50 protein-coding genes, 1 CRISPR repeat array and 1 riboswitch (1 of these 52 running past the window's edge) are annotated in these 57,671 nt (G+C 40.4%); of the genes, 46 read left to right on the forward strand and 4 right to left on the reverse strand.

Features of this window, described 5'->3' with window-relative positions; genetic code table 11:
- The first annotated feature begins 218 nt into the window (after positions 1–218).
- From O3617_RS03430 to O3617_RS03575, 30 genes are all read left to right on the forward strand, one after another.
- On the forward strand, positions 219–617 hold the full coding sequence (locus O3617_RS03430) for a DUF805 domain-containing protein (RefSeq protein ID WP_371448681.1): 399 nt from the start codon (positions 219–221) through the stop codon (positions 615–617).
- Between the two features lie 160 nt (positions 618–777).
- Positions 778–1,053, forward strand: coding sequence for a CRISPR-associated endonuclease Cas2 (gene cas2, locus O3617_RS03435; RefSeq protein ID WP_371448683.1), 276 nt, complete (start codon positions 778–780; stop codon positions 1,051–1,053).
- Between the two features lie 22 nt (positions 1,054–1,075).
- Positions 1,076–2,050, forward strand: a complete 975-nt coding sequence (gene cas1, locus O3617_RS03440; protein ID WP_371448685.1) for a CRISPR-associated endonuclease Cas1 — start codon at positions 1,076–1,078, stop codon at positions 2,048–2,050.
- A gap of 205 nt (positions 2,051–2,255) precedes the next feature.
- Positions 2,256–2,618 carry a CRISPR-associated protein gene (locus O3617_RS03445; RefSeq protein ID WP_371448687.1) on the forward strand — a complete coding sequence of 121 codons (363 nt, stop codon included), beginning with the start codon at positions 2,256–2,258 and terminating at the stop codon, positions 2,616–2,618.
- A gap of 31 nt (positions 2,619–2,649) precedes the next feature.
- The gene (locus tag O3617_RS03450; protein WP_371448689.1) at positions 2,650–4,233 is read left to right on the forward strand and encodes a hypothetical protein; all 1,584 of its coding nucleotides are present in this window, start codon (positions 2,650–2,652) and stop codon (positions 4,231–4,233) included.
- A 2-nt stretch (positions 4,234–4,235) separates the two neighbouring features.
- Entirely contained in the window at positions 4,236–4,883 is a 648-nt protein-coding gene (locus O3617_RS03455) for an RAMP superfamily CRISPR-associated protein (RefSeq protein ID WP_371448691.1), read from the forward strand.
- Positions 4,871–6,430, forward strand: a complete 1,560-nt coding sequence (locus O3617_RS03460; protein ID WP_371448692.1) for a hypothetical protein — start codon at positions 4,871–4,873, stop codon at positions 6,428–6,430. The genes O3617_RS03455 and O3617_RS03460 overlap by 13 nt, the downstream gene beginning before the upstream one ends.
- 13 nt (positions 6,431–6,443) lie before the next feature.
- Positions 6,444–7,778, forward strand: a complete 1,335-nt coding sequence (locus O3617_RS03465; protein WP_371448694.1) for an RAMP superfamily CRISPR-associated protein — start codon at positions 6,444–6,446, stop codon at positions 7,776–7,778.
- Positions 7,771–8,334, forward strand: coding sequence for a CRISPR-associated protein Csx19 (gene csx19 / locus O3617_RS03470; protein WP_371448695.1), 564 nt, complete (start codon positions 7,771–7,773; stop codon positions 8,332–8,334). Before O3617_RS03465 ends, csx19 begins: the two co-directional genes overlap by 8 nt.
- Before the next feature lies 1 nt (position 8,335).
- Positions 8,336–10,342, forward strand: a complete 2,007-nt coding sequence (locus O3617_RS03475) for a TIGR03986 family CRISPR-associated RAMP protein (protein WP_371448697.1) — start codon at positions 8,336–8,338, stop codon at positions 10,340–10,342.
- Positions 10,342–11,145, forward strand: coding sequence for a CRISPR system precrRNA processing endoribonuclease RAMP protein Cas6 (gene cas6 / locus O3617_RS03480; RefSeq protein ID WP_371448699.1), 804 nt, complete (start codon positions 10,342–10,344; stop codon positions 11,143–11,145). Before O3617_RS03475 ends, cas6 begins: the two co-directional genes overlap by 1 nt.
- Before the next feature lie 677 nt (positions 11,146–11,822).
- A CRISPR array of direct repeats spans positions 11,823–13,247; the repeat unit is 23 nt; unit sequence CTTACCGCTTGCGGTATTGAAAC.
- Positions 13,248–14,099: 852 nt separating this feature from the next.
- The gene (locus tag O3617_RS03485; RefSeq protein WP_371448700.1) at positions 14,100–16,520 is read left to right on the forward strand and encodes a hypothetical protein; all 2,421 of its coding nucleotides are present in this window, start codon (positions 14,100–14,102) and stop codon (positions 16,518–16,520) included.
- A gap of 104 nt (positions 16,521–16,624) precedes the next feature.
- The gene (locus O3617_RS03490; RefSeq protein ID WP_371448701.1) at positions 16,625–17,860 is read left to right on the forward strand and encodes a hypothetical protein; all 1,236 of its coding nucleotides are present in this window, start codon (positions 16,625–16,627) and stop codon (positions 17,858–17,860) included.
- A 48-nt stretch (positions 17,861–17,908) separates the two neighbouring features.
- Entirely contained in the window at positions 17,909–18,523 is a 615-nt protein-coding gene (locus tag O3617_RS03495) for a hypothetical protein (RefSeq protein WP_371448702.1), read from the forward strand.
- A gap of 24 nt (positions 18,524–18,547) precedes the next feature.
- Positions 18,548–19,114 carry a hypothetical protein gene (locus O3617_RS03500; RefSeq protein ID WP_371448703.1) on the forward strand — a complete coding sequence of 189 codons (567 nt, stop codon included), beginning with the start codon at positions 18,548–18,550 and terminating at the stop codon, positions 19,112–19,114.
- Positions 19,115–19,119: 5 nt separating this feature from the next.
- The gene (locus tag O3617_RS03505) at positions 19,120–19,677 is read left to right on the forward strand and encodes a hypothetical protein (RefSeq protein ID WP_371448704.1); all 558 of its coding nucleotides are present in this window, start codon (positions 19,120–19,122) and stop codon (positions 19,675–19,677) included.
- A gap of 453 nt (positions 19,678–20,130) precedes the next feature.
- Positions 20,131–21,051, forward strand: a complete 921-nt coding sequence (locus O3617_RS03510) for a YadA-like family protein (RefSeq protein ID WP_371448705.1) — start codon at positions 20,131–20,133, stop codon at positions 21,049–21,051.
- A gap of 340 nt (positions 21,052–21,391) precedes the next feature.
- Entirely contained in the window at positions 21,392–22,516 is a 1,125-nt protein-coding gene (locus O3617_RS03515) for a hypothetical protein (protein ID WP_371448707.1), read from the forward strand.
- Between the two features lie 123 nt (positions 22,517–22,639).
- Positions 22,640–23,893, forward strand: coding sequence for a hypothetical protein (locus O3617_RS03520; protein WP_371448708.1), 1,254 nt, complete (start codon positions 22,640–22,642; stop codon positions 23,891–23,893).
- Between the two features lie 283 nt (positions 23,894–24,176).
- Complete coding sequence (locus tag O3617_RS03525; RefSeq protein ID WP_005380753.1) at positions 24,177–24,530, forward strand: Spx/MgsR family RNA polymerase-binding regulatory protein; 354 nt, start codon at positions 24,177–24,179, stop codon at positions 24,528–24,530.
- A 9-nt stretch (positions 24,531–24,539) separates the two neighbouring features.
- Positions 24,540–24,863: a hypothetical protein gene (locus O3617_RS03530; protein ID WP_371448710.1), complete on the forward strand. Its 324-nt coding sequence runs from the start codon at positions 24,540–24,542 to the stop codon at positions 24,861–24,863.
- A 20-nt stretch (positions 24,864–24,883) separates the two neighbouring features.
- Complete coding sequence (locus O3617_RS03535; protein WP_371448712.1) at positions 24,884–25,051, forward strand: hypothetical protein; 168 nt, start codon at positions 24,884–24,886, stop codon at positions 25,049–25,051.
- A gap of 37 nt (positions 25,052–25,088) precedes the next feature.
- Positions 25,089–25,514 (forward strand): hypothetical protein, encoded by a 426-nt coding sequence (locus O3617_RS03540; RefSeq protein ID WP_301835040.1) that lies wholly within the window; start codon positions 25,089–25,091, stop codon positions 25,512–25,514.
- A gap of 490 nt (positions 25,515–26,004) precedes the next feature.
- Positions 26,005–27,711, forward strand: coding sequence for a heavy metal translocating P-type ATPase (locus tag O3617_RS03545; RefSeq protein WP_371448714.1), 1,707 nt, complete (start codon positions 26,005–26,007; stop codon positions 27,709–27,711).
- A 126-nt stretch (positions 27,712–27,837) separates the two neighbouring features.
- A complete protein-coding gene (locus O3617_RS03550; protein ID WP_371448716.1) occupies positions 27,838–28,428 on the forward strand; it encodes a nitroreductase in 591 nt (196 codons plus the stop codon).
- Positions 28,429–28,645: 217 nt separating this feature from the next.
- On the forward strand, positions 28,646–28,861 hold the full coding sequence (locus O3617_RS03555; protein WP_371448717.1) for a hypothetical protein: 216 nt from the start codon (positions 28,646–28,648) through the stop codon (positions 28,859–28,861).
- A 414-nt stretch (positions 28,862–29,275) separates the two neighbouring features.
- Positions 29,276–29,797: a MarR family winged helix-turn-helix transcriptional regulator gene (locus O3617_RS03560; RefSeq protein WP_371448718.1), complete on the forward strand. Its 522-nt coding sequence runs from the start codon at positions 29,276–29,278 to the stop codon at positions 29,795–29,797.
- An 89-nt stretch (positions 29,798–29,886) separates the two neighbouring features.
- Complete coding sequence (locus O3617_RS03565) at positions 29,887–30,318, forward strand: hypothetical protein (protein WP_275249458.1); 432 nt, start codon at positions 29,887–29,889, stop codon at positions 30,316–30,318.
- Between the two features lie 183 nt (positions 30,319–30,501).
- Positions 30,502–31,272 (forward strand): carboxymuconolactone decarboxylase family protein, encoded by a 771-nt coding sequence (locus O3617_RS03570; RefSeq protein WP_371448719.1) that lies wholly within the window; start codon positions 30,502–30,504, stop codon positions 31,270–31,272.
- Positions 31,273–31,332: 60 nt separating this feature from the next.
- The gene (locus O3617_RS03575) at positions 31,333–31,965 is read left to right on the forward strand and encodes a site-2 protease family protein (protein ID WP_371448721.1); all 633 of its coding nucleotides are present in this window, start codon (positions 31,333–31,335) and stop codon (positions 31,963–31,965) included.
- Positions 31,966–32,190: 225 nt separating this feature from the next.
- Here O3617_RS03575 and O3617_RS03580 read toward each other — a convergent pair whose 3' ends face one another.
- Entirely contained in the window at positions 32,191–32,424 is a 234-nt protein-coding gene (locus O3617_RS03580) for a (2Fe-2S)-binding protein (RefSeq protein ID WP_371448723.1), read from the reverse strand.
- 161 nt (positions 32,425–32,585) lie between these two features.
- On the opposite strand from O3617_RS03580, the gene O3617_RS03585 reads away from it, so the two are divergent.
- The 8 genes from O3617_RS03585 to O3617_RS03620 all read left to right on the forward strand — a co-directional run bounded on the left by O3617_RS03585 (position 32,586) and on the right by O3617_RS03620 (position 45,460).
- Positions 32,586–33,734, forward strand: coding sequence for a glycoside hydrolase family 3 N-terminal domain-containing protein (locus tag O3617_RS03585; protein WP_371448724.1), 1,149 nt, complete (start codon positions 32,586–32,588; stop codon positions 33,732–33,734).
- 141 nt (positions 33,735–33,875) lie between these two features.
- The gene (gene fucO, locus O3617_RS03590; protein WP_371448725.1) at positions 33,876–35,027 is read left to right on the forward strand and encodes a lactaldehyde reductase; all 1,152 of its coding nucleotides are present in this window, start codon (positions 33,876–33,878) and stop codon (positions 35,025–35,027) included.
- Between the two features lie 156 nt (positions 35,028–35,183).
- The gene (locus tag O3617_RS03595; RefSeq protein WP_371448726.1) at positions 35,184–36,926 is read left to right on the forward strand and encodes an RNA-binding domain-containing protein; all 1,743 of its coding nucleotides are present in this window, start codon (positions 35,184–35,186) and stop codon (positions 36,924–36,926) included.
- 76 nt (positions 36,927–37,002) lie between these two features.
- Positions 37,003–38,547, forward strand: coding sequence for a ClC family H(+)/Cl(-) exchange transporter (locus O3617_RS03600; RefSeq protein WP_371448727.1), 1,545 nt, complete (start codon positions 37,003–37,005; stop codon positions 38,545–38,547).
- A 600-nt stretch (positions 38,548–39,147) separates the two neighbouring features.
- Positions 39,148–40,422: a nickel-dependent lactate racemase gene (gene larA, locus O3617_RS03605; protein ID WP_371448728.1), complete on the forward strand. Its 1,275-nt coding sequence runs from the start codon at positions 39,148–39,150 to the stop codon at positions 40,420–40,422.
- Between the two features lie 10 nt (positions 40,423–40,432).
- A complete protein-coding gene (locus O3617_RS03610) occupies positions 40,433–41,230 on the forward strand; it encodes a sulfite exporter TauE/SafE family protein (RefSeq protein ID WP_371448729.1) in 798 nt (265 codons plus the stop codon).
- 616 nt (positions 41,231–41,846) lie between these two features.
- A complete protein-coding gene (locus O3617_RS03615; protein ID WP_371448731.1) occupies positions 41,847–44,669 on the forward strand; it encodes an FAD-binding and (Fe-S)-binding domain-containing protein in 2,823 nt (940 codons plus the stop codon).
- Positions 44,670–44,851: 182 nt separating this feature from the next.
- Positions 44,852–45,460 (forward strand): tetratricopeptide repeat protein, encoded by a 609-nt coding sequence (locus O3617_RS03620; protein WP_371448733.1) that lies wholly within the window; start codon positions 44,852–44,854, stop codon positions 45,458–45,460.
- On the opposite strand, the gene O3617_RS03625 is transcribed toward O3617_RS03620, so the two are convergent.
- Entirely contained in the window at positions 45,455–45,832 is a 378-nt protein-coding gene (locus O3617_RS03625; protein ID WP_371448734.1) for a type II toxin-antitoxin system HicB family antitoxin, read from the reverse strand. The genes O3617_RS03620 and O3617_RS03625 overlap by 6 nt on opposite strands.
- A gap of 436 nt (positions 45,833–46,268) precedes the next feature.
- Between O3617_RS03625 and O3617_RS03630 the strand changes: the two genes are divergently transcribed.
- Positions 46,269–47,168, forward strand: coding sequence for a DUF3829 domain-containing protein (locus O3617_RS03630; protein ID WP_371448736.1), 900 nt, complete (start codon positions 46,269–46,271; stop codon positions 47,166–47,168).
- Positions 47,169–47,247: 79 nt separating this feature from the next.
- On the opposite strand, the gene rarD is transcribed toward O3617_RS03630, so the two are convergent.
- Positions 47,248–48,141: an EamA family transporter RarD gene (gene rarD, locus O3617_RS03635; RefSeq protein ID WP_371448738.1), complete on the reverse strand. Its 894-nt coding sequence runs from the start codon at positions 48,139–48,141 to the stop codon at positions 47,248–47,250.
- A gap of 201 nt (positions 48,142–48,342) precedes the next feature.
- A riboswitch (cobalamin riboswitch) is annotated at positions 48,343–48,519 on the forward strand.
- Between the two features lie 294 nt (positions 48,520–48,813).
- On the opposite strand from rarD, the gene O3617_RS03640 reads away from it, so the two are divergent.
- The 7 genes from O3617_RS03640 to O3617_RS03670 all read left to right on the forward strand — a co-directional run bounded on the left by O3617_RS03640 (position 48,814) and on the right by O3617_RS03670 (position 57,358).
- Entirely contained in the window at positions 48,814–50,976 is a 2,163-nt protein-coding gene (locus O3617_RS03640; RefSeq protein WP_371448740.1) for a methylmalonyl-CoA mutase family protein, read from the forward strand.
- A 4-nt stretch (positions 50,977–50,980) separates the two neighbouring features.
- Complete coding sequence (scpA, locus tag O3617_RS03645) at positions 50,981–53,173, forward strand: methylmalonyl-CoA mutase (protein WP_371448741.1); 2,193 nt, start codon at positions 50,981–50,983, stop codon at positions 53,171–53,173.
- The gene (gene meaB / locus O3617_RS03650) at positions 53,166–54,308 is read left to right on the forward strand and encodes a methylmalonyl Co-A mutase-associated GTPase MeaB (RefSeq protein ID WP_316055801.1); all 1,143 of its coding nucleotides are present in this window, start codon (positions 53,166–53,168) and stop codon (positions 54,306–54,308) included. Before scpA ends, meaB begins: the two co-directional genes overlap by 8 nt.
- A 184-nt stretch (positions 54,309–54,492) precedes the next feature.
- Complete coding sequence (locus O3617_RS03655; protein WP_316055802.1) at positions 54,493–55,383, forward strand: DUF3829 domain-containing protein; 891 nt, start codon at positions 54,493–54,495, stop codon at positions 55,381–55,383.
- 151 nt (positions 55,384–55,534) lie between these two features.
- Positions 55,535–56,140: a MotA/TolQ/ExbB proton channel family protein gene (locus tag O3617_RS03660; RefSeq protein ID WP_371448743.1), complete on the forward strand. Its 606-nt coding sequence runs from the start codon at positions 55,535–55,537 to the stop codon at positions 56,138–56,140.
- Entirely contained in the window at positions 56,137–56,541 is a 405-nt protein-coding gene (locus O3617_RS03665) for a biopolymer transporter ExbD (RefSeq protein ID WP_005378118.1), read from the forward strand. The genes O3617_RS03660 and O3617_RS03665 overlap by 4 nt, the downstream gene beginning before the upstream one ends.
- Positions 56,542–56,602: 61 nt before the next feature.
- Positions 56,603–57,358 (forward strand): hypothetical protein, encoded by a 756-nt coding sequence (locus tag O3617_RS03670; protein WP_371448745.1) that lies wholly within the window; start codon positions 56,603–56,605, stop codon positions 57,356–57,358.
- Between the two features lie 150 nt (positions 57,359–57,508).
- On the opposite strand, the gene O3617_RS03675 is transcribed toward O3617_RS03670, so the two are convergent.
- Positions 57,509–57,671: the 3' end of a CAAX protease gene (locus O3617_RS03675; RefSeq protein WP_371448746.1), read on the reverse strand. Its footprint extends 245 nt past the window's final position; the window shows 163 of its 408 coding nt (coding positions 246–408); the start codon falls outside the window, past its right edge; it ends in the stop codon at positions 57,509–57,511.

Consider the following 57,671-nt stretch of genomic DNA (forward strand, 5'->3'; position numbering starts at 1 on the left):
TGTCGAGCTAGACGGATAGGTCTTTTTCTACATAAATCTGAGCAAAAAAGGTTTTTTGTTCCTAGTTTTCCTGATTATCTTATTTTTCCTAGACCCTCTATAATGAACTTAATCAAATGTGTTGTGTTAATTGGAGGTGTGGTATGAGTGTTTTTATGTTATTGTTGATACTCGCGTTACTTGTTGATTTTTCAGAATCAAATCGATAGGAGGGTACTATGGAAAATTTTCGTGAAGAACTAAAAGCAATGTTGTATTTGTCAGGTCGTATGAATCGTCGTTCTTATGTAATGAATCTACTCATGATATTTGGCATAGGGTATCTTGGGGGCTTATCGATTTCTTTGGAGCGCGTATCCGAATTTTTCTGGGTACTTGGGTGGCTTATCATCGCCTATTCTGTAGTTCGAGAGCTGGCAATCGCATCCCGTCGTATCCATGATTTGAATGGCCCAACGTATCTAGCCTATATCTATATTGCAGCTGCTATAGTAGCCATCTTTGTACCAACCTTGGCTAAGATTATGGTTTTGGTGAAAGTTGGTTTAGCATTAATGCCTGGTGATAGAGAGGCCAATGAGTATGGTGAAAGACCAGAATCTATGATTGTTGTGTAATAAGGGGGATAGTGTAATGACTAGTATATTAGCAATATTTTTTGGAGGCTTAGTTTTGTACATGATTATTGACACCCTTATAAATGGTAAGTAAAGGATACGAACAAGAGGTGTAAAAGGTAGATATAAGAATGATAAAAGATAATGAAAGGAGGATTCTATGCAGTATCTTATTTCCTATGATCTTTCAAATACAAAAATTAGAAATAAGGTGGTTAAGTATCTAGAATCCTTTTGTTATCGAGTGCAGTATAGTGTGTTCTTATGTGTTCATGCTCGTATTCGCATAGAAACGATTATAAAGCAGCTTGAAATGCTTACAAGAAATGATGAAACAAAGCGGCTGCTTATCGTTTCTATTTCGGATACGACTAAAACACCTATTTGGTGCAATGAATCTTTGCCGCTACAAGAGGAGCAGATATTAATAATTTAATTGAAAATAGGAGGGTTAGATTGTGGTAGAAACAATATATGTTACGACGCCGGGGGTATCCATCCATCAAGATGGCGGACTATTAGTGTTAGAACAGGATCATCAAGTGTTAAAAGAATTGCCTATGGCAACAGTGGGTAATCTTGTATTGGGGAGAACAGTACAAATCTCTACACAAGTTATTTTCTCCTTAGTAAAGCAAGGTTCGTTGATTCAATTTGTAGATTATAAATACAATGTGGTGGGTACCTTAGGGGATGAACATACAACCTTATCCAAACTATTGTGGCAGGCAGAGAACTTTCAAGATGAAACCTTTGCATTGCGAGGTGCTAAATATATCGTGCAACGAAAGGTAGCAGCGCAACTATCCCTATTGAATCGATATAATAAAACTAAAAATATACCAAAGTATGAATTTGTACGTAGTACATTGGAAAGATTGTTGAATCGCATTAAGCGTACGAGAACGATTGACGGGCTTCGAGGCATTGAAGGTCTCGCATCTAAAACATGTTTTTCCGTGTGGGGCGCAATATTGTCTAATCCTTGGGAGTTTTCTGGTCGGAAACGTCATCCTAGTCCAGATCCAGTGAACGCTATTCTTAGTTATGGGTATTCATTTCTTGAACGTGAGGTCAGGGCTTGTCTAGTCACAGCTGGACTTGATGTGCGTATCGGAGTGCTTCATAGTACAAACAATCGCAAGGATAGTTTTGTTTACGATGTAATGGACTTATTGCGACAAGAGGTTATTGATCGTTTTATTTTGAAAGTCTTAAATACGCATAGGTTTAATGTTTCGGATTTCGATATATCTGAGCGAGGTTGCTATATGGCAAAGGAATCGAATAAAAAATGGATTCAACTATATGAAGAATATATGACCACGCCTGTTACACGGTTTGGTGATATAACACCTCGGCAGTGGATTCAAAGAGAAGTAAACTCATTTATGGTATATTTACAATCTACAGAAAATGATCGCGTTGCATAATGTATGAATATATATTTGATACTTAAGGGGGCTAAGTATATCTAACATATTCGTGAAAAGTATAAATTTAAATGGAATATAACCGATTAGAAAATATATATAAATTGTATTTTTATAAGTGATTTTTTTCTCATAATTTGATATGATTAAAACATGAATAAAGAATGAATTTGCATCGAAAAATTTCATAAAGAGAGGGGCGGTTATGTTTATTAATCATACAAACCATTTGTCGCAATATTGGTCGCAGGAACAACTTGCTGCAGCGCATCAATATGGGGAGGTTATAGATTTACCATTTCCTAGTATTGATCCACAGGCATCATCTGATGAGGTGATGGACCTCGCTCAAGAATATGCGGGTCGCATCATTGCCTTGCATCCGTCTGCTGTATTGTGCCAAGGGGAATTTGTCTATTGTCATGCGCTAGTTGAAAGACTACTGGCTGTAGGGATTACTGTATTAGCTGCCACTAGCGAGCGTGTTGTAGAGGAGTTTTCACATAATGGTATAAACGAAAAAAGGATTAACTTTCAGTTCGTCCAATTTCGGGAATATATTCGTTAATCGTAGTTGTTTGTAGTTAAGGAGTGAGCCTATGCAAGTTAATGCTATTTTGTTTGATGTACAGTCCATACAAAAATACATCTTTGCAAACAATAAACTAAAAGCCAATGTTGGGGCTTCGTATATTGTGGATAGATTGTTTGAGGATGTACTATGTGCAGACATCATTGAAAAACTTGGTGTAGAGGTTGATACTACATCGTGGTTGACACGTAGTGATAGTATTACATCTCTATCTAAACCTGTCTATGTTGCCTATATTGGTGGTGGTAATGCTCTTGTTTTAATAGATAATGAGCATAAAGAACTTACTGAGGAAATCGTAAAGAAATTTACCTCTAAAGTATTAGTTCAATATCCTGGATTAAAGGTCGGTGCCACAAGCGGTACTATCTCTCTTGAGGGGACAGCATTTTCTACTGATCTAGGTAAACTATATAAACAATTAAAAGAAAATCAATTTACTTTACATCCTATCGTTCGCCTTGCTAATACAGGATTGACCAGTATTTGTGATTTTAGTGGCGATGTAGCTGATACAGTTCAAAGTTTTGGTAATGACAAACGCTTAGTAGCGACATCTTTTACATCTAAATTTGAAGCTTTTGAGGCTGCAAATACACGACTCAAAAAAGATTTATTTAATACTGAAGCTATTGATTGGGTATTCCCATCTGAACTTGAAGACTTAGGTCAAAATAAATCTACTGAAAAGAGTAAAACTGGCATCAATGATATTGCCATTGTTCATATTGATGGGAATAATATGGGGGCACATTTTAGAGAATGTAAGACCTTAGAAGAAAGAAGTGCTCTATCTAAACGTGTAGCAACTAAGACATTGGAAAGCTTTAAGGCCTTAGTAGAATGGATTATTGCTAAATACGATATTCTTGATGAACATCTAGAGTTAGCTGAAAATATGTTGCCAATTCGTCCAATCATCGTTGGTGGTGATGATATTACTTTTATTTGTAATGCGCGGATTGCGGTACAAGCTTCACATTATTTGATGCAACAATTATTGAGTGATGCGAATGGCATGTCTATTTCTTCTTGTGCAGGTATCGCCGTAATTCCAACATCATATCCTTTCTTTAGAGGTTATGAAATGGCGGAACAATTGTGTGATAGCGCAAAGTCCAAGATGCGTGCATACAATGAAAAAAATAAGGTAAATGAATCTTGTTGGATGGATTTTGCATTCCTTCATGGTGAAACTGCACCTACATTAGAGCAGTTCTTTGCTAATGAATACAGTAGTCTAACAGGTAATATGCATTATGGACCTTATCGTGTATATGGTGCAACAGATAAAAATGCAACTAATGATATGGAAGCATTAGTTCAATTATTAGATTGTACAACCCAATTTAATGAGGGGACTGTGATGGCTAAAAATAAAGTGAAAGAGCTACGTTCTGTATTACAAGATAATGAACATATGTGGACTGTATTCCTTGAACAATTACGAAATACAGGTAAATCAATGCCGAAAGTAGCTAGTTGGAACGCTTTCAGCGAAAAACTATGGGCCAAGGTTGATAATAAAATGCGTACGCCCTATGTAGATGCAATTGAATTAATGGATTATATTTTGCCTGGATTGGAGTAAGTATGTACACATTAACTATTAAATTATTGTCGCCAACGATGCTTATGTCTGGTCAAGGCGACGTCAACACGGATAGCACCATCGTCCATGATCGTTACGGAATCCCATTTATTTCTGCTAAACGTGTACGTGGTGTTTTATATGAAAGCGCACTTGAAGTAGCAGAAATGATGGATGCTGCAGGAATGGGGGCTTTCACCATTGATGATGTAAAGGGATTATTTAATCGACTTGAAAGTGCAGAGGATAATCCTAGATTGTCTATTTCTAATCTGAATATTGAAGATTATGATGTTGTGGCTAGTGAATTAGCAATCCTAGAGGAACAACATCCAACGGTATTTACAAAGGAACGTGTTTTAGAAGAGTATACATCGATGCGTTACTACACATCTATCGATAAAGAAACCGGTTCTACTGTTGAAGGTACATTACATAATTCACGAGTTCTTAATCGTGGCCTTACGTTCACAGGGAAAATCGATGTAATGGATATGACTGATACAGAAGGGTTCATTTTGAGTTGTGCTGTACGCAATTTGACCGGTATCGGTGGAAAACGGAATCGCGGTTTTGGTCAAGTTGAGTGTACAATTGATGATAAAGCTTTTGATTTAGAAACTTTAGGGGGTAAGCTATGGAACAAGTAAAGATTACGATTACTGTTAAATCCCCAACGCTGATTGCGAATTCCTCTACGGCTGGCGTATTGACATCTACACGTGGTTCTATTGACGGTCGAGTTTTGCGCGGCATTTTTGCTTCTCAGTTTATTAGTTCTCATAAACTTGGTAAAGAAGCACATAAGAACCAAGAGTTTATGGATCTATTCTATGGTGATTTACGATTTGTTTCGGCCTATAAAGATACTGTAAAAGGTACATCTTTTCCTGCACCACTGAGCCTACAAAAGTGCAAAAATGCAGAAGGTTATAAGAGTGATGATGTAGTCGATTTTTATACAGGTAAAAATTTGCTTGGATTTAAAGGTGTTAAAGGTTTTATCGTCCAAGATGGTAAGGAATGTAGCCAAGTACAAATTGAAACGGCAATCAAACTACATATGTCTCGCTCTTTAGAGCAAGAACGTGTACAAGGGCGTAGTAAAGAGGGAAATATATTTAATTATGAATATTTAGAACCAAATCAAGTGTTTGTAGGGGCTGTTATTGGTCCTAAAGCGTCTTTAGATGCTTTTGTTCGTCAATTTCCTACGAAGTTAGATTGCTATATTGGTCGTTCCCGTCGCACCGAATATGGCCATTGTGTAGTAGAAATTGGTGATGTTGAATCTGTGCCATCATCTGTATGTAATGGTAATTCTGTCTATGTACGACTTCATACACCATTATTATTAGGTAATGAATCTATTGCCACTGTTGTAAATCGTTCTGTAGAAACAATTGGATCTGACATTTCTTTGGGGGCTATATTTGCATCCTATCAAGAGGAACAAAACTTTAATAGTATTTGGGGTGTTCGCAGCGCTAGTGAGTCTGCTGCATCTGCAGGTAGCACTATCGAACTAGTAAAACCATCTGGTTGGTCTCAAGACGATTTAGCTAAATTACAAGACCTCTTATATAACGGCATAGGAACACGTTTACAAGAAGGTTATGGACAAGGGCGCTTATGGATGCCTGGTGAATTTAAGATGGTGAAATTAGGCAAGGTAACTCCGGCTAAAATTACATCTTTACATACATCAACACAAGGCATAGCTAAAAAAGTACTAGAAAAACAAGTCATTTTAAATGCTCGTTTACGTGCTGCACATGATGTAAATACGTATATTAAACGTACTATGCAAACCAAGTCTATCTCTAGACATTTTGCATCTGTACTATTAGCTGAACTGGGTACTGATCACAATTGTGGCCATGAGCAACTACAAGCATTTGTAGCTAAAACAAAAGAGGATAAAAAGGTTCTAGAAAAAAATCTGAGAGAGTTTCATTTAGAACATGCGTATACAACCAGCGAAACTAAGCGTGTTAATTTGATGGATTATATCATTGATTTTGATGCTAATACATTAGTGGCAGCTTGTTTGGCTAAATCTGGTGAAAGTGGTACATATTACGAGATTCCTGCTGAATTAGTCGATATGGTAGGTATTAATAAACATAAACTTTCAAATATTGTAGCCTACGAATATTGGACATATTTCTTTAGACATATTAGAAAGATTAAGTAAGGAGGACCGTCATATGTTAAACTCTGCAAGTGTAATGGGGCGGTACACTCTAACTGGTACTGTCAAGCTCACAAGTCCACTTATTATTCGGGCTGGTGTAAGTAATGATATTTTAAATGATACGGTAGATGATATTGTGGTAACCTATCATGATGGTCAACCATTTATTCCAGGTACATCTTTAGCCGGTGTATTGCGTCAAGCTATTCAAGATCTTGAGCCAGCATCGGAATTCGCATTATTTGGTTCCATTGATGATAAAGGAACACAAAGTGCATTACAAATTAATGATATTCCGTTAGATAATACGAATATTGTTGTACGTGATGGCATTCGCATTGATGAGGTACGAGGTGTTACCGAAGATGGTGCTAAATATGATTTTGAAGTAATCGAGTCTGGTGCAACAGGTCAACTACGTATTGACTGTATTATTCGACAATGTCATCAAGGTAAAGAGGATAAGATTAAGCAAGCTCTCGTAGCATTAGCTAATTTGCTTAAAAATGGAGTAGCTATCGGTGCTCGTACGGTTAATGGCCTTGGCCGTGTAGCTTGTAAGGATATTTCTTTAGAACACTATGATTTTACTAAGGCTGAGCATGTAAAGGCATGGTTATTACGCAAGTCTGGATCTTCTATTGCCATTCCTAAGCATCGTATGGTCGCTGATAATGATCTTGTGATTGATATGGAATGCTATTTGGAAGATACAGTTCTTATTAAATCTATCTTTGAAGAAGCGTGGGAAGACAGATCTGTATCGCTCTTTATTCCAGGTACGTCCATAAAAGGTGTGTTGCGTCATCATTGTGGTCGTATATTAGATGTATTAGGTATTGATAAGACGATGATAGATAATCTTTTTGGTTATAGTAAAGATAAGACCAAAGAAAGCCGTAAAGGTCGTGTTATGGTTGATGAAGTGTACTTCGATAAATCCTTCACACAAGAGGAACAGCCACGTATTCGTGTGGATCGCTTTACTGGTGGTGCTATGAATGGGGCCTTGTTCCAAGATTATCCTGTACGTAATACAAAAGGAAATAAATTGATATTCCCACTACGTATGACTGTTAAAAATTGTAAAGATAGTGATGCGGGTCTTGTAATGCTTTTAGTTAAAGATTTAATGACTGGGCAAATTACATTAGGTGCCAATCGTACAATCGGATATGGCCGTATTAAAGGTAATTTGGTTACTGTTCAATATCAAGGTGAAAGCTATGTTATCGATGGTGCTGGTAAGGTTACTGAAGGACAAGCAACTAAATTAGAATCATTAGTAACAGCGTTGCATCACTCTACAAAAGGTGCAATGCAAGCTAAGGAGGGCGCTCATGAGTAAACAATTACATAGCCATGAAGGTGTATATACACGAACTAGCGGCATATGTGGCTCTATAGTTGATGTAAATATTCAATCTGTGGTACAAGAGCATATGTCTCATGACGGTCTCGTGATTACTTGGTCTGTACATGAAGTAAAATGGGGTTACTATAAACAAGGTGGATTCCAGTTTTCTGATGGTACAACAGATGTTGATGTTACATATCTACAAGAAATGCGTATCTTTAATGAGGTTGAAGAGTTACGTGTCACAGTACAACAGGGGAATGTAGAATATCGATATATTAATGATGAGTCCGGTAAATCTGTATCTTATGTAGATTCATCATCTCGCCTTATCGGTGAAAATGATGCGGGTTATGCACAGTTTAATCCGGTAGAGGGATTTACTAGTTTAGTAGATACAGGTCGTAAACTGTTACAAGTTATTCCTGTATTAACAACTAAACCATATTGCTATTTGACGACACGTAATTATATTGGCTATTTAGATAATCATCAAGCGAGCTATACGGATTATCGATATGTCAAAATTGTAGATAAGGAGGTCTAGTATGGCAAAAACAATGGCTGATAGAATGAAAGCCAGTCGTGCTCGAATGGAAAAAGTTAATGGTCAAGATTTTGTAAATCAACAGACTAAAAATAATGGCCGTCAACAAGGGTATCCACGCAATTATAATAACCAAAATAACCGTCGAGATAATTCCTATGTCAATAATAGGGGCAATCGTGGTGGGAATAATAAGTACCCTGATAAACCAGCGAGTGCAGCATATAACTTTATACGCCTACCTAATACAGTAATTCCTGCCGAATTTTATAATGGTAATTTAGAAGGGGTTACAAGTGATGTATTAAATGCATACTGTAAACATGTGAAACAAGAAGGTAGTCACACTGGTTATATTGATCTTACCCTTACTACTGAAACCCCTCTATTTATTGGCGGTCCGTCTAAACAAGATGAGACAACACCACTTGAGTTTTATGGTGGGCCAAATAATCCGACAATTCCTGGTGCTAGTCTTAAAGGGATGGTTAAACAGATATTCAAGATTGTTACTGCTAGTAGTTTTAGACCGTATCAACGTGGCTCGGGCCTAGGTGATTTTGAAGATAGACATCTATATTTCCGTGATTTTGCAAGCTCTATAAATTCTCTTAAAGATTACTATGCCATTCGCATGGTAGGATCAGAAAAAAATGGTAGAGGCGAAGAAAAGGCTGCAACAAAAGCAACACCGGGATTTATTATTCAAACTGTGAATAATAATTACTTTGCTGTTCCTAGTGTATCTAAAAAGATGTCTTATACTGATGATTATGAAATGCAGAAAAAGAAGGATAGACCATCTATTGATTGGACTGATAAGTATGTAAATATTCATACTGGTAAAATGAATTCCAAGATGTCTTATATGCGTATTACACGTCCAGGCAATTTTGAGGGTCAACGAATCCCAATTTTACAGGATTGTCTTGATAGCTATGCTGATGATAAAAATCGTGGCACATTGAATCTGTTGGATAAAAAAGTAGGTAAAACTGGGGAAGCAGCAAAAAGTTATACACGGTGCAATGATGTTAAATTTGTAGTATCTTGCTTCTTTACTGAGAAAGATGGTGTCGTCGTGCACTTTGGTCATGGTCGTTTCTATCGTATTGCTTATGATTTAACGATTAGTGATCATTTACCAAGTACATTAAAACAACATAACAATGGTGTTGATCTATGTGATAGTGTCTTTGGTTATGGTGATAATTGGGCAGGTCGTTTATGCTTCTCTGACGGACACGTAGTTGGTCCTGTTAGAATGTGTCAATCCGAATATCCACATCCATTGATGGGACCTAACCCAACATCTTTTCAACTATATTTGGAACAAGATGTAGATGATCATGTTAGATATAATCACTGGGGGCATGAAGATACTTCTTTACGCGGATACAAAATGTATTGGCATCAACCTCTTGCAAAGGCAAAAGCTTGGACTCGTACACAGGAGGAGAAGGCCATCAAGGGTACACGTAAGATTCGACCAGTAGATATTGGTGTTACTTTTACAAGCCGTATTCATTTTAACTGTCTTAGTGATGTTGAGTTAGGTGCACTATTAATGACGTTGAATCTTGATTCTTACTCTGGGGATAATCGCCGCACTTACTACAAGATTGGTATGGGGAAATCCATTGGTTTTGGCAGCATTAAATTAGAATCTAAAGTAACATTGCTTGATGGACAAGAGCGTTATGCTAATCTATTTGCTGGTGATACGTGGAATACTGGTAGTAGCAATCCTATCAATAGTGAGTTTATTCAAGCCTTCACTCAATATCGAGATAATGCGTTGGGGTCTCACTTGTCCTCTTATAAGGAAATGTTAAATGATTTACATAGGATGATGGATTGGAACATTGCTAATGGTCCAAATGCGGCTAAAAATTGGACTGAAGGTATATCTATGATGACCATTAAGAACAATAAAATGGATGATCGCATTAAATACCGTAGTAAACTCGATATGCCAAAATTCTTTATCGAAAAATGGTCTAAATAATGTTAGGTACTATTATTTTTACACTACGGACTCAAAACTCAGGTGCTCTACCTGAACTTCCTGGCCGTTTCCTTCATGCTGCCGTCTTTTCTCTTATCAGTTCCATTGATGAAGAGGCAGGCGTCTATTGGCATGATATGTCTGGCATAAAGCCTTTCACAGTGGGGCTAGATTATCAGCATCGCCGTCGTGATTATGTGATTCAAAAAGGAGATATTCTTTATCTAAGAATTAATGTGTGGCATCGTGATTTGTGGTATGTCTTAGAAGAAGTTTTAGAATCTATGCGTGTACAAATCGGTCCTTTACAAACAACGATTGTCGATGTTCACTATGAAGCACCTTTTGACTTGCCACTATATGAAGAAAATACTCTCGATTTGGTTCAATGGCGATTAGAATCTAAACCAGCACGCAAAATTGAGTTTGAATTCTTAATGCCTACCATGTTTAATGGTACGCATGGTGATATTACATTTCCCACAGCAGAGCTTATCTTTGCCTCCATTGTCGATAAATGGAATGCTGGTGATGTAGAGGATGTATTGGATAAACCACGTATCAAAGAACTGTGTGAACGCGTTATATTGTCAGATTGGGAAGGTCAGACAAAACGGATTTACTTTGGTCGTGATCGAGGGTACACCGGATTTGTTGGTGGCTTTACCTTTAATCTAGCTAAGTTAAGTACAGAGGAGAACCAACTCATCACTATTTTGGCACTCTTTGGTCAACATTGTGGTGTCGGTAGATTGTCTAGCCAAGGGCTTGGGCAAGTACGTGTACTATTAAAGAATAAATAGTATATATAGATATATTAGAACTGTAAAATGTTCATGATATATACCTCCGAATGAAAGAAGTCTTAGATGCATCTCATACAGATGTTTTTAAGGCTTCTTTTCTTCCTAGTTTTATTGATTACAACAATCTCTCTTTTGTGGATATAATGAGTCTACAAGTTAAGCCTGAAGGGTAGGAACAAAGAGTAGTCATGATTTTTCTCCTTTCAAATATAAATAGATTTTCCTTTCGGAATGAATAATAAAATTTTACCTCCTTTAAAGCCCCGCTGAGGCGGGCAATATAAATTCTTGTTCATCCCGCAGGCTTAACGATTATTAATTTATTTATATGTTGTTATATATGGTCTTTATTGCGATTTTGATAGCCATCATTATAGCTATCATCAATAGTTTGAGGTTTTCTAGCCTCTAAAAATGCTGAAAATAGTGATAAATCCAGTAAATACCTATATTTTATAAAAAATAACCCTTTTGGAAAACCTCCCTCCATATTGACGTAATTTCAGAAAAACCTTATAATTACAGTATCCTTAGAAAAAAGGTTTTCCACCAGTATTTACCTAGGTTTCTAGACACTTTAGGACCTAATGCGGAGAAAATTTACCGTTTATGGTTTGAGGTTTTCCAAAACTAGCTTTTGGAACCGCATAAATACTGGCTTTCCAGACCCTGCTGTTGCAACAGCGCTTACCGCTTGCGGTATTGAAACTGCGTCTGATTGAAATCTTGGATCAGCGTCTTCATCATCGTTGCAACAGCGCTTACCGCTTGCGGTATTGAAACTGCCTCTCTGATTAAGACACCGTTAGGTACGTGTCCAGTTGCAACAGCGCTTACCGCTTGCGGTATTGAAACGCATTTGCATAAAGAAGATCTTCCAGAGATAATTTTCGTTGCAACAGCGCTTACCGCTTGCGGTATTGAAACAAAAATATGCTGGGCCATCATAGTCCCAGTATTCTTCATCAAGTTGCAACAGCGCTTACCGCTTGCGGTATTGAAACACCTTGACCTACGTAGCTTTGACCTGCTACTGTTACGGTTGCAACAGCGCTTACCGCTTGCGGTATTGAAACCGAGAAAATTCAGGTCGAATATAATGGCACTGTCGAAGAGTTGCAACAGCGCTTACCGCTTGCGGTATTGAAACGAGTCTGATAAAGGTTTACGTAAATATTTAATTGATAGTGGGGTTGCAACAGCGCTTACCGCTTGCGGTATTGAAACGGCTGCCATAGCGTCCATTTCTTTCTCCCACACTAGTTGCAACAGCGCTTACCGCTTGCGGTATTGAAACGACACTGGCTTTTTATGTCTAAAAATAGCCGCATCTTTATAGTTGCAACAGCGCTTACCGCTTGCGGTATTGAAACTTTCAAAAAAGTTTTTCAGAAAGGCTTCTACAAGACGTTGCAACAGCGCTTACCGCTTGCGGTATTGAAACAGCAATAAAGTTCCTAAAGGCACACCAATGCAAGTGTGCAGTTGCAACAGCGCTTACCGCTTGCGGTATTGAAACAACCCTCTGCATTTACATCACAGACTTCAAGAATAGTAGTTGCAACAGCGCTTACCGCTTGCGGTATTGAAACTGAAATAATGTTCACTAATAGTACCGAATACGATTACAGTTGCAACAGCGCTTACCGCTTGCGGTATTGAAACGTCTAGAAGCAAATTGAATCATTTGGTCTAAGTATACAGGTTGCAACAGCGCTTACCGCTTGCGGTATTGAAACTTTTGCAATACTGTAGAAGCGCAACTGTTATATACACAGTTGCAATAGTACTTACCGCTTGCGGTATTGAAACGCTACTTCGTATGCATAGGAGCTTTGCACTCCGTATGCCAGTTGCAACAGTACTTACCGTTTACGGTATTGAAACCGTTTTGTGATAAATCATCAATTGGAATTGTTATGTTGCAACAGTACTTACCGCTTGCGGTATTGAAACAATAGACCTTGTCTGCCACCAAATGACGTAGAACTCGTTGCAACAGTACTTACCGTTTACGGTATTGAAACTCTAAATCTTGAACATATTTACTAGGGTCTTTATGTCGTTGCAACAGTACTTACCGTTTACGGTGTATGACGAAAAATTCAATAATCAGATGGGGATATCCCCACAAACACAAAAAACTCTACCCTAGATTTCCTAAGGTAGAGTTTTCATCTATAAATCTCTATAATACGATGCTTATTGTATCGTATATTTGTTTGGTATATAATTAACATAAGATAGTTAGGCGAGGTTGGGCCTCTCTTCGTTGTTGAAGGGAGGGGTAAGCCTATGAGTGATTATGAAATCATTATGCTCCTATTACAGGTGATGACCGTGGTTATCGCTTTTGGGGCGTTAATAGCGCTTATTTGTCTAGGAAAAGACAAATAGCCCTTCATTTCCACTAACCCGGAGATTAGTAAAAACGAAAAGGCCATTTCTCAAAATTTCATGTTTTCCGAGATGAGCCTGACGCATCTACTCGTCTGACTATCTTCTTATATTATAACGACGGTTTAGTTCATCGTCAAACACAGATGAATAAACACGTTTCGTTTAATGAGTATGTCCCGCCATTAATCATGCAGGATATGAATTTTGAGCTGTTTTAAACAGCTCTTTTTTTGTTCCTAGTTTTTTTGATTATTTCCACATAGAGAATCTCCGTATAATAAACTCACAAGTTAGGTCCCTTGGTTTTTATATACGGAGGTTCTTTATGGAACGATTTACTATTTAGAGAAATGATTTTTTATCCCATGATTGTATCGGGTACTTTCACTTATATTATGTAGGGTACGGGTGACCAGGCAATCTGGATTATTTTAATAGCTGATATATATATAAAAACATTACCATCTTGCTATCACAGACTAACCGGCACAAATAGATTACAATAATAAGTTAATAGAGTTTTGTTATATAGTTTGTTTATAGGAGGTATTATGCGTCACATTACGATTAGCACAACGGGCATATTTAATGCTATCCGGCCGTCCTTGTTCCCGCCGATAGAGGGCAAGGAAACGACGACGTTTTTGCTCGGATTAGATTTTCATGCGGGCGAGATCAGTCCATTTTATGATGAGGAGCAAGACGATGTAGTTGCCAATGGTCCTTATATTGAGCTAGAGCGGCAGCGGGTTCGCGCATTCGTTAAGGCCGTATGTGAGGAGATGGGCAAGACCTTTGAGGAGTGTCGCAGTGCGTTTTTGTTTTCCTTGCCAGAATTTATCCGCTATGGTACGTATAACGGGCAACCTCTATTAGAAAAGCCTCGTACAGGTGAGTATGAGGTGTATGTATTGTATAAAAGCCATAGAGGTCGCAAGTTATTATTTCAAAAGGGCCGTCCACCTAAGGATGAAGTGCAATATGTATTCGACAATATGCTACGTCATTTCGTAACGACCTTGTTTTCCGATGAGGGTACGTATGGTTATTTAGCAGACGTTGTGTATATAGAAACGCCTATATCCCTTGGCGTGTTGCAACAGTCCTTAGAGGGCATAAAGGCTGCGGACGAGGATATATTCAGTGAAGGTGTTGATGCCTTTTCGGTTCCGAATCACTACGTAATGACCGAGCCCACACAGGTCCATTCTGAATTTTTACTCCTTGCCGATGCGCTTGGTGCCTATATGGTGCAAGCTATGGACGGAGAAACAGAATCGGACGCGCTCAAGACCTTGTCGAGGGATAGATTGTTACAAAATATTTGTGAGTCCATGTATAAAATGTACATGGGGCCTTCTGAAGAGGCAGCTATTGGCGTCTATGATGAGTGTGAACGCTGGCTGAATCCATTGATTCGGCAATGTTGGAATATCCAATATACGATGGTTCGTCGTACCTTAAATCAGGTGCCTACTTATGATGATGGCGTGCTCGGTTTTGTGAAAGAACAGCAGGTATTTCCTCTTGTGGCACACATAATTCGGGAACTTTCAACAGAGAATCTAGGCGTCGAATTGCATCCGAAGGTGCATCAGTATAAGCAGTATTTAGATGTTCTCGTTCCCTATGTAGACCGCGTGGAGGAATTGTATCGCAAGCGGTATGTCGGGGTGGGTGACGAGCTCTTGTCTGTAATGGATGACTCGAATCCGTTCAATATGAATCGTCCGTTTGGCAGGGATACTTCATTTGACCTAGAAGGTTTTATTGATACGGAAGATTCCTTTAGTTTTGATGACCCCTTTGGCATGAATAAAGCGGATGATATGCCGCTGGTGGATGTGGAATTATGTTGCCACGTGTATTGTGCGCTGGATGCGTGTCAGCGTGCCATTCGAGGCGAGCGCATGTACCATAATGTGATTCCTATCGTGAATTTCCTTGACGATTTGGTCGCTCATGCGGACATTCCTTCGCCGGATTCGTGGCAGTACGAGTATATGTTGAAAGTAGGGCGTCTATCCAAGTGGTATCGGGCGCTTGCCTATGCTTTCACAGGCCGTAGTGAGGCTGAAAGTCTATTCAAAGAGTTGATTCAGGCTCAGGAAAAAGATCCGTTAGAGTATGAACGTTGTTCGGATGCATTTATTTATAACTTGGCAAATCCATCGAGTGCCTTTGATCTTAAGTATTTACAGCTAGCGTTGTTGCATTTTTATGTAGAAACGGACAATCGCATAGGCTATGAGCACTATATTGAAACCGTGTATCCACCGCTTTTCTCCATGCGTTTTGACTGGGTTAGCCAGATGCATGTGCTCTTAAATGAGAATGGACATGAGGCGGAAGACGAGTATACACAGGGCAATCACTATTGGAACTATACGAATGCAGTATTCCTATTGTGGGTTAAGGCCGTATGGCACTTTCACCTAGATCATATGGACCAAGCCTGTTGGGACGAGCTTGGCGCCTTGTGGGACGCAACCTATGACAATCCAAACTATGCACGCCATACGCAGGATCATTACGCGTACCTTGAATGCGTCAAATACATGGTGAAATTGGCTGTCCATTTTGGCGATACCCGTCGGGCCGAGATGTACAAGCGCAATCTACAAATCCTTATCGATGAGGAGTATAAATTTGGCTGGGCCGGTACTGCATTAGGATATCCATGGAATGCATCGGATTATAGTATTATGGCTCAGATTAATGAAAGCCTAGGCAAACTAGACCTTGCGAAGGAACAATACGATAAGGCCTATGCCTTGGTGAGCTTTGCCCAAGATAAATGGCGCTACTTTGAAGGCAAACATGGTAACATCTGGGATTTACCAATCGCCGTTGACCCAGAGGCAGCGCAACCTACACTAACCGAATGGTTAACAAACTATACACCGAAATTCTCTACCATTGAAGAATATAAGAAGGCATTGGTGTCTTGGATGAGTTATGTGTTCCATTAGCATCGTTACATTGACATATAGAATATAAAATAGGCACGTTCTCGTGGATATAGTATACTTATACCAATAAGAGAACGTGTCTATTGTTGTTTGAGAGGTGTTGTATGAAACCAAAAACGATGTTGCTAGGTGTATCTATGGCGTTAGCTTTTACCATGCCTATTAATGCGGCGCAATATACGGTGCTCGAGGGGCAACTGCCTGTGCCAGGTGCAGATGCAAGTATTCCAGAGAATGCATATCAGAATTATCGGTATGGTGATACTAGTAAAGTACCTGACTTTGAGATTAAGGAATCTCTAAAACTCAGCTTTAAAGAGATAGACGAGATTGCTCGTGAGCCTGAAATGAGCCAAGTCAACACCAATGCATTGAAAGAAGCCAATATTAGATATATGGACTTGCTTTCCCATGACTCAACGGTCATTTTATTACATGAAAAGGGATATAATGCTAAACTGACAGCTCCGATTAGGACTGTGGAGGGGATAGTGACTCCTTTAAAAAGTGAGGGTATTACGTCATTTGCCATAGATCGTTATGCAATGGCTTCGCTTTCTGGTACTACGGAAACGCCGGAACAAGCTTTTAATGAAAGTAGCGCTGGACGTAAAGGCGCTTTCACATATCCTGGTATACGAGCAGGAACTTGGATAATAACAGATTCATCAAAGAACGATAATAATCCTACGATGCTTGCCCATGTTATATTCGATGACCAGCCAAATCACACATACATAGCCACGTTAAGTAAGTTTGGTCAATCGGATGTTGTAAAGAACTTAGAGTCAGCAATGGCGAATATTGTGATTCCTTCTATGCAATCGTTGGACACATTGGATAGTGTCAGTGACCTTGTTACATGGGAAAATATTACGTATCGTGTGCCAAAGGGAATGGTGTTGAAAACAAATGATACGAATCATTCCAATTCAAATAAGCGTGTGTATCAGGGGCATGGAATGGAATTCGTTATTGAAAGAGGGCCTGTTATTGATACTGAAAGCCCAATCTTGGCATATTGTAATCGTGTTCTACATGACTATCTTTACGCGTCTCCATCACTTCTATTACAAGATGTACCAATTCAGTCTGCAGTGGTGTGGAATAATGGGGTTCCATCTTATCTTATGGACCAATATAATTCTGGTAAACAATCTCGTATGATTCAATTGATACAGGATGATCAGTATGAATATAATATGTATCTTACCTATGAAGATGGAAAAGCAAATTATAACCATATCGAACTACGCGATATGATGGAATATTTGGACTTTGGGAATGCTAAGATGCTAAGAGATACAATGCATCAAAACTTAATACATAAGAAAAAATAGCCTTCCGTTACCGCTTGGTAGCTAGATAAACGAAAAGGCCATTTCTACATGTTATTAGTTTATGAGGTGAGTCTATTGAAACATATGCTTGTAAAACTCTTATTAAGTTCTATCCTTATCATTGGTTGTATGGGACAAACTGCGTTTGCCAAAACTGATGATGCAGGTGTCTTAGCCGGATTAGAATCTAATTCGGATATGTATTCTTATTTGAATTATTACCATTATTCCTTATGGCTAGCGGATCATCGTTATTCTCATCATGATATGTATATCTCTTCTGACCAATCCGTTATTATTTCATTATGGGATTATAGTACACCACCGAGTATGATATATATTACAAAATCAGGATATGAAACCAATAAAGGGGCCATGGTAGGGATGACGAGAAGCAAAGTAGAATCCCTTTACGGACCGCTTCTTGAGGATACTGAATGGGGACGACCAGCCGAACCATATGGAGACATCTATCCTGGATATGATACATATACAGGGTACTATGTGGGCGAATACGTAGGTTATCACAATGAAGGCTTATCTTTTGTGTTCAATAAGTATACAAATCAAGTCGTATTGATTCGGTACCAACATGATCGACATGGTAATAGTAATGTATTAAGCGATGTAAAAGAATATAACTTATTACCTTATTTGTTATAGTGTATGAAGTTTTAGGAGCTTTTTATGTTAAAACGTATTTTTATAATGTTAGCAGTAGCGCTAGCTTTCACCATACCTAGCCAAGCGATATCGATACAGGAACTCAAGTCATCACCGCAGTTTAAGGTGATGTATGAGGTAACGCCTGATGTTCCTAATGCAGATGAGCATACTACGTGGTATTTAGATACGAGATCCATAGAGGTATTAGAGTATGCGCCACCTATGTATAAAATTAAAGCCACGGTATATAATGAGTACCAATCGCCGCGGAAACATGTCATTTTTAGTGATTCTTGGATTGTGTCCTATGATACTCGTTTGTCGCTAGCAAGTCAGGTATATCGCGCGAAACAAGCGGGTGCTTCGTTGACGACAGTTATTGATGCGGCACAGACGAAAACCGGTATGACGGGCACTGAGGAACCATTGGGGAAATTCTCTTTTGACGGACAGTCCCTGCCGGTTCAGGTGAAAGCCTCGACTCGTGCTATTGTGCGCATGGCGCCTAATACAACACGCTATGATATAGCAGATACATTATTCTATGAAGCGTATCATATGCATTTTGAGGATGTGGTGGTGAAATGAGGCCTATGATGAAAGTACTATATATAGCAATGGCGTTGGCGCTGTCTTGTGTGGTGCCCGCGCATAGCATGTCCATGCAAGAATTACAAAACACGAGCCGCTTCGAAATGCTTCATGGCTTTGGTGAAAGCGGCAATGGTGATGGCACCTTTATAGATAAGGACTCCATCAAGGCCTCTAACGGACTGAATGGAACTAAGCAAATTGCCCTCACACAGTATGTGCTCATGCCTGCTGGAGATATAATTCAGGAAAAGCAGGTTCTATACACCTTTGATACAAAGTATTCTTTTGCGAATCTCATAAAGAAGCTCGGGACCAATCAGTTAGAATCATATAAAGATCTATGGTTGTCTAAACAAAAGAATTCAGGGATTTCATCTACTATTATTGATTTTAAAGAGTATCATATAGATGGGAACCGGTATGATACACAACGTGAAGCAATACACAGACGAATGGCAACGGCCCCTGTAGACTTTGGATTCGCAGGATACCTCTTGGCGAACCGTTTGTATGAACATGTGTACGGCTTGCAATTTGATGATGTAGTTGTGAAATAGGTTGTGCTTATTTGTCTAGCAATAGAATTTAAATCATACATTTTTTTGAATAAAATGGAATTTAATTTCCTAAATAGTAGGGTTTTAGTGTAAAATTGAAAGTAAGTTACATACTATTGTGTCCGCATGAGAGGAGACCCTTATGTCTAAAAAGAAGATTATCATTGCCGTACTTGTAGCCATTGTGGCTATTGCTCTAGGTTAGTATTTCTTGTATTTCACAAAAACACCTGTCTATTCCTTGCTCTTGTAGAACAACATGAAAAACAAGGTAAGGGAAAATAGATGAAAACAAAATGAAAATATATCATTGACGTAAAAATAAGTAACTCTTATAATAATAACTGTATAGTTTTGTCAGGATGTATCTCTATTCATAAGGGTCCATAACTGGAAATCTATAAAGATATGTTGTGTGTGACTGAGACCGTGTGGGCTAGAGGGAGAGTTATTATGAATAAGCGATTGTTAGTGTTAGCGGCAATGATGTCTATTTGGAGTATCAATGTTATGGGTGCATCTGTAGATGTGGGCACTGATACGATTAGAGTTGGTACACAACCCGCATCACAACCATTTGAAGGTACCACTATTTCAACAAATCAAATTATGCTTAATGAGAATTTTCCAGATGATAGTAATGAGCGTACAATTATTACACCTGGTAGTTTAGATGTATCGAATCAACAAAGTGGTATGCGTTTTGACCGTAGTGGATTAGTAATTTCTGATAGAGCGGCCGCTAGTTCACTGGCGCCAGATCCAGATACAAATCCAAATCCAGATCCAAGTACTGTGAAGATATATGCTACACAGGTTAATCCTACCGGCATAACTGTTAGTGATGGTCAACCAAATGGCCTTATGCTGACGTATGATGGTGAGGCTGGTATTCATGCAGGGAATATGCAAATGCATGATGTAGCTGCTGGTGTTGCGGATACAGATGCTGTCAATGTGAGTCAATTACGTGATGCTACTAGTCAAATTAGTAATGTTATGATTAATGTAGATCATAAAATTAATAAGGCTGGTGCTGCGACGGCTGCTTTATCTGGATTGCATTATTTGGACTATAATCCAAATGATAAATGGTCCTTTGCAACTAGTGTAGGACATTATAAAAATACAACAGCTGGCGCTATTGGTACCTCCTATCAACCAAATGAAAATACTATGGTTCATCTTGGTGTGGCATTAGGTAGTGAAAGTACATTCAACCTTGGCGCTTCCTTTAAATTAGGCTATCAAGATCCTACCTTAAAAATGAGCCGTTTTGAAATGGCACAGCAAATTAAAGATTTACAAGCTGATAATGCGGATTTACGTGCTGAAATAAAAGAAATTAAAATGGCACTACAAAAGCTTCATTAGTTTATAAACTTGTTGTGGGTAATCACTACACATACAAACAGCCAGTACTGCGATTGCGGTACTGGCTGTTTGTGTATCTTATGATAGTAGACTGGTTGTATTTAATTTTTTACTCAGCGATTCTCTGGAAACACAACATGTTGCTGTAGTTTATATTTAGGAGCTATAACAATACATAGATTCTTTTTGTTAAGTATAATTATATAATATTCCTATAGTTTAAACAGTAATGAGTTTGCATCCCTCTATGCACTAAATTTTACACATCTAGTCATTTATACTAAAGGTGTAAACAGCGTTAGCTTTCATCAAGATTAGTAAGGAAAAAGGGGGATGTCCTATGAATCAAGGTTTAGTGCGCCAAATTAATGATATCGTTAGACTCTATCGCAAAGCGCGGATGGGTATGCTCATCGTGATTAGCAATCCCGTAGGTCAACGTGGTCCGACGCCGCCGTTGGCATGGCAGTATATAGTTGGTCGAAATTGGTATAAGCATACGATTCATGGCACGGCGTCTGTGAATGGTGTACATGGACAGCAGTCTGTGGAGATGACCTTGTTTGCATGGCCTGAGAATAGGATTGTAGATTGGCACAGCGTGGGTGGTTGGCACACGCAGCAATATGGGTATTCTTGCGTGCTCTGCGTATCGCCTACGGGGCACACCAAGATGCTTCGGTATGATCATGGTAAGATGCGGTATGGCGATGACTTAGGGGACTGGGACCCTCATCAGATTGAGGTCTATGGCAGCACTGTTTTAGGTGAAAGCTACACCTGTACGGGCATTGATGCTGATTATCGGCGTATGCAATTCCCTGAGTTTAATCGTCAAGATGGCACTCATTTTGGTGCTTTATCTGATTATATTGGCAGTGAATATATTTTACTATTCCCAAAAACGCGTATTGAGTTAGTACGTAGAGGAATATGGCGCCATTCAATTGAAGACCTCGCCAATATATGCAATGTACCAGTTGATATAGTGGAACAAACCTATCGCGATACGCCTGATGATCCAACGGAATATAGGGAAACCTTTTATGCTCTGTATGTGCGAAAATCAAGATTACAAGAAGTATTTGGCGTTTTTAAACGGATCCTTATGACTAGAGCAATTCCTTGGATGCTTTGCATCACACCAAGAGGGTATATGTATCATATTTCTCCATGTACTAATAGTGATACGGGGCTAACAACAAGCACCTCACCTAACATTGCATATGACCCACATGCCGATGAATTTTTGGCCCTTCTCGCTAAAGATAGATGGGAACTATGTGGTAACTATGGACTATTTTCACTCGATACATATAAATCATTTATGGAAACACAAGATTGTTACATCAAAACGATTGTGCCAGACCCAGAATTTACCTATTGTCCTCCATCAGTTTTGACCGTCATAGCAGGGCACAATATGATTCAGAACTTGCTGAAAACACCGTGCGTATGGGCATAAAAAGAGCATATATATCGTCAAATACGAATAAACCATAAAACAATAGGCACAGTGCTTCTTAGTATAGTATACTTATACTAAGAAGTATTGTGCTTATTTTATGTTGAGAGAAGAGGGTATAGTATGATACGGCGTAGTTTATTTATGATGGCGATGGCAGTAGCTTTCACTACGAATGTTAATGCCGTAGAGATAGCGGTACCGGTAGGACAACCTCCTGTACCTGGTGCAGACAGGAAAATTTCTGCAAATGCCTATGAAAATTATTCACATATCAATGAGCCGGCTGTTAAGGAGGTAGACGCATATGTGGCGTATGTTAAGTCTCATCCGAGAGCCTCAGATTCATTGATAGCAAAAATTAATCAAGAGAAACCTGGATATGATAAAGCTGTTAGATTAGCAGAGTTTTCACAATCTACTGTTGTTTTGGTGCATGACAAAGCCAATGCGATTCGTTTCTCTGTGCCTGATGTTAGTATTCGAGGTGATGTAATTACGTCGAATACAGAAAAAGGACCATTATATGCTGTTCGGAGCCTTACTGGATTTTTGCTTGTAGGTCCTCCTCATAGTAAGCAAATAAAGGGTTATGAGCATGGAAAGTATACATATGACAATTTAAAACAGGCTTCTTGGAAATTTGTGGCTGATGCTAAAGAACATGTGATGTATACTGAATTCACTCCGTTTAATTCCAACCATACGTATGGCATTACATATGGCCGTTCTGTGACGAAGAATGATCCATTCCAAAATCAACCTGCTGAAGTAGTTATGAGCAATTATATTATTCCGTCGATTGAATCGCTAGCAGGATTGGATTCTTATTCTAAGACTGAAAGCTGGGGTAATTTTACGTATCGTATTCCTAAAACGGCCAAATTGGTTGGTCAAACTCTAGAAGAAGGTCGGTATGAGGTGCGGACCTATGAAGATAAGGGAATCACGATTCGTGTTATACGTCATGTATTTAAGAAAGATCATATAGATCGTTCTAGCGCCACACCTCAAATACTGTGGTTTTTGGATAAATATGGCGACCTTGATTTATCTACACAATATGCTACCGTATGGAACAACGGCTTGCCAGGATTCTTAATTGATCGTCAAATAAACAAAGGTAACTCATACTTGAGACACTATACAAAAGATTCAGTATATGCTTATAGTTATCGAATTCTTTATGATGAAAGTATATCCTCATATAATCATAAACAACTGAGAGATATGATAGAATATGTAGGCTTTGATAATACAAGAACACTTCAAAAGGAACCTCAATGGAGAGTACATAGAAACTATAAGAAGCAGTTAGAAGCAAATCCGGTCTATATTCCTTGGTATATGAAGAAAATAGCACTTTATAATCAGTAAGATTATAGGACGTCTATGGACGCCCTGATTTTATCGACTTTAATAACCGGTGGTTTTATGGATATCTTAGATGTAATAGCGATAACATTCGAGGTATATTCTTTGAACATAATGGTAGCAAGGTGACGAAGATTATCATAAGCGATAATTAAAAAGACGCTATTCCTGTAGACGATATGTAAATAGACGATATAAAATAATAAATTGAAATTAATCGATATATCTGCTACACTATACATATAAATAATGATTCTTAGTGTTATATGTAGATAAAGGAGTTCCTATGTTATTTGTAGAATATCCCAAATGCACAACTTGCAAAAAAGCAAAGAAGTTCTTAGACGATCATCACATTGAATATACGGACCGTGATATTAAATCTGAAAACCCTACAGCTGAGGAAATCGCTGCATGGTATCCTCAATCTGGTAAGGATTTGAAAGCGTTCTTTAACACGTCTGGCTTGATTTATCGTGAGCAACAATTAAAGGATAAGTTGCCAGGCCTTAGCGAAGAGGAAAAATTAGCTTTGTTGGCATCCAACGGTATGCTCGTAAAGCGTCCAATTTTGGTATTAGAAGACAAGGTCTTGGTAGGCTTTAAAGAAAAAGAATGGATGGAAGCTCTCAATTTGTAAAAAGTGTATATGCGATTTTTAGTGTGTGTATTGTGTGGACTATTACTGGCTCCTACTGTGTGGGCCAGTGATAAGGCGCCATCTACGAAAAATGGACAAGTGAATACTGAGGAATTTCATATTTCGCCGGCCTATTTGCCGGACCATCAGATTGGTGAAAGCGGACCGCTGGTGATGGATACAACAGAGCGTAAAACGACGCGGTATTCTAGTGTTGATGCGGTGAATTCCGCTATCAATGCGGTGGCTGTGTCCAATATTAATCATGATATGCATACCAATGGTAAGGCGTGGATGAAAATGGATTGTGAATTGGCACTGAACTGCAACTGACACCGCGCGTGTCCATTGATATGGGATTTAATAAACCGGAATATACCTCTGGTAGCACTTATGGTAAAATCATGTTCCGCCTTGCTGGTGCCGACATGGCGTGGTACGGTGGAAAACACAAACTCGATACAGAATCTACAATACGATCTAAAATGCTTGAAACAGTAAAACGTAAAAATATGCTATAATTAATATACTATTTATAATTTAGAGAGAGTGTTTATTATGCATATTACCAAGCCCCTATTATGGCTATTAGAACCGTATATCGTATATAAAGCCTATTTGTGGGGGCTTCGTTTTTATTCGCATCCTGTGACCTGGGAAGGGGAACCTGACTGGTTTTCTTTAACGTTGACCACATTGCTCGCCATTGATGCTATTGTATTGCCGCTATTACTGCTATACCTGCCTGCATGCAATCCAGATAGGGACGTTCCACGATGGATTATAAAAATCGTCAATCCTCTAGATCGTTTTGTGGCTTGGGTTGAAAGTAAACAACTTGGATCTGTGTGGATGAAAATTATCGGCGCCTTATGGGCCTTTTTTATATACCTTGTGCCTGTCTATATTGGTGGACAATTAGCTATGGCCGTTGTGGTAGCACTTATTTATGATGTACTCACCTGGGCAACTATGCAGGTGTAATCCATGAATATTGGGGGCAAGGCATCCCTTACAAAAATATAGAAATAAAAAAATCGAGACTAGTTAATTAATTTCTAATCAACTAGTCTCGATTTTTTATTTTCTAGACACTATTAGGTCCTTTTAGAATTACTACAGGCCTGTTCTAATTTGTAGGATACGTATATTTGTCTATTGGCTCTTATCTCCAAGTGTGAGAATTAGGAATACAATGGATAGAATACATGAATAACTGCTCATGTATTTGTGTAATAAACACATGCAAAATTAGAATACAGTTAATAAAATCAGTAATTATATAGCTTTATCCCGTTTTACAACAAAATATGAATAAGTGTACATATATTTGTCATTGAAAATATACCCTATAGGGTATATAGTGTAGACAATAGGTATACCCCTATAGGTATAAAACAAAAAATAAATACTTATAGGTATAAAAACACAAGAAATATATTGATTTATTTATAAGTTTTCACAGGAGGTACATATGGTAACGTGGAATGAAGCAAAAGAATGGTTCGCAGATTATAGTGAACAAGTGACATTGGCTATCGGTGGCATTGGCGTAGTATTGAGTTTGGCCGGTATCCGATTGGGATTGCCCTTCGATTTAGCATGGCTCGCCATCATTTTTAATGGTCTACCTATTGTGTGGGGCGCCGCAGAGGCGATGTATAAGGAATTTGACGTAAAAGCAGATTTGCTCGTATCCTTAGCCCTTATCGCAGCGGTGGTTATCGGCGAATACTTTGCAGCCGCGGAAATTGCTTTCATCATGCAACTCGGTGCGATGCTCGAAGATTTCACTGTATCCAAGGCACAAGCCGGCATTGAACGTCTTGTTAAGTTGACACCTACAACGGCGCATGTTGTACGCAATGACAAGGAGCAAGTTGTCTCTGCAGATATCGTTTCAGTTGGCGACGTGATTCGCGTGTTGCCTGGCGAAATCATCCCTGTAGACGGTACGATTCGCATGGGTACAACATCGGTAGACCAATCCGTTATGACTGGCGAATCCATGCCGGTCGATAAGGTGGTCGGCGACGACGTGTTCTCCGGTACTGTTAACCAATTTGGCGCCTTCGATATGGAGGCTACAAAGGCCGGCGAAGATAGTTCTATCCAACGTATGATTAAGCTCGTTAAAGAAACGGATCCAGGCAATGCGAAAATCGTAAGTCTTGCAGACCGTTGGGCTACATGGATTGTGGTGATGGCCCTTATTACAGCGGTTGGTACGTATGTGGTAACTGGCGAAATGATCCGCGCCGTGACGATTCTCGTTGTGTTCTGTCCTTGCGCGTTGGTGCTTGCAACGCCTGCCGCTATCATGGCCGCTATTTCGAATGCTAGTAAGCACGGTTTCCTCGTGCGCCGTGGTCACATTATGGAAGAATTGTCAAAGGTTGATACCATCACATTCGATAAAACAGGTACCTTGACTCATGGCCGTCCTCAAGTGACCGCTGTGACGTCTGTTGGTTCTATGACCGACGACGATTTATATCATTTGGTGGCCTCTATCGAGCAAAAATCTGAGCATCCATTGGGTAAGGCCATCGTGTCCGATTACACATCTCATCATGAAGCGCCTTTGGCAACCGTTGAGGATGTTACCATCGTTCCTGGTAAGGGCCTTGAGGCTACTATGAATGGTGAAAGCAGCACGCGCGTTCTCGCTGGTAATGCGGTGATGATGAACGTGTCTGGTGTTACTATTCCTGATTCTGTGAAAGCTGATGCTGCATCGTATTTAGGCCGTGGTGCCTCTATCATTTATGTGGCTGTGAATAATGTCTTGGAAGGCTTTGTGGCCTTGGCGGACCGTGTTCGTTCTGAAAGCCGTGATGTAGTAGATGATTTACATAGTCTTAATGTGACACCTGTATTGCTTACCGGCGATCATGGCACAACGGCACAACACATTGCAAAACGACTCAATATGAGCCATGTTATAGCAGATTGTTTGCCAGAAGATAAGATGAACACTGTATCTAGATTGCAACAAGAAGGCCATGTAGTAGCTATGGTTGGCGATGGTGTTAACGATGCACCAGCCCTCAAAAAAGCCAATGTTGGTATCGCCATGGGTGGCATGGGCAGCGATATTGCTGTAGAAGCATCTGATATCGTCCTCGTTAACGACACGATTGCTGAAATGCCTCATATTGTTATTATCTTGGAAATATAAAACTAATTCTGACGAAGACAGAAATCCATATGTAGGAAAACTTGTAAGCAATCAATAATCTATATGTAGTAAAACTTGTAAGCAATCAATCATTCATAGTAGAATACTCTCAAAAGGAGGTTTATCATGAATACATTAGAATGCATAAAAACACGCCACAGTACGCGTAAATTCAAATCTGAACCGGTTGCACAAGAATTGCTCGACACCGTTATCGATGCAGGTCGTCGCGCGCCAACAGGGGGCAACTTACAGCCTACACATTTCATGGTCATTACCAATCCTGATGTGTTGAACGAATTAGTAACCCTTGTCCAAGAAGAGTATGGTAAAACGGAAGTAACGGAACAAACACCGCCATACATGGTGAATATCATCAAAATGTCCAAAGAGGGCAAATTTGTATTCCATTACAATGCACCGGTACTCATCGTATTGGCTCATAAACCTGTGCTAGCCAATAATTTCTCTGATACGGCTTGTGCTATGGAAAACATGATGCTTGTTTGTAACGAACTAGACTTAGGATCCTGCTGGGTTAACCAATTGCGCCACCTACAAGACAACGAACGCTTAATTAAACGCCTCCGTGAACTCGGCATGGGCGATGATGAAAAAGTATACGCTAGCCTTGCACTTGGCTATCCAGATTTGCCAAACGGATTAAACCGCAGAGAACTCGACATCAAAGGTAATCCTGTAACCTATATTGACTAATAACTATATAGTAAAGGGTCGCGTAAGCGGCCCTTTTTGTTTCTTATATAATGGATTTTATTCTAAAAAACATTAGGAACTTATAATAACCGCAAATTTAGTACTTGCCAATATACCTATACGGGTATATAGTATACATAAGAATTAATACCTATGGGGGTATAAAAATATTATTACTAATATTTTTACTAATGATACGGTTTAGTTGGAGGCAACTATGGTAACTCGAAGCACAATAAAAGACTGGTTTGTAAATCATACGAAATCAATACGAATGGTAATGAACACATTAGATCATACAGATGTAGTATCTATGCCTGTTATGCCCATCCAATGGAATAGCGTATCGCAAGAAGCTTTAACCTGGACCATGCTCGTCGACATGGCTGCGGTAGACGATAAAACAACTCATACCAATACATACCATAATTAAGGATAAATATATTTTTAATATCAAAGGGTGCATGGGATTGCATATCGAAAATAAGTTTTTGATGTGCAATCCCATGCACCCTTTTCTTTATAATCTTTATAAATTCCTAATGGATTCTAATATAAAATGCTATATTGCGATTAGCTAAATATAGATTAGCGTTCATGGCGGATGTGTGGGTGTTTTGAAGCCGACTTTGGCCCTGCGGAGCCCGCAGGGCGGAGACAGACCTGGCCGGTGGAGGCTGAGGAATACCCACACATTCGCCATACTAATTTATATGTTGTCTTAAGCAATATAGCATTTTATTCTTGAAACTCATTAGGAATTTACAAAGATGTATTGACCGCTTAATGGAAAATTGTGTACAATTATTTTAGAAATATTAATGTGTGTGTAATGGAGGGCTAGTTAATGGCAAAAATAGGTACATTGGCAGGTTATGATCGCGTTTCAGAGGTTCCAGAAGATGATTATTTAATGTTGGAAAATCAATTGGGATTTCCTTTGTATGTAGTAGCTAAGGAACTCGTAAATGCTTATCGTCCACATTTGGAACCTTTGAATTTAACATATACTCAATACATTGTCATGATGGCATTGTGGCAATATGGTGAATTATCCGTTAAGGAATTAGGGCAAGTGTTGCGCCTTGATTCCGGTACATTGACGCCATTGCTTAAAAAATTAGAACTAAAAGGGTTCTTAAAACGTAAACGTAGTCGTAATGATGAACGGGTGGTAATGGTTACTCTTTCAGAAGAAGGCCATGCACTTCGCAAGGAAGCTATCGAAGTACCTAAGAGACTCGTAGCTAGTACGCAAGAAGTTTTTACTGTTCATGAAGCTGCTGAATTGAGAAAGTTGCTTAATAAATTATTAGATACCATCGATGCCGCTCATGGTGTTATCAATCCCGAAGATATTAAACGCTAAATAAATATGATATAATTTAATTAGATATTGTATTATTGGGTCATAGAGAGTAGACCTAGTGTTACCCGTTTAGGGTGGAGGCGAACATTATGAATAAGAAATTAGTTACTACATTTGCTCTTGCAGCAACATTATTAGTTGGTTCTGTAGCGAGTGCTGCTAACTGGAACGGTTTGGCAAATTACCCAGAAGTGCCAAACAGTGCGAACGGTACAGAAACTTACTACTTCGACAAAGCATCTCAATTTAATTTGATCGATGGTAGCCGCAACTATGTATTCGGTATTAATGTAGTAAATATGCATAACAACCAATACGGCGAAGCTACATTGTTCAAGTATATTGTGCATCCTAGCTTGCACACTGTATATCGCTTTGCTCCAGATGGTCAATTGTACCAAATCAATCCTGGCACAAACGAATTCAACATGTTCAAAGCTGCTTGGAAAGAAGTATATGGCACAGATTTTGCATTCCCTGATGTAAATGCTGTTCCTGCAACTGTAAACGTTCATGCATAATAATTAAATACTTATAATGATACGTATAATGGTGAAAGTTCTTTATAAGGGGCTTTCACCATTGTTGTATTTATATGAATGTATAGATATCATATAATTATGATGTTGATAGATTGTATGTTAGGTGAAAGCCTATTAACTGTATGTTAGGTGAAAGCTTAACAAGTATTTTAGGAGGTAAGGATGGCAAAATCTGAATTTGCGCAAGCCTATACGGAACGCATGTTCCCCGATATTGCATCGCCAGCAGGATATATAGACCCTGAGTTTGAAGATCTATTTGAAAACTTTGCCTTTCACGAGGTCATTACGGAGGATGGTTGTAATGTAGCAGCGCATAGTCGTTTTTTGGCTATTTTAGCTACCTTGGTTGGAGCCGGTGCTACAGACGAATATTCATTGATGATGCCAGCCGCAATAAATTTTGGTGTTATCCCCGATGAAATCGTAGAGCTCATTTATCAAGCGGTACCGTATCTTGGCATCGGACAGGTGCGTCCGTTCTTTAAAATTACCAATAAGATTCTTGATTATCGAGATGAAGAAATTCAAAACCCTCATCGCAGCACGATTACCAGTGAAAACCGTCTTGAAAAGGGTATCGAAAAGCAAGTGGAAATCTGGGGCGAAGGAATGCGGAACTTCTACCAATCAGGGCCAGAAGATACGCGCCATATCAATAAATGGTTAGCCAACATGTTCGGCGACTACTATACTCGTAAAGGCCTAAGCACTAAACAACGTGAGCTCATTACCTTCTGTTTCCTCATGGCCCAAGGCGGTTGTGAAGCGCAGCTTAAGGCGCATGTCATTGGTAATTTGAACGTAGGAAATGATAAGAGATTTTTAATTAGCATTGCCTCCCAATGTGTGCCGTATATTGGCTATCCACGCGTATTGAACGCATTATCTTGCATTAATGCGGGCTTTACCGAATGGGAAGCAAATCAGTAAATGGGAAATAAATCATTAAATGCTATACTAGCCAAGTTCTATTAGATAACAAGGAGTAATATGATTCTTTCTGGATTAAGTTTAATTATGATTATCGCGTCCATTCCGGCGCTGATCATTGCTGCTGCAGGGCATGAGTATGCTCACGCTAAGGCGGCAGATTTACTGGGTGACCCTACACCGCGTATGATGGGGCGACTTACGATGAACCCTTTTGTACACCTAGACCTCATTGGATCCTTGGCCTTAATCATAGGTGGATTTGGTTGGGCCAAACCAGTTGTGGTAAATCCTACCAATTTTAAGGACCCTCGCACTGATGATATGATTGTATCCATCGCAGGGCCTATGGCGAATCTTGTGATGGCCTTTATCGGCTACGTTGTTATGCGATGCCTGGAAGCAGCGAACTTGTTGGGCAATGACTCCTTATATCTCGTATTGCTTCTCATCGTTGTGTACAACATTAACTTTGCCATCCTAAATTTAATGCCTGTGCCACCCCTCGATGGCAGCCATATTTTGATGAATTTTCTGCCTCTGAAATGGCAAATCCATGTAGCGCGATTCAGCATGGTTTCCTTACTCATCTTAATCGTTATACTAAATTCACCGATTGCTTCGCACATCTTTGTGCCCTTGCAAAAATCTATTTTCTCTGGTTTTGAAAGCATCGTGAATTTGGTGCTATAACCCAACAAAACAGCCCTTTAAACTTAAAAAGCTATTAGTTGATTGTTTATGATCAACTAATAGCTTTTTGTGTTTTAGCAATTAGTACAGGCCTGTACTAATTTTAAAGAGCCCTATATATAGTTCCGCAAAATAGAACAGGCCTGTAGTAATTCTAATGAGCCTTATATATGGTCTTATAAAATAGAACAGGCCTGTTCTATTTTAAAACAAGGGGGGTCTATGTTAAATGCGGCCTTGTTCTTTGAGTTCGGCTAGTAATTTTACGATGCGTGGACCACAGCCCTTACCTCCACAGGCACCAGTGCCTGCTCGAGTTGCTTCTTTTACAGCTGGAAATGTATGAGCCCCATTAAAAATGGCCTCTTTAATCGTTTTGCGTGTAATGCTGCGACATGTACACACCTTTGTTAATTTGTCCAGAATTTCCTCTGGTACTTGGTTATTTTCAAATTCCATATATTCCTCTTGGACTCACATGAGTCATTACATACTAAATTATATCGAAACTTTGCGATATAGTTTAGTATAGCATAGATTATGGTGATTTGTATATCGTGAGCCAATCTGATATGAAGATGTTATACTATAAGCAATATAAATTATACTTGGAGGTTAATATGTTACGACGTATATTGGCAGTAACGATGATTGGTGCACTGGCACTGACATCTGGTTGTACATTCCATAATCCCTTTGCCAAGAAGGCAGAGTCTGTAACCTATGAAGCGGTAGTGCAGAGCGAGTTTTCACCAGAAGAAAAGGTAGATAAACTTGTGGCTAATATGTCCGATGCGGACAAGGTAGGCCAATTGTTGATGATTGGTATTCACGGCACAACCTTGAATGATGACGCGAAATTTATGCTTAACGAATATCGAGTGGGCGGCATTATTCTATTTGACCGCAATATGGAGAGCAAGAATCAGGTGAAAACGCTCATTACCGATATTAATAAGGCCGGTAAAAGTGCAGGTCTTACGCCATTGTTCATCGGCATCGACCAAGAGGGTGGCGCCGTGGCGCGCATGGAGGACAAGTTGATCAAGGTACCCCCTGCAGAAGAGCTGGGTCAAGGTTCTGTTGACCATGCAGCAAATCTAGCTAAACAAGTAGGGACTGAACTTAAGGACCTTGGATTTAATATTAATTTTGCGCCTGATGCGGACTTGGGATTAACTTATGGTCGCTCATATAGCACGAATCCCGACCAAGTTGTGAAATTTGCAGGCGTTGTGGGCAAAGCCTATGACGAATCCGGCCTATGGTATTCGTACAAGCATTTCCCTGGTATTGGCAAAACCGATGTAGACTTACATGCAGATAGTAGCGTAGTGCCTGTGTCTAAAGATACGTTGCTCGCTGAGGATACGAAGGTATTCGTAGACCTTATTCAACAGTCGAAACCAAATACATATATGATTATGGTATCCCATGCGATGTATCCACAAATTGACCCTGATCATCCGTCTAGCTTATCTAAGAAAATCATCACCGATTGGCTTCGCAAGGACATGGGCTATAACGGCGTCGTCGTTACCGATGATATGGACATGGGCGCCCTCGCGAAACACTATACCTTCGGCGATATGGCTGTTCAATCCATTCAAGCGGGCAGTGATATCTTGCTCGTATGTCATGAGTACGAACACATGCAAGAGGCCTATAATGGGCTTATGAAAGCCGTCAAAGACGGCACCATCTCTAAGGAACGGCTGGATGAGTCTGTGAAACGAATCTTGCTCATGAAGATGAATCATGAGATATAAATACTAGGTTAATCCATAGTATATAGTGTATTCATAACAACATATTTATAACCCTATACAGGACTTTTATAAACCGATAGAGAATTACTAAGTATAGTTATTCTCTATCGGTTTATTGTTTATTCGTTAGGAGTGAAGTGTATGTCTCGGAGAATTATGTTGAACGGCACGTCGTATTTTGGACAAGGTGCGATTCAAGAGATTGTAAACGAAATTAAGAATCGCCATTTTAAAAAGGCCCTCGTTACATCTACGCCTGACTTATTTGAGTTTAAGGTGGCTACAAAGGTTACGGATTTGCTTGATGCGGCAGGTATTGCTTACGATGTATATGACAATATTAAGCCGAATCCAACCATTGAAAATGTAACATCTGGTGTGGCTGCTTGTAAGGCAGCTGGTGCTGATGTGATCGTTGCTGTAGGCGGTGGCAGTGCTATAGACACGAGTAAGGCTATTGCTACGATTATGACGAATCCTGAATTTAGTGATGTGCGTAGCCTTGAAGGCGTGGCACCTACAAAACATCCATGCTTGCCGATTATTGCTGTATCTACTACATCCGGTACGGCTGCAGAGGTTACCATCAACTACGTTATCACTGACGTGGAAAAGAACCGTAAATTTGTTTGTGTAGACCCTCATGACATTCCAATTATTGCTATCATCGACCCTGATATGTCCGTGTCCATGCCAACAGGCCTATGTGCCTCGACGGGGATGGATGCACTCGTTCATGCCGTAGAAGGGTATATTACGAAAGGTGCTTGGGAATTAACTGATATGCTTCATTTGAAAGCTATCGAAATCATCGGTCGTTCCTTGCGTAGCGCAGTAGCTGGCGAATACGCAGGTCGTGAAGCGATGTCCGTAGGTCAATATATTGCGGGTATGGGCTTCTCTAACGTAGGCCTTGGCATCGTTCACTCCATGGCCCATCCATTGAGTGCGGTGTACGACATTCCTCATGGTAAGGCTTGTGCCATGCTATTAACAGCAGTATTGAAATTCAACGCCCCTGAAACAGGTGCTAAATACCGTGAAATTGCTCGTGTTATGGGCGTGCCTAATGTGGATGCTATGGATGAAAGCACCTACCGTCAGGCTGCTATCGACGTTATCCAAAAACTAGCCGACGATGTAGGCATTCCTAAATCCCTCAGCGCAGCTGGCGTAAAACGCGAAGATATTCCATTCCTCGCAGAATCTGCTTTCAACGACGCATGTACACCTGGTAATCCACGAGATGTAACTGTTGACGAAATCATTAGTATTTATGAATCTATATTCTAATTACGTGTAATCAATAACAATCTTGTACAGCATCTATATGGTGAATCATTAATCATATAGATGCTGTTCTTTTTTGCTCACGAATTCGTGAGTAAGATATTTACATAATGTAGATATAAGGATATACTGTGAGTAAAGAGGTCAGGAGGTGTGAAAATGAAGCATACTGGGCATACAAAGAATACAGAAAATATAGGGTTGATTGAAGATTTGCGAACGGAATTTAAAAGTGATGTTAAGAAACTTTCAGAAGAAACAATAGTCGAGGCCGTTGTAGCATTGGCAAATACAGAGGGTGGTACATTATATATTGGCGTAGAGGATGATGGGACTATTACGGGCGTGCATAAAAACCACCAGTCTACATCGGGGTTAAGTGCTATGATTTTTAATCGTACGGTGCCTAATGTTTCTGTTAGTACAGATATTATGTACAGTTTTACAAAACCTATTATTAGTATTGCGGTTCCAAAGAGTTATGAGTTGATTTATACGTCGAGTGGACGGGCATTACAACGACGGTTAAAAGGGGATGGTACGCCAGAAAATTACCCGATGTTTTTACGTGATATTCGGCGTTATATGGTAAATGCCTATGGTCTAGATGTGTCGGCCTATCCGGTGTTAGATGCGACATTTGATGATTTGTCCTTGCTTGAGTTTGAAAGAATGCGCTCCATGATTTCTAAGTATAGAGGAGATCAGTCGCTACTTGAGCTGGATAATTTGAAATTAGCTCAAGCCTTACAATTAGTACAAACCGTAGATGATACCGTTCACCCAACAATGGCTGGATTGATACTACTAGGTAAAGGCGAGCGAATCAGGGATTTAATACCGACTGCAGAGTCTGCTTTCACCATGATGAAAGGCACTAAATTAATTAGGAATGTATCAGAGCATATCCCTGCACTGCAGGCCATTGAGCACTGTATTGAATCGTTAGATTTAGTCAATATGATGACGGAACTATTTCCTGGCCCGGTTGCTGTTCGATTGATGGATATAGACCCTATTTCTTTTAGAGAGGCATTAGTAAATGCTTATTCTCATAGAGATTACACGGAAATGGGGCGCATTCGTGTTGAAATTAACGATGAGCAAATATCAATCACGAGTTCTGGCGATTTTATGCAAGGGATTACACCCAATTCCGTATTGTTTGCAGAACCTCGTAGTCGTAATACCGTATTAGCCGATGCTTTCAAACGAATCGGATTGGCTGAAAAGACGGGGCGTGGTGTGGATAAAATTATTGAACCATCACTATTTGCAGGGCGTCCGGTACCTCGATATGACGAGTCTACAAGTACTTATGTGCGCGTTGTTTTTGATAAGGCACCCGTAGATGATAATTTTGTTACCCTAATTGTACAAAATCAGGTCAAGTCCAACATGGAACTTAGCTTAAGAGGGTTAATGGTTTTGTATAGTATACGTAAACTCAAACAATCTAGTATGGACGATATTATCCATGATTGTCAGTTATCTCCTACTATCTGTGAAATGAATGTTCAACAATTATTAAAGATGAATATTATCCAATCGGTCGATATGGATGGTAAGCAGTTGTATTATTTGAATACTGCTGATTATGTATATCGATTACATGGAACCTCGCAAGTATATGATGTTACACCGACTTATGGAAATCCATATATTAAAGCCTTCCATTCGTTGCTCAATGCTGCTGATCAAGTGACGCGTACAGACGTGGCCAATGCACTAGGTATTTCTAAACCGCAGGCATATCGGCTGATTATGAAGTTATTCAATAAGGGTATTCTTGAAAAAGTAGGAAACGGCAAGTATACTAGTTATAAATATACTGATACGTATGTAGCGGAGAAACTTCGTTTAGAACGGATGACAGAGAAATCGTTGTTGCCGTCCATTTAGAGGATTTCGTTTTATTTGGAGAATTCTACATAGATTAGACTGATGTTCGATATGTTTTCCACGAGGAGGAGAATGCATGAAACTTTGGAAAATGAATAAACGCAGCTCTACCTTGGCGGATATGTCGATGAATCGCGTGTTATTATCTGAACTCATTGCTAAAGGGGCTTTGGTGGGTATTATTGCAGGGTTCTTCGGTGCAGCCTATCGCTATTTAATCCTTGAGTCCGAACATATCCGATGGCATCTAATGGGGAATATTTCCTTGGAATGGGCTATTGGTTGGCTTATTGCGATGGTCGTATTCGCCTTTATCGTTGATCGACTCTTAACGTGGGCTCCATTATCTGGCGGTTCCGGTATCCCTCAAATTGAAGGGGAAATGCTTGGCATGTTCGACATGAAGCCGTATCGTACGCTCATTTCCAAGATGATTGGCGGCGTACTAACCGGCTTTGCAGGATTTTCCGTGGGCCGTGAAGGGCCAGCCGTGCAAATCGGCGGCTCTGCCGGTAAAATCGTATCGTACTGGATGAACTCGGGCCTTCGTGAACAGCGAATTCTTACATCGGCTGGTGCCGGTGCGGGCTTAACTGCTGCCTTTAGTGCGCCTGTGTCAGGGGCTATGTTCGTCTTTGAAGAGGTGCATAAAAGCTTTTATCCGTACCTCGTCATTCCCACCTTCGTGGCTACGCTCATATCGAATTACATTACGGTAACCATCTTTGGCCTCACGCCGGCCCTCGGATTCTCCGTGACCTCAGGGATGCCTCTCAACTATTTTCCTGTTCTTCTTGGCGTCGGCGTTTTGATGGGTCTTTGCGGCGTATTATTTTGTCGCATGATATTTGCCTTTAAACGCTTCTTCGAGTGGATGAAATGCTCTCGTTTCTTAAAACTTGTGATTACTTTTGTGACTGTGGCCGTTATCGGCTTTGATTCCCAGCTTTTATTGGGCGGTGGCAATGATCTAGTAGGGCAGCTAGCCTTTCAGTCTCATGGCGTATTGCTCCTCGGCGGCATTGTGCTGGGTAAAATCTTGCTCACCACGTTTTGTTATGGCAGCGGCGCACAGGGCGGCATCTTTCTACCGATGCTTGTTATCGGTGCATCAGCCGGTGCTTTTTGTGAAAGCCTGTTTTCATCGGTAGGGTTAATATCTCCCGATTTCGTTCCACAATTCGTTATCTGTGCCATGGGGGGCATGCTAGCGGCCGCTATGCGTACCCCAATTTTGGCGATTTTACTCGTACTTGAAATGACGGATAGCTTTTCCAATATCTATGCTATTGGTATCGTGACTATCGTAGCATACTTAGTGGCAGAAATGCTGAAAGAACCACCTATTTATGATTCCTTATTACAAGCTATGAGCGGACAAAGCAATTTGGAAAATGTACAAACCTTCTTCCAAACCAAGGTGCCTGTAGTGGCATCCTATGTGGATACACAACTACAAGACCTCAACTTACCAGACGGCACCTTAATCGTCAGCATTCGCCGGAATGGAACATACATCGTGCCTTTAAACGATGTAAAACTACAACCGGGTGATGAACTACAAGTATCGTGTGAACGAGGACGATTAAAAGCAGCGAAATCTTATTTCCAATCTAATTAGTTTAAAAGATGTATAGGGCTGAGGCCCTATTAAAAAACTCCACCGGCCGGGTCTGACTTCGGCCTGCGGCCTTCGCAGGGCCAAAGTCGTTTTTTAGTAGGGCCTCAGCCCTTTATCATTTAGACCCATATAGATTGGAAATACGATTTAGCTGCATTGCCACAGGTAGTAGAGAAAAGGACCCGAAGTCGTTTTTTTGAGGTGGCTCACCTTTTTTCACATCTTCAGCTATAGATTGGAAATAAGATTTGGCTGCATTGCCACAGGAAATAGAGGAAAGAAAATGAATTGTTTAATTTGAGGTTACTGATTTTTATTATCCATAGTTAAAATGATATAGTTAAACTCTTTTTTGTTATAGTGTAGATAAATCTTTTTTTCAATCTAGGCTGAACTGAATTAGAAGATGTGAGAGCCCTCTGAAGGAATCGACTTTGGCCCTGCGGAGCCCGAAGGGCGTAGGCAGACCCGGCCGGTGGAGATTTCTTTAGAGGGTTCTCGCATTCCTAAGTATTTAAGTTTAATTGGATTGAGAATAAGATTTAGCTGCTCCTGAGTATTTCTGTTATACTTAATGTATATACAACAGGAGGTGCCGATATGAAGACGTATTCTTTTCCTTATGATTATAAAAGTGTAGATGTGTCTATTGATGAACGGTTCGTGCAAGGGGTTCTTGTGTCTAATGCGGCGGCGTATAAGGCGGAGAAGAGTCCAGCTGAGCTTGTTGAGGAGGCGCTTGATCACCCTATTAATAGTCCGTCTCTTGAATCATTGGTTGAGGGCAAACGTAATATGGTTATCATTACGAGTGACCATACGCGCCCTATGCCTAGTAAGGTGACGTTGCCGATTTTGCTCCGTCGCATTCGCGCGGTGAATCCGACGATCGATATTACGATTTTGATTGCTACTGGCTTTCACAGGGCCATGACGCATGAAGAGATGGTGCATCGGTTTGGCGAGGATATCGTGAATAATGAAAAACTCATCAATCATGATTCTGAGGATGCTGCGAATATGGTGGAAATCGGCACATTGCCATCTGGCGGTAAGTGCGTCATCAATCGCTTGGCGGTGGAAACGGAATTGCTCATCTCCGAAGGGCTTATTAATCCTCATTTCTTCGCGGGCTTCTCGGGCGGCCGCAAATCCGTGTTGCCTGGCGTTGCATCCAAGGTGACGGTGTTGGCTAATCATTGTGCCGAATTTATTGAAAGCGAGCATTCCCGGACTGGTAAAATCGATGAAAATCCGATTCACAAGGATATGTTGTACGCTGCACGAAAAGCGAATTTGCAGTTCATCCTAAATGTTATCATCGATAGTAAAAAGGAAATTATTAAGGCTGTAGCAGGTGATTGTGTGGATGCGCATAAGGAAGGATATGAGTTTATTCGTTCCTTGTCTTCTGTGAAAGCCATTCCTGCTGATATTGTTATCACTAGCAATGGTGGCTATCCATCTGACCAAAACCTATATCAATCCGTAAAGGGCATGACTGCTGGCGAAGCCTCTTGTAAGGATGGCGGTGTTATCATCATCGCTGCTTCCTGTAAAGAAGGTCATGGTGGTCAAGCATTATATGAGGCTTTCAAAAACATGGAAAGCCCTCAAAAAATCCTCGATGATATTCATGGTGTACCTCGCAATGAAACGAAGCCATATCAATGGAAAATTCAAATTTTAGCGCGTATTTTGAATCATTATAAGGTCATCGTTGTGACCCAAGATTGTGATCACCAAATTATCAGTGATATGCACATGACGCCTGCGTCTACATTGGATGAAGCATTGAGCATCGCCCGTGGAACTATGGGTCCGGATGCATCGATCACTATTATTCCTAATGGATCTACAGTGATTGTAGAGTAGAGGTATCCATATGACTGATAATATCGTTTTATTCTATCTATTTTTTATCGTAGTCGGATTTTTTACGGCTATGTTAGGGACTATTATTGGTGCTGGCGGTGGTATCGTGTTTGTACCTTTGTTTATGTACTGGTTCCCAGAGTGGTCCCCATCCATGATCGTTGGTACATCGCTGTTTTCTGTTATGTGTAATGCTATTTCAGGATCATTGGCATATCTTAAACAGAAAAAGGTATATATTAGTGCCGCTCTAATCTTTAGTGTAGCCACATTTCCAGGGGCTATTATAGGGGCTCAAATGTCTGATGAATTTTCTGGACCGGGATTTAAATTTGCCTTTGGTTGCTTTATGCTCTGTGCCTCATTTCTAATTGGCTTTAAGAACTTTGGTAAAAAAGGAGAACGTAAGGAAGAATCATTAACCAAGGAGCAGGTGACGTACAATAAACCAGTCGGTATTGGCATTAGTATTATTGTTGGGTTTATTTCTAGTATTTTGGGTATCGGTGGCGGGCTCGTGCACGTGCCGGCTCTTATCTATATTATGGGCTTTCCAACACATTTAGCAACCGCTACAAGCCATGCTATTTTGGCTGTATCTACGGCGGTTGGTGTTATTACCCATCTTGTAGAGAACCACATCGTATTTAATATTGCCATTCCTGCTAGTATCGGCGCCATATTTGGGGCCCAAGCAGGCGCTCAAATAGCAAAACGACTCAGGGCTAAGGCCATCTTGGCACTTATGAGCATCGGCGTATTTGCATTGGCGATTAAATTAATTATTGGATCTGGGATATTGTTTTAAGTAGGATAGATATTCATATACATTGCTTTTTAAAATTAGAACAGGCCTGTAGTAATTTATAAGAGCACTTAAATATGATGCTTTTACAAATAGAACAGGCCTGTACTAATTTATAAGAGTACCTATATAGTCTAAACATAAGAAAAATATATAAAAGGGCTGTAACAGAAATGAGATTACCTCATTTTTGCTACAGCCCTTTTGTCTGTACTTTTTAGCATCTATTCCTAAAACGCATAACTAATTTATATTGATAATTCCTAATGTGTAATATACAGGATACTAGGAAAATTTACATAAATATTCATATGTTGGTGTAGATCTGTATTCATGCTATAAACCTCTTAATCCCCATGAATACGCATATTGATAGGGGATACCCATAGGGGCTTTCATAAGTGGTTATCATATATTTTTATTGATGTGTGTTCCTAGGAAATGCACTTGTTTTTCTGGTAAATGAAATCAACTTTCAACTAAGTCGTATTTTGTATTGCGTATCTATAGAATTTATATTTCATATACAATTTATGCATAATGGTAGCGACCGAAATGAGAACGGCGTATACTAGTTATAAAAGAAATTTTCCTAAGGATAGGATTGGAGGCTTTTCAAGTGAGTACATTAGTTAAAGATTATGATCGTTTTGCCAAAGAGGCGCAAGCGATTTGTAAGGATCGTGTTTATACAGACCGTCTGCGCCGTTATGCGTATGGTGTAGATGCATCTTGTTACAGTTATTTACCAAAAGTAGTGGTAAAAGCAGAAAACGAATCCGAAGTACGTCGTCTTATTCGTTTGTGTCAACAATGCGGCACACCATTTACATTCCGTGCAGCTGGTTCTTCTTTATCTGGTCAATGTTCCAGTGAAGACGTGCTTATCGTATGTAATGATGGCTTCAAAAAAATGGAAGTTATCGACGATGGCAAAGCATTGCGTTGTGAATGTGGTGTTATCGGTTCCGATGCAAATGATTTGTTGAAACCATATAACCGTAAAATCGGTCCAGATCCTGCAACGCTTGCAACAGCATTGGTAGGCGGTATTTTGAACAATAACTCCTCCGGTATGTGCTGTGGTACTGCACAAAACTCTTATAAAACAATTCGCTCTATTCGCGTTGTCTTATTAGATGGTTCTATTTTGGATACATCCGATAAAAAGAGCATCGATCAATTCCTAAAAGAAAAACCTCAAATGGTTGAAGATATTTTGCAATTGCGCAAAGAAATCTTGGCTGATGAAGAGTTGACTCATTTGATTCATCATAAATACAAAATCAAAAATACTACAGGTTACGGCTTGAACTCCCTTGTAGATTTTGAAGATATCATCGATATTATCAATCACTTGTTCATCGGTTCCGAAGGTACATTGGGCTTCGTATCTGAAATCGTGTACAACACTGTTGAAGATGTACCTCACAAAGGTTGCGGTCTCATGTTCTTCAGCACATTGAACGACGCATCTCTTGCCGTTGTAGCCTTGGCTAATATGGGCCGTGAAAAGGTTGTTGCTGCTGAAATGATGGACTATCAATCCTTAAAAGCAGTTCAAACTCTAGATAATGTACCTGACTTCGTTCGTGAAGTTCCAGAAGGTACAAGTGCTATTTTGTTCCAAACTGAAAGCTATTCCAAAGAAATTGTTGATGAAAACTTGGCTTTCATTAAAGAACAATTGAAAGATATTCCAACAGCTATTCCAAGTCTTTATTCTCAAGATCCTAAGGAATACGATTCCTGGTGGGCAATCCGTAAAGGTATCTTGCCAATCGTTGGTGGTCAACGTAGAAAAGGTACTACTGTTATCACAGAAGACGTTTGCTTCCAAATCGAAGACTTCACTAAGGGCATCGAAATGCTTACTGAATTATTCCACAAATACGATTTTGTTGATGGTGGCGTAATCTTCGGTCATGCGTTGTCCGGTAACGTTCACTTTAACATTACTCCTGATTTCAGCGATCCTAAAGATACTAAGAACTTCGGCGATTTGGTAAAAGAAATGTCCGAACGCGTATCTGGTTTTGGTGGTTCTTTGAAAGCTGAACATGGTACAGGTCGCATGGTGGCACCTTTCATTGAAATGGAATGGGGCCGCAAAGCGTACGAAATCAACCGTCGCATCAAAGCAATCTTTGACCCTACTCGCATCTTGAACCCTGATGTTATGATTACTGATGACCCAGATGTGTACAAGAAAAACCTTAAAGCACAATGCGTTATTGATGATGCTTTCACAATCTGTATGGAATGTGGTTTCTGTGAAAAGAACTGCCCTAGCCGTAATTTGACATTGACACCACGCCAACGTATCGCATTGTTGCGCGAAACTAAACGCCTTGAAAATGAAGGCAATTTCGCTGTAGCAAACGAACTTAAAAAAGGTTATGAATATTTCGGCGTTGAAACTTGTGCTGCATGCTCCATGTGTAAAGGTCTTTGCCCACTTAGCATCGATACTGCACAAATCGCATTATCCATGCGTCGCATCGATCCACCAGCACCTGGTTTGGCTAAGAAAATTTACGATAACTTCTCCAGTACTCTTGAAATGTGCCGTGCCGGCGTAAGCCTTGAAGGCATTGCTGGTGCTATTATCACACAAAAAGCAATTTCCAAAATCACTGAAGGTTTACATGGCGTAACTGGCGTAACACCTTATGTACCTAAAACAACACCTAAGGCTAACCGCTATAAATTGAAAAACCGCATTAAACCTACTAACTTTGAAAAGGTTGTATACTTCAGTACTTGTGCGAACCGTGCGTTCCGTCAAAACCAAGGTTATGATGATCAACGCAGCTTGCAACAAGTTGTTGAAAGCCTCTGCAATAAGGCTCAAATCGATATCATCTATCCTGAACATATCGAAAACCTCTGCTGTGGCTTGAGCTTTGAAAACTACGATGACGTACATGAACGTGCTGTAAAAGATTTACACGATGCGTTGATGAAAGCATCTCAAAATGGTAAATACCCAATCGTTATCGACCATAGTGCATGCTTCAACCACGCATTCAAACATATGCCAGATTTAGAAATCAATGATATTTCTGAATTCTTATGCAAATTCGTAGTACCTCGTCTTGATATTACAAAATGTGATGAACGCGTTCTTGTTCATAAACAATGTAAAATCAAAGTATTGGGCAAATCTCAATACATCGAAGACTTGGCACGCCTCTGCTCTGACCATGTATTTAATATCAAATCCTTTGCATGTGATGGCTTTGCCGGTCAAAAAGGTTTCTTCACACCAGAACTTAATAAATGTGCTACAAAAGACCTTGCTAGTGAAGTTGCCGAATATGGTGCTACACTTGGCGTAAGCTCCAGTTCTACATGTGAAATTGGTCTTGGTGAAAGCGGCGGCATCCCATTTGTAAGCGTTGCATACTTGTTGGATCGTTGCTCTAAGGCTAAAAACTAATATGTAAAAGCTATAATTGATAGTGTTTACTAGTTGTAGATTTCTATGCTATATTACTCATAGGTAGAGTGTATGAAATTACCGACAATATAACGAAAAAGGACGAGTTGCGGCTCGTCCTTTTTTAATGTATTATTTTAGTACCTTTATGATGTATTAGATAGATAAGGAAGAGATAGTTAATGAAATATATTCTATTATGTATCTGTTTATTTGCTTTATTAGGTTGTAGTACAGATACTAAGTCTCAGCAAGATACTAAGCCTACAACAACCGCTAATGAACAGGCTAAAACAACTCAAGGTCAAGATGAACATGTAACTGTCGCTAAACAAGCCCTATCGTCTGGCAATTATAATAAGGCGATAGAAGAATCGACAATAGCTATTAATGTAAATGCGAATAATGCTGAAGCTTATTCTATCCGCGGTTTTGCCACAGCACTCAATGGCGATACCGCTAAAGGTTTGATTGATACTAAAAAGGCCTATGATTTAGACCCTAATAATGTGGCTAACTATTATAATATGGCCATGGTTTATAAGCTACAAGGTCAATTAAATGAGTCTAAACAATGGTTTGAAAAGGTATTAGAAAAGGACCCTAGCAACACCTGGTCTGTGTATGGTATTGCTACCATTTATGCAGACCAAGGAGATGATACTAAGGCCCTTGATTGGCTTGAAAGAGCAATTAAAATAGATCCTTCTGTAAAGGCGGTTGCTGCTGAACAAAATCACTTTGAACGCTTTCATAATAATGAAAGATTTAAACAACTCGTTGATTTATAATGTTTTTTCTACTAATGCTTCTTGTAATAATTGTGAGAAATTGATTCCCTTTTCTAAGGCGCGGTCGTTAAGCCATGCGGGAATTGTTAATGTTTTTTTGATGGATTTGCTGTTTTTAGCAAGGTCAATATCCGTTTGCACTAATGTAGGATAGGTTGTATCTGTACAAGGTAAGTTGCGGATAGATGTAGGCGTAGGTAAGTTTTCTCCATCTTCTAGAGCTCCTAAAATATACAGTTCCATAGCCTCTTGTGCATTAGTTACAAGTTCTGTTAGTGTTGAACCAGTGCTGCTTGTATATTCTAAATCTGGAAATTCAGCCCAGAAACCATCAGAATCATCGTGGATTATAGCCGGGTATATAAACTTCATAGGGCCTCCTTATTTTAGTCCTGTTCTCTTCAAAATGGCATTTAATAAACCTGTAGGTACATCTTTTCCGTGTACGGCAATCACTTCAACTTAATCATCTTTTTTCAAACGATGGTGGCTACCGCGCTGCCGTACATCCTTCCAACCACTTTTCAACAGTCATTTTAATAGATCTTTATCTTTCATATTCTCTCCTTTACATAATAACACGTGTACACGTATAAAACAATTGTTAGGAGTTATTTCTTATTATCTGTAGTTTAACAGTATATAAATAAAAATAGGGGTGACTATTGGTCACCCCTGACTCTATTGGTCACTTGACAAATGATAGTTATATGATTTTTGTGCATTGGTTCTATTTATATAAATCATAATGATATATAATTAGAATGTATAAACTAAGCTGTATATTGATGAAAGGAGAGAATTCATCATGAAACCACTTGGCAAAAGGCTCGCAATGGCTGTATTGTGTGCAGTAACGCTGACATCACCGTTGTTTTTGAGCGGTTGTAGCATGTCAGAACTCTGGCAGGGCACTGAGCAGAGCCGCAAGGAGATTGCACAGCGGTCGGAACAGAATCAGGTACAGCTATTTAATCAATATGTGAAAGCCATAAGCCGATATAATCGTATGTCTGTTATGTTTGATTATGCGAATACACCGACGATTAATGATTTAAAAGCAGGCAAGCATTTAACTGTATTTAATACACCGAACTTTAAGCAGCTACAAAAAGAATTAGAAGAGGCTAAGCAAGAGGGTATTCCTTATGATGAAATGAAGGAGCCCCTAGATAAGTTGCTTTCAAAATTGAATGAAATCACACCGGTAGCCGAAGAATTGGATGCATATTATAAATCTAAAGGATACACCACAGATAACCATGCTAAGGAACAGCAATTAGGTCCAAAATATGTACAGTTGTATGAGCAATTTGTGCCTATCTATGCGGACTTTGATAATCTGATGCATAAAATTAACCTCGATCGATTGCAACAACGATTACAACAATTGCGTGATGCAGGTAAGAAAAATGCAGCCGCTGCACAAGAGGTTCATTTGAGGCTTACCGCTGTTCTTGAAAAGCTAGATGGTGAAAACCAACCGGATGTGAACGCGATTAATCAAGAGTTACAAGCAATTGGTGATTTGTCTAATGGTATTACTAGCTCTAATTATGATACTGTTAAGAGCTCCGTAAACTCTACAATCGGCGCTATTCGAACTTATATGGCTTCAAAACAAGATAAGGATTATAATCGTATGGTTGAGGCTTACAACCATTATATTTCTAATATGAATACGACCGATATGAATGAGCTGGATTAATAAGCGTTGAGTTTCCAGTACGTTATATGAATACAAAAAGGCTGTATCAAATGAAAATGTCATTTGATACAGCCTTCTTTTAGCTTCTCTTACGAGCTGATGGTATTCGATTAGATAATGAGAATAATACGAGTGCGACCCAGATACAGCCGAATGCTATGAGTTGGGCTGTACCAAAGCTTTCACCAAAGTAGAAGATGGCTAAGAAGAAGCCCATGGTAGGAGACAGGTATTGTAAAAATCCGAGAATGTTTAGGGGCAATAGACGAGCACCATATGAAAAGAGAATGAGCGGGATTGATGTGGTGAGGCCGGCGCCGATGAGGAGGAGACCGGTCGGCGTTAGGTTATCGATAAAGGCCCACGAGGTGGTATCCACAGCTACTAAATACCATAATGCTACCGGTGTGACGAGCCATGCCTCGAAGGCGATGCTCGAAAATGGATGGATGGTGAGACGTTTTTTGACGGCCCCATAGAGGCTAAAGGATACGGCTAGAATGATGGATACAATTGGTAATGTACCCATTTGGAATGTCATAATGGACACACCTAAGACGGCGATAGCGATGCTGAGTTTCTGTGGCCATAGCAAGGTTTCTTTATAGATTAGGATGCCTAGTAATACATTGAGCAATGGGTTGATGTAATAGCCGAGGCTCGTGTCGAGTACGTGCTGATTTGTAACGGCCCAAATGTAGGTAAACCAGTTGACGCTGATCAGCACAGCGGCCAGTAATAGTAGTCCTAATTGCGTAAGATGGGTGTGCAAATGTTGTATGTCGATGCGCAGTTGTTCACGTCCCGTAGCGATGACGAGAAAGAACATCCAAAAACCGGACCATATGATGCGGTGCGATAATACGGAAAAGGATGATACTTGGTTTAAAAGCGCCCAATAGAGGGGCAGCAAGCCCCATATTAAACAGCACAGTAATGTGGTGCTGAGACCTTTTTTGTTTATTTCGTTCATAATACGACCTCCCACTCGTAGAATTATTATAACATGGTGATTATGTAGTGGAGTTGACTTATATATGGAATACTTGAAATCATATCTATGCGTTTTTGTTATTGCATGCATGAGTTAATTATAACTTAAAATTTAGCACTTATGATTTCCGGTTATGTTCATTGACTTTGTGAATAATTTTACACTATATTGGACATAGAACAACGAATATGGAGAATAGGTGTCGCAAGACTTAATAGAGAAATCGGTACAAGCCGATGCGGTCCCGCCACTGTGAGGATGAGCCTGCTTTCAAAAATGCCACTGGAGCAATCTGGGAAGGCGAAAGCAAGGTGTTGACCCCAAGCCAGGAGAACTGCCTATTTGATAATCACCGTTATGTACCTACGAGCGATAGGAAGGGGATTGAGGTATGCTAGATACAGTGCTTTGGCTACAGTGTTTTTAGTGTACCATTCAATATGTAACCTAACGTGTCACTCTCGGGTGGCACGTTTTTTATTTGCCACATTAGAGAGTCTGTTTTATATGGCATAGGCTTACTAGTTTAATCGGAGAAGCATCATATGTTGATGGGCACATATTTGCGCCTATGTAACTCATATACAAGCAACTCACTGGTACGGTGCGCTGTTCCCCTGTATGGTTTCAAGTTGAAAAGGAGGCACATATATGTCTGACAAAAAGACTTCAAAGGACGCTGAACGCGATTTACTGGCGCCTGTATCCTTTGATGAGTTTGAGAAACCTACGTATGAACGATGGCAGGCTGAGGTTGAAAAGGCGTTAAAAGGTGGCGATTTCAATAAAAAAATGTTCACCAAAACCTATGAAGGTATTACGTTACAACCTATTTACACACCTGCATTGCATCAGGAAAAGATTCCTAAGGGCGTTTATCCTGGCGCAGGCGAGTTCCTACGTGGTACAAAAGCAAGCGGCTATATTAAAGATTCTTGGGGTGTATCCCAATATGTGGACGAATCCTTACCTAAGGATGCCAATCATGCAAGTTTATACGAAATTGTGAAAGGCGCTACCATTCACAACATTCGCCTTGATGAAGCAACACGCCATGATCAAGACGTGCAAGTAGGCGCATCTGTTGGCGTAGGTGGCACATCCTTGTCCACAATGGACGATTGCAGCCAATTAATTGAACGATTTAATCTTAAGGAAAATCCTTTATACATTGAAACTGGCGCATCTGCAGCAATCTTGCTAGGTATGTTGTCGGCTACTGTGAAAGCTTCTAAAAAGCAAACATCCGATTTGAAAGGTCTCGTTGGTGCAGATCCTATCGGCGTGTGGGCTAAAGACGGTGCATTACATATGTCTTTAGATACTGCTTTTGATGAAATGGCACATACTGTTGTATGGTCTAAGGAACAAGCACCTGAGCTTAAAACGGTGCTCGTATCCGGCGATGTATACGCTAATGGCGGTGCTAACGATGTGCAAGAGGTTGCTTATGCATTGGCAACAGCTGTTTGCTACGTACGTCAATTAGCACAACGCAACATCGATATTCACACCATCGCTAAGAGCATGATGTTCACATTCTCCTTGGGTGCTAACTTCTTCATGGAAATTGCTAAATTGCGTGCATTGCGCGTACTTTGGGCATGCATCATGGAAGCTTTTGGCGCAGAAGAAGCTGACCGCGCTGTTCATGTACACGGCAGAACATCTGCTTTCACAAAAACTGTATACGACCCATATGTAAACTTGTTGCGTAACACCACACAAGCATTCTCTGGCGTTGTAGGCGGTCTCAATAGCCTTGAAGTATCTCCATTCGACCAACCAATTCGCAAATCCGATGAATTCTCTCGTCGCATTGCTCGTAACATCCAAGTTATGTTGCAAACTGAATTCGAATTGCGTCAACCAGTCGATCCTGTAGGCGGTTCCTGGTATGTAGAAACATTGGCTGCTGAATTATGCGAAAAGATTTGGAATGAATTCCAAACTATCGAATCTAAAGGCGGTATCATTGCTGCATTGAAGGAAGGGTATCCTCAAGCGCAAGTTAAGACGATTCTTAATGAACGCTTTAAGAACCTTGCATTCCGTAAGGATGTAGCCGTTGGTAACAACATGTACGCGAACATGACGGAAGAATTGCTTGATCCAAAACCTGAAAATCAAGAAACATTGCGTCAAAAACGGGTAGCTCATCTCGAAGAATACTTGGCAACGGCAGATCCAGACGCGGTTGTAAAAGCTCAATCTACACTCGAAGCAAGCACAACGGAACCAGGTGCATTGATTGGACTCATCGAACTTGGGGCATTGCAAAAAATGACAATGCGTCAAATCCGTAAGGCCTTGGATGCGGGCGATATTTCGTCTGAAACAATCGAACCTATCACAGCTCATCGTTGGACGGAACAATTTGAAGCCCTTCGTATGCGTACGGAAAATTATAAACAACGCACAAAGGATAATGTGAAGGTATTCTTGGCTAATATGGGCCCTATTCCTCAACATAAACCTCGTGCAGATTTCTCCACAGGCTTCTTTGAAGTAGCGGCATTCGAAGTTATTAAAAATGACGGTCATGAAACAACGGCTGATGCGGCCAAAGCAGCTCGTGAAAGTGGCGCTGATGTAGTAGTTATCTGTTCTACAGATGCTACATATCCTGAATTAGTACCACCACTCGCTAAGGAATTGAAAGAAACTATGCCTCACGTAACGGTTATTTTAGCAGGTGCACCTTCTAAGGAATTAGAACCTGTATACCGTGAAGCCGGTGTAGATGATTTCATCTCTGTTCGCGCAAACTGCTACGAAATTCTACATGCGTTACAAGATAAGAAAGGGATGTGAGCTCATGTTTAAAAATCCAGACTTCTCCTCTCTTGGCTTGGGATCTCAGACTGCCACATCTCGCGATGCATGGCTTGCTGAGCTTAAAAAAGAAACGGGAAAGAACTTTGAAGAATTATATAACACAACAATGGAGCAAATCCAATTAAAACCTCTCTATACAGAGATGGATTATGAAGGAATGACACACCTAGACTATATGGCTGGTATACCTCCATTCTTGCGTGGACCTTACTCTACCATGTACGTAACTCGTCCTTGGACAGTACGTCAATACGCAGGTTTCTCCACAGCCGAAGAATCCAATGCGTTCTATCGTCGTAACTTGGCAGCCGGTCAAAAAGGTTTGTCTATCGCCTTTGACCTTGCTACTCACCGTGGTTATGACTCCGACCATCCTCGCGTAGTGGGCGACGTTGGTAAAGCGGGCGTTGCGGTAGACTCCATCCTCGATATGGAAATTCTATTCTCCGGTATCCCTCTTGACCAAATGTCCGTATCCATGACAATGAACGGCGCTGTATTGCCTGTTATGGCGTTCTACATCCTAGCTGGTGAAGAACAAGGCGTTGATAAAAAGGTTATGGCTGGTACAATCCAAAATGATATCTTGAAAGAGTTCATGGTACGTAATACCTATATTTACCCACCAGCTACGTCCATGCGCATTATCGGTGATATCTTTGCGTATACATCCCAGTACATGCCTAAGTTCAACAGTATTTCCATTTCTGGCTACCATATGCAAGAAGCGGGTGCAACGGCGGATATCGAATTAGGTTACACATTGGCCGATGGTCTTGAATACATCCGTACCGGTGTAAATGCAGGCCTCCATGTTGACCAATTCGCTCCTCGTTTGTCTTTCTTCTGGGCAATCGGCAAAAACTACTTCATGGAAGTGGCAAAAATGCGTGCAGCACGTATGTTGTGGGCTAAGATTATTAAGAGCTTCGGTTCTGAAAATTCAAAATCCATGGCACTTCGTACACACAGCCAAACTTCTGGTTGGTCTTTAACAGAACAAGATCCATTCAACAACGTTGCCCGTACATGTATGGAAGCGATGGGTGCTGCGTTGGGTCATACGCAATCCCTACATACGAATGCGCTTGATGAAGCCATCGCGTTGCCTACAGACTTCTCTGCACGTATTGCGCGTAATACACAACTTTACATTCAAGATGAAACTAAGGTATGTAAGGTTATTGATCCATGGGGCGGTTCCTACTATGTAGAAGCATTGACTGATGAATTGATTCGTCGCGCTTGGGGTCATATTCAAGAAATCGAATCCCTTGGTGGTATGGCGAAAGCGATTGACACTGGTCTTCCTAAGATGCGTATTGAAGAAGCGGCAGCTCGTCGCCAAGCTCGTATCGACTCTGGCCGTGAAGCTATTATTGGTATCAATAAATATCGTCTAGATAAAGAAGATCCATTGGATATCCTCGACGTAGATAACACGGCTGTACGGGAAGCGCAAATTCGCCGCTTAGAACAATTGCGTGCTAACCGTGACGAAGACAAGGTTCAATCCTGCCTCGAAGCGATTACAAATGCCACAGAATCTGGGGAAGGCAACTTGCTTGCTCTTGCACTTGAAGCAGCTCGTGCTCGTGCATCCTTGGGCGAAATTTCCTTCGCTGTTGAAAAAGTTTGCGGCCGTCATAAAGCGGTTATTCGCTCTATTTCTGGTGTATACTCTAGCGAATTTGAAGATGACGATGTAATCAAAGAAGTACGTCGCATGGCGGATGATTTCGAAGAACTCGAAGGTCGTCGTCCACGTATCATGATTGCTAAAATGGGTCAAGACGGTCATGACCGCGGTGCCAAAGTTATCGCTACATCCTTCGCGGATATGGGCTTTGACGTGGATATCGGACCTTTGTTCCAAACTCCAGAAGAAACCGCACAAGACGCTGTGGATAATGACGTTCACATCGTCGGGTTCAGTTCTCTTGCAGCAGGTCACAAAACATTGTTACCTCAACTTGTAGAAGAACTCAAGAAACGTGGCCGCGGAGATATTTTGGTTGCCATCGGTGGCGTAATCCCTGCTCAGGACTATGAATTCCTACGCGAACATGGCGCAGTGGCTATCTTTGGACCTGGTACAGTCTTGCCTGTAGCGGCTAAGAAATTACTAGAAACATTGATTGACCACATTCAAGACGAAGAATTCAATGGTTGATACATACCGTCCCGATTGGGTGCCAGAAGATGCTAAAAAAGATGATACCTTCGCGTGTCACGTAATGAAAGGCGTCAAAGAAATGCATGACGGCCTCTTATCTAGTTCCGCTCATCTGGCTCCGTCGGTACGTCCCGTACAGCGGCGTAAGAAATTATCTGTCGCTGATTATGTACGCGGTATCGAGCAGGGTGACCGCGTTATACTTTCACGGGCTATCACATTAGTAGAAAGTAATAATAAGGAACACTTTAAATTAGCTCAACAAGTGTTACAAGCCATATTGCCTCGTACAGGCAAGGCGTTGCGCATCGGTATTACCGGTGTGCCTGGGGCTGGTAAAAGTACATTTATCGAAGCTTTCGGGAACATGCTCATTGAAGCAGGTTACAGGGTAGCCGTACTTGCCGTAGACCCTACTAGCCAAGTTACAAAGGGTAGTATTTTGGGCGATAAGACGCGGATGGAAACGTTGACGAAACATCCAGAGGCGTATATCCGTCCATCGCCGGCTGGTGGCACACTAGGCGGTGTGGCTCGTAAAAGTAGAGAAACCATGCTGCTTTGCGAGGCTGCCGGATACGATATTATTCTCGTCGAAACCGTTGGGGTAGGGCAAAGTGAAGTTACCGTTCGTTCCATGGTCGACTTCTTTATGCTCATCGTATTGACCGGTGCCGGCGATGAATTACAAGGCATCAAAAAAGGCGTTATGGAATTGGCCGATGCCATTGTGGTCAACAAGGCGGATGGGGATAACCTCAAACGGGCGCTCATTGCCCGTAGTGATTATGATCGGATGTTACATTATATCCGCCCTGCTACGGAAAAATGGAAAACCCAAGCCTACACATGTTCTGCCGTTACAAAGGATGGCCTCGACGAATTGTGGGATGTAATCCAAGAATTTTCTGAACAAGGCAAAGAAAATGGCGTATTCCTCAAACGTCGTCAAGAACAATCCCTTCGTTGGGTACGCGATATGATTGATGAACACTTGCATAACCTATTCTTTAATAATGTAGTCATTCAAGGTCGTATGGGCGAAGTCGAAGCGGCTGTCTTAGATGGAGAAATGAGTGAATCTCAAGCCGTCGAAGAACTTATTGGCGTCTTTGATAAGTCCTTAAAATAATCTCTATACATAAAGGCATAGTATCTATACTGCTATCGATTTGTAATCGATAGAAATTGATAGGTACTATGCCTTTTTTTGTTTCATGAAATGCATAAATATAGCTTTCATAAAAATCATATTTAGTATATAATTTAGTTATAGATGTATACTCTATAGGTTATTTTAAAAGGAGAGATTTATTTTGAATCCATTAGTAAAAAAACTGACAACAGCAGTATTGTGTGTAACTGCTCTTACATCCCCATTATTTATGAGTGGCTGTAGCTTCTCTAAGATTGCCAATGGGGTGCAACAAGGCGCTCAAAAGGCATCGCAACAGGATGTTAAAGTATTCAATAACTATATCGAAGCGATTGGCGATTTTAATAGTTGGTCCGTACGCTTTGGATATGCTATCAATCCGTCCGTTCAAAAACTAAAAGAGGGGCAACATTTAACAAGCTTCATGGCACCACACTTTGATACCTTACAACAAAAGTTGCAAGCTGCTAAAGACGCTGGCGTACCATATGATGATATGAAGGAACCTTTAGACAACGTATTGGCTGTATTAAAGGATATTGTACCAGTAGCCAGTGAATTGGATACGTACTACCAAACTAATTCATATCAAGCAGATAATTATGCTAAGGAACAACAATTAGGACCTAAATACGTTCAACTATATGATCAATTCTATGCAGCATATAATCAGTTAGACGCAGTAGTTCACAAACACAATACGGAAAACCAACAAGAACAGTTGAAAGAACTTAAAGATTCCGGTAAGAAAAATGCTGCCGCAGTTCAAGAAGTTCATTTACGCTTAACGGCTCTATTAGATGGCTTTGAAGAAGGCAAACAAATCGATGTAAATGCAGCTAACCAAGAGTTACAAGGCATTATGGATGTGGCTAGTAGCGTTACTAGTCCAGAATATAACACTGCTAAGTCTCAATTAAATACAACTATCGGTAGAATTCGTACATTCTTAGGTGACCAATCAGCTGATCATTACAATGATATGATTGAATCCTACAATCGCTTCATTGGTAGTATGAATCGCTTGGATATTAATAAACTTGATAAATAATATCTAGCCATGTACGTACAAGGGCTACATCAAATAGCATGTCTATTGATGTAGCCCTTTTTTATGGTATGCCTCATATGTTTTGATGTATAAAAACGTGTTATAATTATAAGATAAGAGCCTAAATGGGTGTAGGTTTTTGGAGGTTAGTATGAGTAGTATTACACATTTATTCGCAGCCGGTGGGTTCGTCATGTATCCACTCGTTATTTTTCTCGTCGTTACGCTGATGATAGGCATTGAGCGTTTTTTGCTATACCGCAAGTTTCGCAAGGACATACGCCAATTCACGGCTGTTCTAAATAATCATCCAGGTTGGATTATGTTGCCAACCGTATTGGAACGAGATACGCAAAATCTAGGTACTCTCTTTGCAAAGGCCTTGCGCAGTGCAAAAAATTATAATGGTTTAGAAAACCGCTTGCAAGACTTGGTAGGCTATACCGATGAACGTTTAAAACGCGGCCTTAGCTGGCTTAGCATGATTGTTACGATGGCGCCGTTGCTCGGCTTGCTCGGTACCGTTCTCGGCATGATTCGCGCCTTTGCCGTTGTAGGTGGCGACATTGGGGCCCCGACCATCATCACAGGTGGTGTATCCGAAGCCTTAGTGGCAACTGCAACAGGTCTTACGGTGGCTATTATTGCCCTCGCTTTTCATAGTTATTGTGCGGCGAAGGTGAATGATTTTATCGTAGCCTTAGAACATGAATGTGGCAGCATCCTCGATGCGTACAACGAGGAACATGACCTATGAGACGCCGTACATTAGGAGTGAAAAAAGAACCAACTATTATGATTATCCCTATGATTGATATCGTATTTTTCCTATTGGTATTCTTCATGGTCGGCACCTTATACATGAATACGGAGCAACAAATTCCGTTAAATTTACCATCCACATCGACTTCGACGGCTAAATCCATTGAACCGATCATCATTACTCTTACTACATCGCATAAACTCTATATCGATAACCGCGAAATTTCTGCAGATAATCTCTCCCAAGAGGTACAGGATATCGTGCGGACCACGCCACGTCAGGCTTTTGTTATTCGCGCGTCTAAGGATGTGTATTATAACGAGGTTATCGCCCTTCTCGATATGCTGAAAGTAAATGGCGCTAAGTATATTAGTGTCGCTACGGATCGGAAGTGATTCTATGTTTGAATCGCATTATTTTCGACCGTTTTTGATATCCCTGTGCATCAGTATCCTCATGATAACGGGCATGGGGCTTTCACTAAAGGGCATGGGTGGCACTGGTGCAGGCCAAGAGGCAGCTGAGATTAGCTTTGATTTGGCCGATGCTGGTGAAAGTGAACACGCCGAGGATCATCCGACGGTAACGCCGCCACCAGAGGAATCAAAACCGCCTACTGACGCACCTGCATCGGTAGCTCAGAAACAAGAAACAAAACCTCCTGTAAACACTGTGGAACCCCAGAAAAAGATAGACACAGAACAACCAACACCGATTACAAAACGTGAATGGGCTGTTCCAAAGGCTATAGAATCTGAGGCCACTGGCGGTGAGACTGGTGTAGTGACACATCAAAAACAGGAACAACAAAAGAAATTAGTAGGCAATGACGTATCGACGGATCCGAATGCTCAAGGCAATGGTCTCGATAATACAGACAAAGACCTATCGTTTTTTGCGGATGCACTCAATTTGTTGACGCCGGGTCAACGGGCGTGGCTCGAACAATCGGATATTAATCCTACGGAATATTTGCGCCAAGTGAAAGAACAAGGCCAAGCATCATCCGTGCAAGGCGAAGCCGTTGTGCGCGTTAACTTTGACGCCAATGGTAATGTCATCGTCGGCGTTAATACACCTCGTATCGTAGAGGATTCCGTTCCTCCTGACGTACGAGATGAAGCCATCCGTATCATCAAGAATAGCGGTAGCATTGTTAACAAACGTGGACAAGTCGTGTCCCTAGCCATCCCTGTCGTACTAGGACAATAAAGAGGCATACCTCACATACAAGACCGTATGTAAGATATGCCTCTTTTGTTATGCCTATGATTTGCTAGGTGAGTAATCTCTTGTTCGACTACGTGCTATTGTTTGCGTCTGTTGCTCAACTACGTGCTATTGTTTGTGTCCGTTGTTCAACTACTTACGTTTTAACGCCGTTTTCGTGCTGTTGAACACCGCATAGTAAATGATGACGCCACCGATGAACAATGTCACCTGCATTTGCGTAGTATATTGATCAACGCGCCACAACGCAAAAGCGTAGAAGAACATCGTAATGAGCATGATTAAGAATGATACG

The sequence above is a fragment of the Veillonella sp. 27098_8_77 genome (genome assembly GCF_041431535.1).
GTDB lineage: Bacteria > Bacillota > Negativicutes > Veillonellales > Veillonellaceae > Veillonella.

Excerpts from the sequence above, each read along its gene's own strand:
- O3617_RS03670 (WP_371448745.1), top strand. The coding sequence starts at position 56,603 with ATGATAACGGGCATGGGGCTTTCACTAAAGGGCATGGGTGGCACTGGT.
- O3617_RS03485 (WP_371448700.1), top strand. The coding sequence starts at position 14,100 with ATGCGTCACATTACGATTAGCACAACGGGCATATTTAATGCTATCCGG.
- O3617_RS03500 (WP_371448703.1), top strand. The coding sequence starts at position 18,548 with ATGTTAAAACGTATTTTTATAATGTTAGCAGTAGCGCTAGCTTTCACC.
- O3617_RS03510 (WP_371448705.1), top strand. The coding sequence starts at position 20,131 with ATGAATAAGCGATTGTTAGTGTTAGCGGCAATGATGTCTATTTGGAGT.
- O3617_RS03530 (WP_371448710.1), top strand. The coding sequence starts at position 24,540 with ATGCGATTTTTAGTGTGTGTATTGTGTGGACTATTACTGGCTCCTACT.
- larA (WP_371448728.1), top strand. The coding sequence starts at position 39,148 with ATGAAGACGTATTCTTTTCCTTATGATTATAAAAGTGTAGATGTGTCT.
- O3617_RS03490 (WP_371448701.1), top strand. The coding sequence starts at position 16,625 with ATGAAACCAAAAACGATGTTGCTAGGTGTATCTATGGCGTTAGCTTTT.
- O3617_RS03595 (WP_371448726.1), top strand. The coding sequence starts at position 35,184 with ATGAAGCATACTGGGCATACAAAGAATACAGAAAATATAGGGTTGATT.
- O3617_RS03475 (WP_371448697.1), top strand. The coding sequence starts at position 8,336 with ATGGCAAAAACAATGGCTGATAGAATGAAAGCCAGTCGTGCTCGAATG.
- O3617_RS03575 (WP_371448721.1), top strand. The coding sequence starts at position 31,333 with ATGATTCTTTCTGGATTAAGTTTAATTATGATTATCGCGTCCATTCCG.
- O3617_RS03460 (WP_371448692.1), top strand. The coding sequence starts at position 4,871 with ATGGAACAAGTAAAGATTACGATTACTGTTAAATCCCCAACGCTGATT.
- O3617_RS03495 (WP_371448702.1), top strand. The coding sequence starts at position 17,909 with ATGTTATTAGTTTATGAGGTGAGTCTATTGAAACATATGCTTGTAAAA.
- rarD (WP_371448738.1), bottom strand. The coding sequence starts at position 48,141 with ATGAACGAAATAAACAAAAAAGGTCTCAGCACCACATTACTGTGCTGT.
- O3617_RS03620 (WP_371448733.1), top strand. The coding sequence starts at position 44,852 with ATGAAATATATTCTATTATGTATCTGTTTATTTGCTTTATTAGGTTGT.
- O3617_RS03630 (WP_371448736.1), top strand. The coding sequence starts at position 46,269 with ATGAAACCACTTGGCAAAAGGCTCGCAATGGCTGTATTGTGTGCAGTA.
- O3617_RS03550 (WP_371448716.1), top strand. The coding sequence starts at position 27,838 with ATGAATACATTAGAATGCATAAAAACACGCCACAGTACGCGTAAATTC.
- O3617_RS03570 (WP_371448719.1), top strand. The coding sequence starts at position 30,502 with ATGGCAAAATCTGAATTTGCGCAAGCCTATACGGAACGCATGTTCCCC.
- O3617_RS03540 (WP_301835040.1), top strand. The coding sequence starts at position 25,089 with ATGCATATTACCAAGCCCCTATTATGGCTATTAGAACCGTATATCGTA.
- O3617_RS03600 (WP_371448727.1), top strand. The coding sequence starts at position 37,003 with ATGAAACTTTGGAAAATGAATAAACGCAGCTCTACCTTGGCGGATATG.
- O3617_RS03610 (WP_371448729.1), top strand. The coding sequence starts at position 40,433 with ATGACTGATAATATCGTTTTATTCTATCTATTTTTTATCGTAGTCGGA.
- meaB (WP_316055801.1), top strand. The coding sequence starts at position 53,166 with ATGGTTGATACATACCGTCCCGATTGGGTGCCAGAAGATGCTAAAAAA.
- O3617_RS03450 (WP_371448689.1), top strand. The coding sequence starts at position 2,650 with ATGCAAGTTAATGCTATTTTGTTTGATGTACAGTCCATACAAAAATAC.
- O3617_RS03465 (WP_371448694.1), top strand. The coding sequence starts at position 6,444 with ATGTTAAACTCTGCAAGTGTAATGGGGCGGTACACTCTAACTGGTACT.
- csx19 (WP_371448695.1), top strand. The coding sequence starts at position 7,771 with ATGAGTAAACAATTACATAGCCATGAAGGTGTATATACACGAACTAGC.
- O3617_RS03665 (WP_005378118.1), top strand. The coding sequence starts at position 56,137 with ATGAGACGCCGTACATTAGGAGTGAAAAAAGAACCAACTATTATGATT.
- O3617_RS03515 (WP_371448707.1), top strand. The coding sequence starts at position 21,392 with ATGAATCAAGGTTTAGTGCGCCAAATTAATGATATCGTTAGACTCTAT.
- O3617_RS03535 (WP_371448712.1), top strand. The coding sequence starts at position 24,884 with ATGGGATTTAATAAACCGGAATATACCTCTGGTAGCACTTATGGTAAA.
- O3617_RS03520 (WP_371448708.1), top strand. The coding sequence starts at position 22,640 with ATGATACGGCGTAGTTTATTTATGATGGCGATGGCAGTAGCTTTCACT.
- O3617_RS03525 (WP_005380753.1), top strand. The coding sequence starts at position 24,177 with ATGTTATTTGTAGAATATCCCAAATGCACAACTTGCAAAAAAGCAAAG.
- cas2 (WP_371448683.1), top strand. The coding sequence starts at position 778 with ATGCAGTATCTTATTTCCTATGATCTTTCAAATACAAAAATTAGAAAT.
- O3617_RS03580 (WP_371448723.1), bottom strand. The coding sequence starts at position 32,424 with ATGGAATTTGAAAATAACCAAGTACCAGAGGAAATTCTGGACAAATTA.
- O3617_RS03545 (WP_371448714.1), top strand. The coding sequence starts at position 26,005 with ATGGTAACGTGGAATGAAGCAAAAGAATGGTTCGCAGATTATAGTGAA.
- O3617_RS03660 (WP_371448743.1), top strand. The coding sequence starts at position 55,535 with ATGAGTAGTATTACACATTTATTCGCAGCCGGTGGGTTCGTCATGTAT.
- O3617_RS03565 (WP_275249458.1), top strand. The coding sequence starts at position 29,887 with ATGAATAAGAAATTAGTTACTACATTTGCTCTTGCAGCAACATTATTA.
- O3617_RS03585 (WP_371448724.1), top strand. The coding sequence starts at position 32,586 with ATGTTACGACGTATATTGGCAGTAACGATGATTGGTGCACTGGCACTG.
- O3617_RS03430 (WP_371448681.1), top strand. The coding sequence starts at position 219 with ATGGAAAATTTTCGTGAAGAACTAAAAGCAATGTTGTATTTGTCAGGT.
- O3617_RS03625 (WP_371448734.1), bottom strand. The coding sequence starts at position 45,832 with ATGAAGTTTATATACCCGGCTATAATCCACGATGATTCTGATGGTTTC.
- O3617_RS03505 (WP_371448704.1), top strand. The coding sequence starts at position 19,120 with ATGATGAAAGTACTATATATAGCAATGGCGTTGGCGCTGTCTTGTGTG.
- O3617_RS03455 (WP_371448691.1), top strand. The coding sequence starts at position 4,236 with ATGTACACATTAACTATTAAATTATTGTCGCCAACGATGCTTATGTCT.
- O3617_RS03445 (WP_371448687.1), top strand. The coding sequence starts at position 2,256 with ATGTTTATTAATCATACAAACCATTTGTCGCAATATTGGTCGCAGGAA.
- O3617_RS03560 (WP_371448718.1), top strand. The coding sequence starts at position 29,276 with ATGGCAAAAATAGGTACATTGGCAGGTTATGATCGCGTTTCAGAGGTT.
- O3617_RS03640 (WP_371448740.1), top strand. The coding sequence starts at position 48,814 with ATGTCTGACAAAAAGACTTCAAAGGACGCTGAACGCGATTTACTGGCG.
- O3617_RS03555 (WP_371448717.1), top strand. The coding sequence starts at position 28,646 with ATGGTAACTCGAAGCACAATAAAAGACTGGTTTGTAAATCATACGAAA.
- cas6 (WP_371448699.1), top strand. The coding sequence starts at position 10,342 with ATGTTAGGTACTATTATTTTTACACTACGGACTCAAAACTCAGGTGCT.
- scpA (WP_371448741.1), top strand. The coding sequence starts at position 50,981 with ATGTTTAAAAATCCAGACTTCTCCTCTCTTGGCTTGGGATCTCAGACT.
- fucO (WP_371448725.1), top strand. The coding sequence starts at position 33,876 with ATGTCTCGGAGAATTATGTTGAACGGCACGTCGTATTTTGGACAAGGT.